The organism is Parasutterella muris (genome assembly GCF_009767915.1).
Taxonomy (GTDB): domain Bacteria; phylum Pseudomonadota; class Gammaproteobacteria; order Burkholderiales; family Burkholderiaceae_F; genus Parasutterella; species Parasutterella muris.
On the sequence record NZ_WSRP01000013.1, the window covers coordinates 1 to 57,671 of the forward strand.

52 protein-coding genes and 3 tRNA genes (1 of these 55 running past the window's edge) are annotated in these 57,671 nt (G+C 47.9%); 27 read left to right on the top strand and 28 right to left on the bottom strand.

The window, feature by feature from the left end; genetic code table 11:
* Positions 1 to 359: 359 nt before the first annotated feature.
* Positions 360 to 2,525 carry a flavocytochrome c gene (locus tag E5987_RS05180; RefSeq protein ID WP_160335036.1) on the bottom strand — a complete coding sequence of 722 codons (2,166 nt, stop codon included), beginning with the start codon at positions 2,523 to 2,525 and terminating at the stop codon, positions 360 to 362.
* 429 nt (positions 2,526 to 2,954) lie between these two features.
* On the opposite strand from E5987_RS05180, the gene E5987_RS05185 reads away from it, so the two are divergent.
* Positions 2,955 to 3,320: a hypothetical protein gene (locus tag E5987_RS05185; protein WP_160335037.1), complete on the top strand. Its 366-nt coding sequence runs from the start codon at positions 2,955 to 2,957 to the stop codon at positions 3,318 to 3,320.
* A gap of 308 nt (positions 3,321 to 3,628) precedes the next feature.
* Here the strand turns inward: E5987_RS05185 and E5987_RS05190 are convergent, their stop codons facing one another.
* From E5987_RS05190 to bamE, 3 genes are read right to left on the bottom strand one after another with little or no spacing between them, the layout of a single operon-like run.
* Positions 3,629 to 4,048: a hypothetical protein gene (locus E5987_RS05190; RefSeq protein ID WP_160335038.1), complete on the bottom strand. Its 420-nt coding sequence runs from the start codon at positions 4,046 to 4,048 to the stop codon at positions 3,629 to 3,631.
* Positions 4,049 to 4,056: 8 nt separating this feature from the next.
* Entirely contained in the window at positions 4,057 to 4,578 is a 522-nt protein-coding gene (locus E5987_RS05195) for a hypothetical protein (protein WP_160335039.1), read from the bottom strand.
* 7 nt (positions 4,579 to 4,585) lie between these two features.
* Positions 4,586 to 4,912 (bottom strand): outer membrane protein assembly factor BamE domain-containing protein, encoded by a 327-nt coding sequence (bamE, locus tag E5987_RS13455; RefSeq protein WP_353889783.1) that lies wholly within the window; start codon positions 4,910 to 4,912, stop codon positions 4,586 to 4,588.
* A 629-nt stretch (positions 4,913 to 5,541) separates the two neighbouring features.
* On the opposite strand from bamE, the gene E5987_RS05205 reads away from it, so the two are divergent.
* The 4 genes from E5987_RS05205 (at position 5,542) to E5987_RS05220 (ending at position 10,379) form a co-directional block, all read left to right on the top strand.
* Complete coding sequence (locus E5987_RS05205) at positions 5,542 to 7,059, top strand: flavocytochrome c (RefSeq protein ID WP_160335041.1); 1,518 nt, start codon at positions 5,542 to 5,544, stop codon at positions 7,057 to 7,059.
* Positions 7,060 to 7,137: 78 nt separating this feature from the next.
* Complete coding sequence (locus E5987_RS05210) at positions 7,138 to 7,485, top strand: cytochrome c3 family protein (RefSeq protein WP_160335042.1); 348 nt, start codon at positions 7,138 to 7,140, stop codon at positions 7,483 to 7,485.
* 31 nt (positions 7,486 to 7,516) lie between these two features.
* A complete protein-coding gene (locus E5987_RS05215; protein ID WP_160335043.1) occupies positions 7,517 to 8,998 on the top strand; it encodes an FAD-dependent oxidoreductase in 1,482 nt (493 codons plus the stop codon).
* Positions 8,991 to 10,379, top strand: a complete 1,389-nt coding sequence (locus tag E5987_RS05220) for an FAD-binding protein (RefSeq protein WP_160335044.1) — start codon at positions 8,991 to 8,993, stop codon at positions 10,377 to 10,379. The genes E5987_RS05215 and E5987_RS05220 overlap by 8 nt, the downstream gene beginning before the upstream one ends.
* Here the strand turns inward: E5987_RS05220 and E5987_RS05225 are convergent.
* The 3 genes from E5987_RS05225 to E5987_RS05235 form a co-directional block, all read right to left on the bottom strand.
* The gene (locus tag E5987_RS05225; RefSeq protein ID WP_160335045.1) at positions 10,350 to 10,955 is read right to left on the bottom strand and encodes a response regulator transcription factor; all 606 of its coding nucleotides are present in this window, start codon (positions 10,953 to 10,955) and stop codon (positions 10,350 to 10,352) included. The genes E5987_RS05220 and E5987_RS05225 overlap by 30 nt on opposite strands.
* 6 nt (positions 10,956 to 10,961) lie before the next feature.
* Positions 10,962 to 12,752 carry an ATP-binding protein gene (locus tag E5987_RS05230; protein WP_160335046.1) on the bottom strand — a complete coding sequence of 597 codons (1,791 nt, stop codon included), beginning with the start codon at positions 12,750 to 12,752 and terminating at the stop codon, positions 10,962 to 10,964.
* Between the two features lie 749 nt (positions 12,753 to 13,501).
* A complete protein-coding gene (locus tag E5987_RS05235) occupies positions 13,502 to 14,065 on the bottom strand; it encodes a recombinase family protein (RefSeq protein WP_160335047.1) in 564 nt (187 codons plus the stop codon).
* A 34-nt stretch (positions 14,066 to 14,099) separates the two neighbouring features.
* Between E5987_RS05235 and E5987_RS05240 the strand changes: the two genes are divergently transcribed.
* The 3 genes from E5987_RS05240 (at position 14,100) to E5987_RS05250 (ending at position 14,969) form a co-directional block, all read left to right on the top strand.
* A complete protein-coding gene (locus E5987_RS05240) occupies positions 14,100 to 14,333 on the top strand; it encodes a site-specific integrase (RefSeq protein ID WP_160335048.1) in 234 nt (77 codons plus the stop codon).
* Positions 14,334 to 14,431: 98 nt separating this feature from the next.
* Positions 14,432 to 14,698 (top strand): type II toxin-antitoxin system RelB/DinJ family antitoxin, encoded by a 267-nt coding sequence (locus E5987_RS05245; protein WP_255453141.1) that lies wholly within the window; start codon positions 14,432 to 14,434, stop codon positions 14,696 to 14,698.
* Positions 14,691 to 14,969: a type II toxin-antitoxin system YafQ family toxin gene (locus E5987_RS05250; RefSeq protein ID WP_160335050.1), complete on the top strand. Its 279-nt coding sequence runs from the start codon at positions 14,691 to 14,693 to the stop codon at positions 14,967 to 14,969. Before E5987_RS05245 ends, E5987_RS05250 begins: the two co-directional genes overlap by 8 nt.
* A 246-nt stretch (positions 14,970 to 15,215) precedes the next feature.
* Here E5987_RS05250 and E5987_RS05255 read toward each other — a convergent pair whose 3' ends face one another.
* The 3 genes from E5987_RS05255 to E5987_RS05265 form a co-directional block, all read right to left on the bottom strand.
* On the bottom strand, positions 15,216 to 16,088 hold the full coding sequence (locus tag E5987_RS05255) for a tyrosine-type recombinase/integrase (protein WP_237178735.1): 873 nt from the start codon (positions 16,086 to 16,088) through the stop codon (positions 15,216 to 15,218).
* A gap of 475 nt (positions 16,089 to 16,563) precedes the next feature.
* Positions 16,564 to 16,649: transfer RNA gene (locus E5987_RS05260), tRNA-Leu, on the bottom strand.
* Positions 16,650 to 16,655: 6 nt separating this feature from the next.
* Positions 16,656 to 16,731, bottom strand: a tRNA-Thr gene (locus tag E5987_RS05265).
* 274 nt (positions 16,732 to 17,005) lie between these two features.
* Between E5987_RS05265 and tsaE the strand changes: the two genes are divergently transcribed.
* The 10 genes from tsaE (at position 17,006) to E5987_RS13280 (ending at position 25,475) form a co-directional block, all read left to right on the top strand.
* A complete protein-coding gene (gene tsaE, locus E5987_RS05270) occupies positions 17,006 to 17,503 on the top strand; it encodes a tRNA (adenosine(37)-N6)-threonylcarbamoyltransferase complex ATPase subunit type 1 TsaE (protein ID WP_160335051.1) in 498 nt (165 codons plus the stop codon).
* Positions 17,503 to 18,942 (top strand): N-acetylmuramoyl-L-alanine amidase, encoded by a 1,440-nt coding sequence (locus E5987_RS05275; RefSeq protein WP_160335052.1) that lies wholly within the window; start codon positions 17,503 to 17,505, stop codon positions 18,940 to 18,942. The genes tsaE and E5987_RS05275 overlap by 1 nt, the downstream gene beginning before the upstream one ends.
* A 241-nt stretch (positions 18,943 to 19,183) precedes the next feature.
* Entirely contained in the window at positions 19,184 to 20,647 is a 1,464-nt protein-coding gene (gene hflK / locus E5987_RS05280; protein ID WP_160335053.1) for an FtsH protease activity modulator HflK, read from the top strand.
* Positions 20,648 to 20,657: 10 nt separating this feature from the next.
* Positions 20,658 to 21,539 (top strand): protease modulator HflC, encoded by an 882-nt coding sequence (hflC, locus tag E5987_RS05285; protein WP_160335054.1) that lies wholly within the window; start codon positions 20,658 to 20,660, stop codon positions 21,537 to 21,539.
* A gap of 18 nt (positions 21,540 to 21,557) precedes the next feature.
* Positions 21,558 to 21,749: a DUF2065 domain-containing protein gene (locus E5987_RS05290; RefSeq protein ID WP_160335055.1), complete on the top strand. Its 192-nt coding sequence runs from the start codon at positions 21,558 to 21,560 to the stop codon at positions 21,747 to 21,749.
* A 12-nt stretch (positions 21,750 to 21,761) separates the two neighbouring features.
* Positions 21,762 to 22,934 carry an ATP phosphoribosyltransferase regulatory subunit gene (locus E5987_RS05295; protein ID WP_160335056.1) on the top strand — a complete coding sequence of 391 codons (1,173 nt, stop codon included), beginning with the start codon at positions 21,762 to 21,764 and terminating at the stop codon, positions 22,932 to 22,934.
* An 11-nt stretch (positions 22,935 to 22,945) separates the two neighbouring features.
* Positions 22,946 to 24,241: an adenylosuccinate synthase gene (locus E5987_RS05300; protein ID WP_160335057.1), complete on the top strand. Its 1,296-nt coding sequence runs from the start codon at positions 22,946 to 22,948 to the stop codon at positions 24,239 to 24,241.
* Between the two features lie 23 nt (positions 24,242 to 24,264).
* Positions 24,265 to 24,792, top strand: a complete 528-nt coding sequence (locus E5987_RS05305) for a phosphoribosyltransferase (protein WP_160335058.1) — start codon at positions 24,265 to 24,267, stop codon at positions 24,790 to 24,792.
* Between the two features lie 73 nt (positions 24,793 to 24,865).
* Positions 24,866 to 24,952 (top strand) — tRNA-Leu (locus E5987_RS05310).
* A 391-nt stretch (positions 24,953 to 25,343) separates the two neighbouring features.
* Positions 25,344 to 25,475 (top strand): hypothetical protein, encoded by a 132-nt coding sequence (locus tag E5987_RS13280; protein WP_255453142.1) that lies wholly within the window; start codon positions 25,344 to 25,346, stop codon positions 25,473 to 25,475.
* A 645-nt stretch (positions 25,476 to 26,120) separates the two neighbouring features.
* Here E5987_RS13280 and E5987_RS05315 read toward each other — a convergent pair.
* From E5987_RS05315 to E5987_RS05330, 4 genes are all read right to left on the bottom strand, one after another.
* Positions 26,121 to 27,017: an LAPAL motif-containing putative phage structural protein gene (locus tag E5987_RS05315; RefSeq protein WP_160335059.1), complete on the bottom strand. Its 897-nt coding sequence runs from the start codon at positions 27,015 to 27,017 to the stop codon at positions 26,121 to 26,123.
* A 710-nt stretch (positions 27,018 to 27,727) separates the two neighbouring features.
* Complete coding sequence (locus E5987_RS05320; RefSeq protein ID WP_160335060.1) at positions 27,728 to 28,015, bottom strand: hypothetical protein; 288 nt, start codon at positions 28,013 to 28,015, stop codon at positions 27,728 to 27,730.
* Between the two features lie 73 nt (positions 28,016 to 28,088).
* A complete protein-coding gene (locus E5987_RS05325; RefSeq protein ID WP_160335061.1) occupies positions 28,089 to 28,571 on the bottom strand; it encodes a hypothetical protein in 483 nt (160 codons plus the stop codon).
* A 271-nt stretch (positions 28,572 to 28,842) separates the two neighbouring features.
* Entirely contained in the window at positions 28,843 to 29,118 is a 276-nt protein-coding gene (locus E5987_RS05330) for a hypothetical protein (protein WP_160335062.1), read from the bottom strand.
* A 334-nt stretch (positions 29,119 to 29,452) separates the two neighbouring features.
* On the opposite strand from E5987_RS05330, the gene fba reads away from it, so the two are divergent.
* Together fba and E5987_RS05340 are read left to right on the top strand one after the other, a co-directional pair.
* Positions 29,453 to 30,517 carry a class II fructose-bisphosphate aldolase gene (gene fba / locus E5987_RS05335; protein ID WP_160335063.1) on the top strand — a complete coding sequence of 355 codons (1,065 nt, stop codon included), beginning with the start codon at positions 29,453 to 29,455 and terminating at the stop codon, positions 30,515 to 30,517.
* A 48-nt stretch (positions 30,518 to 30,565) separates the two neighbouring features.
* Positions 30,566 to 30,964: a diacylglycerol kinase gene (locus E5987_RS05340; RefSeq protein WP_160335064.1), complete on the top strand. Its 399-nt coding sequence runs from the start codon at positions 30,566 to 30,568 to the stop codon at positions 30,962 to 30,964.
* Positions 30,965 to 31,042: 78 nt separating this feature from the next.
* Here the strand turns inward: E5987_RS05340 and purB are convergent, their stop codons facing one another.
* Positions 31,043 to 32,407, bottom strand: coding sequence for an adenylosuccinate lyase (gene purB, locus E5987_RS05345; RefSeq protein ID WP_160335065.1), 1,365 nt, complete (start codon positions 32,405 to 32,407; stop codon positions 31,043 to 31,045).
* A gap of 1,149 nt (positions 32,408 to 33,556) precedes the next feature.
* Between purB and E5987_RS05350 the strand changes: the two genes are divergently transcribed.
* Together E5987_RS05350 and E5987_RS13460 are read left to right on the top strand one after the other, a co-directional pair.
* Entirely contained in the window at positions 33,557 to 36,412 is a 2,856-nt protein-coding gene (locus tag E5987_RS05350) for a UvrD-helicase domain-containing protein (protein ID WP_160335066.1), read from the top strand.
* 312 nt (positions 36,413 to 36,724) lie between these two features.
* On the top strand, positions 36,725 to 36,979 hold the full coding sequence (locus E5987_RS13460) for a response regulator transcription factor (RefSeq protein WP_160335067.1): 255 nt from the start codon (positions 36,725 to 36,727) through the stop codon (positions 36,977 to 36,979).
* On the opposite strand, the gene E5987_RS05360 is transcribed toward E5987_RS13460, so the two are convergent.
* From E5987_RS05360 to E5987_RS05385, 6 genes are all read right to left on the bottom strand, one after another.
* Entirely contained in the window at positions 36,980 to 37,474 is a 495-nt protein-coding gene (locus E5987_RS05360; protein WP_160335068.1) for a TPM domain-containing protein, read from the bottom strand.
* A 2-nt stretch (positions 37,475 to 37,476) separates the two neighbouring features.
* Entirely contained in the window at positions 37,477 to 38,487 is a 1,011-nt protein-coding gene (locus E5987_RS05365) for a TPM domain-containing protein (protein WP_160335069.1), read from the bottom strand.
* Entirely contained in the window at positions 38,456 to 39,076 is a 621-nt protein-coding gene (locus tag E5987_RS05370) for a LemA family protein (RefSeq protein ID WP_160335070.1), read from the bottom strand. Before E5987_RS05370 ends, E5987_RS05365 begins: the two co-directional genes overlap by 32 nt.
* Positions 39,077 to 39,112: 36 nt before the next feature.
* The gene (locus E5987_RS05375) at positions 39,113 to 39,673 is read right to left on the bottom strand and encodes a nitroreductase family protein (RefSeq protein WP_160335071.1); all 561 of its coding nucleotides are present in this window, start codon (positions 39,671 to 39,673) and stop codon (positions 39,113 to 39,115) included.
* Positions 39,674 to 39,801: 128 nt separating this feature from the next.
* Positions 39,802 to 40,932, bottom strand: coding sequence for a DUF401 family protein (locus E5987_RS13465; protein ID WP_251569405.1), 1,131 nt, complete (start codon positions 40,930 to 40,932; stop codon positions 39,802 to 39,804).
* Positions 40,933 to 40,962: 30 nt separating this feature from the next.
* Complete coding sequence (locus E5987_RS05385) at positions 40,963 to 41,853, bottom strand: MurR/RpiR family transcriptional regulator (protein ID WP_160335073.1); 891 nt, start codon at positions 41,851 to 41,853, stop codon at positions 40,963 to 40,965.
* 162 nt (positions 41,854 to 42,015) lie between these two features.
* Between E5987_RS05385 and E5987_RS05390 the strand changes: the two genes are divergently transcribed.
* The 5 genes from E5987_RS05390 (at position 42,016) to E5987_RS05410 (ending at position 49,393) form a co-directional block, all read left to right on the top strand.
* Positions 42,016 to 43,473 (top strand): FAD-dependent oxidoreductase, encoded by a 1,458-nt coding sequence (locus E5987_RS05390; protein WP_160335074.1) that lies wholly within the window; start codon positions 42,016 to 42,018, stop codon positions 43,471 to 43,473.
* A gap of 10 nt (positions 43,474 to 43,483) precedes the next feature.
* The gene (locus E5987_RS05395) at positions 43,484 to 43,828 is read left to right on the top strand and encodes a cytochrome c3 family protein (RefSeq protein ID WP_160335075.1); all 345 of its coding nucleotides are present in this window, start codon (positions 43,484 to 43,486) and stop codon (positions 43,826 to 43,828) included.
* Positions 43,829 to 44,098: 270 nt separating this feature from the next.
* Complete coding sequence (locus tag E5987_RS05400) at positions 44,099 to 47,179, top strand: hypothetical protein (RefSeq protein WP_160335076.1); 3,081 nt, start codon at positions 44,099 to 44,101, stop codon at positions 47,177 to 47,179.
* 73 nt (positions 47,180 to 47,252) lie between these two features.
* A complete protein-coding gene (locus E5987_RS05405) occupies positions 47,253 to 48,983 on the top strand; it encodes a DUF262 domain-containing protein (RefSeq protein WP_160335077.1) in 1,731 nt (576 codons plus the stop codon).
* Positions 48,984 to 49,024: 41 nt separating this feature from the next.
* Entirely contained in the window at positions 49,025 to 49,393 is a 369-nt protein-coding gene (locus tag E5987_RS05410) for an FCD domain-containing protein (protein ID WP_160335078.1), read from the top strand.
* Between the two features lie 120 nt (positions 49,394 to 49,513).
* Here the strand turns inward: E5987_RS05410 and E5987_RS05415 are convergent, their stop codons facing one another.
* The 7 genes from E5987_RS05415 to E5987_RS05445 form a co-directional block, all read right to left on the bottom strand.
* Positions 49,514 to 51,409, bottom strand: a complete 1,896-nt coding sequence (locus tag E5987_RS05415) for a flavocytochrome c (RefSeq protein WP_160335079.1) — start codon at positions 51,407 to 51,409, stop codon at positions 49,514 to 49,516.
* Between the two features lie 72 nt (positions 51,410 to 51,481).
* Complete coding sequence (locus E5987_RS05420) at positions 51,482 to 52,891, bottom strand: FAD-dependent oxidoreductase (protein WP_160335080.1); 1,410 nt, start codon at positions 52,889 to 52,891, stop codon at positions 51,482 to 51,484.
* 2 nt (positions 52,892 to 52,893) lie between these two features.
* A complete protein-coding gene (locus E5987_RS05425; protein ID WP_160335081.1) occupies positions 52,894 to 53,553 on the bottom strand; it encodes a response regulator transcription factor in 660 nt (219 codons plus the stop codon).
* Positions 53,546 to 55,306, bottom strand: coding sequence for a sensor histidine kinase (locus E5987_RS05430; protein WP_160335082.1), 1,761 nt, complete (start codon positions 55,304 to 55,306; stop codon positions 53,546 to 53,548). Before E5987_RS05430 ends, E5987_RS05425 begins: the two co-directional genes overlap by 8 nt.
* A gap of 193 nt (positions 55,307 to 55,499) precedes the next feature.
* Positions 55,500 to 56,294, bottom strand: a complete 795-nt coding sequence (gene murI, locus E5987_RS05435) for a glutamate racemase (RefSeq protein WP_160335083.1) — start codon at positions 56,292 to 56,294, stop codon at positions 55,500 to 55,502.
* The gene (locus E5987_RS05440; protein WP_160335084.1) at positions 56,291 to 57,193 is read right to left on the bottom strand and encodes a DMT family transporter; all 903 of its coding nucleotides are present in this window, start codon (positions 57,191 to 57,193) and stop codon (positions 56,291 to 56,293) included. The genes murI and E5987_RS05440 overlap by 4 nt, the downstream gene beginning before the upstream one ends.
* A protein-coding gene (locus tag E5987_RS05445; protein ID WP_160335085.1) for a pseudouridine synthase crosses the window boundary here: on the bottom strand, positions 57,190 to 57,671 show its 3' portion. The gene runs 391 nt beyond the window's last position; 482 of the gene's 873 nt are visible here — the last part of the coding sequence; the start codon falls outside the window, past its right edge; its stop codon occupies positions 57,190 to 57,192. The genes E5987_RS05440 and E5987_RS05445 overlap by 4 nt, the downstream gene beginning before the upstream one ends.

Sequence of the window (57,671 nt, forward strand, 5' to 3'; positions counted from 1 at the left end):
TGCTCTAGCATACCTACAAGACAATAATTTTAAAAAGCTCTCAACTCCCTGATAATCAAAGGACTGAGAGCTTTTTTGTTTAATAAATTCTGCCAAACTCAGGTGAGAGTACGCTTATGAGCGTCAACGACATGCTTATCGATCTAAAAAACCTTTCGGAACAGCTGGATTTGGACCAGCAAAAACTCAGACTTTAGCTAATGTCCTTCGATCTCTAATGAAAGCTTGAAAGATCAAAAGCACACGAGCTGAGCTTCATAGACTTTGAGGACGGCAGCGCTGAAATTATTGTATTAACTCTGAGAGCCATACAGCCAAATAAGAGGCCCGCGTGAAAGCGGGCCTTCGTCAACTAACTTCTATTTCTGCGAAACAGCGCTTTTAGCGGCAATGCGCCCAAAGGTTAAGACGTCCGCAGTGGCGTTTCCGCCGAGACGGTTAGAACCGTGGATGCCGCCCGTAACTTCGCCGGCAGCAAAGAGTCCGGGGATCGGTTTGCCGTTCTTATCCAAAACCTGAGCGTTCGGAGAAATCATCAGACCGCCCATCGTGTGGTGGATGGAAGGAGCGCGCGGTGTCGCGTAGAACGGCGGTTTAATAATCTGTCGGTCAAACAGCTTGCGGCCGAACTTCGGATCGTTCTTGGCTTCGACCATCTTGTTGAATTCCGCAACAGTCGCTTCCAGTTTGTCAGCAGGCATACCCAGCTGCTTTGCCAGATCCGCAAGTGTATCGGCTTTATAAATGCGGCCGATCTTGACGAGAGTTTCAACGTCTTCATTGAAGCTGTTGAGCGGCTTAACAATGGAAGAGTCATTGATGTCGTAGCAGATCGCGTCAGGCTGCTTCTTAATGGCGGCAACGAACTCATCTCGTCTGGCGTCTTCCTTAACGAAGCGCTCACCGTTCTTATTGACGTCAATGACATCATCAAGACCGCTCATCTTGCGGGCGCGGCCCTGAAGAGCGCCGGTACCCGGTGTGGCAAGCGGATAGACCTGAACATAATTCATGCCGGTTGTATCTGCGCCGTGTTTGGTCGCGATGATAATGCCGTCGCCGGTTGCACCCGGCTGATTGGTGGAGACCATATCAGGTGTAAGGTGCGGAGCAGACTTCTGGCGCATCTCTTTATTCTGAGAGTAGCCGCCGGTTGCAAGAATGACACCGTCCTTGGAGGTGATTTCGTACTTGTTGCCGACTTTATCAGTGGCGGTGACGCCAATGACGCGGCCTTTGTCATTGATGATGACGTCATTGACTCTCAGGCCGAGTTTAAAGCGGACATTCTGCTTGACAGCGTTGTCATACAGCGGAGAAATTAAGCCGAGCCCCGCCGGAGCATCAAGCTGATGCGTACGCTGCCAAAGCGCGCCCGCGCCTTGGCTGACGCGATCCATAACAGGAGCGCCTTTGGACTGCATCCAGTGCAGCGTGTCGAGAACGTTGTTGGCGTACTCGCGAATCAGAGGAATCTTGCCGACTTTGTCGCCGCCGTTATAGGTCTGAAGCGCATGCCATTCCGGACAGTCAAAGAGTGTTTTGGAACCGCTCTTTAAGTAGGCTTCGTACTTGGCTTTAACGTCAGCCATTAACTGTTTGTGTTCTTCGCTGACCGGTTTTTCGCTGATCGCTTTTACAATGGCGTCTTTGAGTGTATCCGTCATCGGAAGCGTTTTCTGGCGTTCCGGATCAGCCGCGTTGAAAGCGGATGCGCAGCGGAGCGTGTTGCCGCCGACAACCGGCATCTTCTCGATTACGAGAACATTCTTAACGCCGAGATCTTTCGCGGTTACCGCTGCGGATAAACCTGCGCCGCCCGCACCGACAATAATCAGGTCGGCATGATCTTTAATGGAGCCTGCGACTTTTTTAATTTTTTCAGGAACCGGTTTCTGGAAGTTGGCGATATTGCCGCCTGCCTTTTCAATTGCCTGTCCGATGGCTGTCTTGAATGCGGTGCTGGTGACGGTTGCGCCTGCGACATTGTCCACGTTCAGAGTCTGGTATTCGATAACATCTTTACCGATGGTCTTAATCGCAGTGTCGCCAAGGAAGCGTGTTTCACGCTGTCCGGGTGTCTTGATATCGGTGATCTTGTTGTCTTTGATGGTCACTTCAACATTGAGCCAGCCGTTGTTGCCGTATGCTTGGCCTTCGAAGACGCCGTTCTTTAACGAGACCGGAGCGGCTTTTTTGCCGCTGGCTTTGCCAAGGCATTCCTGAACAGCTTTCTTAATGGCGGCAGATGTGACAGAGGCGCCGGCAACAGCCTGTACGTCGGCAGACTGAGCGGTCATGATTTCCTTCGGAAGCTGTACGACAGCTTTAGAGCCGATACCTTCAGTTTCCTGCTGCTTGAGCACTTTAACGGAAAGAATTTTATCCGCAGAAGTCTGGACTTCGACGGTGACCGGACCGTTCTGTCCGGCGATGGAAGCGGTGTAGGTTCCGGGTGTGTAGGCAAAAGCTGCAGTCGAACAAATGGCGGCGCTAATTGAAAGTGCAAGTGTTGTAAGTTTCATAAGTTCTCCTTGAATACTCTATTGTTAATCATAGAGTTAGATTTATTCTAGACTTAACGCGCTGCTTTGAAAGCAGGGTAAATAAACAGACAATTCCTGAGGTAAGGTTTCAATTTCTTGGATAATCGCATAAAAAGGTTAATCGTCGTTTGCGAATGATTTTAAAATTTTTAGTTTGCGAAGTTGCTTTTGTGCTACGAGCCGAGTGCAGATGAGCTAGAAGCGTTTTAAGAGACTATGGGCTCGATTAAGAAATTAAAAGTGATAGGTGCAGCATCTTTCCTGAACAGGCAATCAGCGGTCGACAGGCCTAAATTCTTAGGCTTGTTCTTTAGAATAAAGAGAGTAACTACTATCGTTAACAAAATGCTCACTGTTAGAGCGCCTTTGTTGTTAGACTCATCCTCCTTCGCATAGACAGATTTAGAAATGGCAAAGATTGTTTTTGATATTGAAGACGAGCTGAAAAAGCGTTTGCTTGACTCTCTTGACGAGCTGCAGATAGACCGCAAAAGCTGGCTCGAGCAGTGTATATGCGCCTTTCTGCTGCGAGACGCCGTTGAAAAAATCAAAAAGGAAGAAGAAGTAGCCGAAGCGGAAGCTCAGCTTGGCAGCCAGGCAATGCCTCTTCCTATCGGCGGGTTTTCTCTTTCAGAGGACGTTCCGCCCGAGGTCCTCCAGCAGGTCATTACTGAAAGCCTAAAAGAAGGCTTCAAAAAGCTCGGTATTGAGATCGAGTGCAAAGGGCTGGAAGAAATCTCGGACGTAATTGATACGCCGCACAGAATGAATTAATTATTTTCTTCAGCTCTTTTCTCTGCAGAACACCGTCGCAAAAATCAATGAACCCGGCGGTGTTTTTCTTTGGAAGAAGTTTTAAAAATAATTCTGGAATGTGATTTTCGCGCAGGAAGTTTTGTACGAGGTTGTAAAAACTAACCCTGAAGCTGCTTACAGCTCCTCCCCTTATCTTCAGAAGGTCGGTAGAGCTTTTGATAGCTTTACGGATTCACTAAATTCAGAGACAAAAGAAGCCTGCTGGGGCAAAAATTCGAAGGAGATTTACCTCAGCGGGCCGTATTCAGAGAATAAGAGTTTTTAACTTACTCTACATTGTGAGCTTCAAGGAACAATGACTGAGAAAGAGCATTGAAGAAGTTTTGATATGCCTTTGGAGTATCGATCGGATTAACACCCACTTGTCCGCTGGCTCTCACTATAATCTGCTTTTTCTCCTTGTTATCCCTTACGGATACAGTCAGCTTACTGATAGGCACAACGTAGTTTGTTCCGCTCACAGTTCCTAATGTTGTGTCGGCTTTATCAATGATGAAGCCTAAGTCTTGCATTGTAGAAACTACTGAACGCAGGACAAAAGCTTTATCCGTTGTGTCGAAGGCTCTGCTTTGGAAACTTCTAAGTTCAACTTGAGATTTTGTAGTTCCTAAAACTGCTTGATTAGTAGTAGTACATCCTGTCAAGAGCGAAGAAGCGACGGCAATGGCGATGAGAATTTTTTTCATTTTTTATCCTAAATATCATTTGCAGTGAGGAAGGCGGACTCCGAGAGCTTATTAAAGAACTCTTGGTAAATCTCCGGCTCCTGAATCACTTCTATCTTTGCGCCTCCCATGTCGTTAAATATGACACGAGCAAACTTGGCTCTCACAAGATAGCCATCTTCAGTTTTACTTTTGGATGAAACAACCGTGGCGTGAATTGTTTGTACAGTATCCATAGGCATCCGAGCACCCGTTAAGGCGGCTAGAAGAATGGCCCCTGCAATTTGGCCCCCATTTTTGGCGTCTCTTTCTTTGGATGCCGTTAACAAGCCCATCTTAGTTTCACTCTCGGTTAAGGTGAATCCAAGATCCTGCAAGACCTGAGCGGATGAAGAAAGGATTAGTTCCTCGTCCTTGGTCTCAAATCGCCTTGTTTGCTGCTGACGTTCCTGCAGATAATTTTCGTTCAGAACATAAAGATGATCTGTATGGACCGTGCAGCCCGTAAGAAGCACAGAGCTTGCGCAAAGTGATAATAGTGTTTTTTTCATGACGGCCTCAGAAAGAAGAAGTTCTATATGCAAAGTCTCTTACTCTGCCGTCAGAATTAAATTTAACGATGATGGTGAGAGTTCTTTGGTTTTGAGACAGAGATCCAGCAGAGCCGCCTGCACCGAATAAGAGCAACCAGACACCACCGTTGCTCTTTGAATATTGGACATTTGTAGAAACTTTGTCGTAAACCCAGGTTTCCCTGCGTTGTGAGTCTGTTGTTACCATATTAGGTGAACCCAGGGCTTCGACAACTTGTTCGGATGTCATGCCGATTTTAATTTCACGCTGAGCTTTAGCTACGGTAAGTTGTTCGGCTTGTTGAGAAGGCAGTTGGGGTACGGCGCAACCGCTAACACCCCCCCCCTATAGCTAGAGCTGTAATTACCAGTAATTTCTTTGAGTCCATATAACCTCCATTGAACATTATTACATTTTGATACTATGTAAAAGAGTTTTGAATTCGTATAAACGCTTAAAACAAATTAAGGGGTGTAGATGTGGCGGTGCTAGAGTTAAAGAAGAACGTGAAAGATCGAAGAACAAAATAGGTTATGAATAATGTACTGACTCTTATCGAGAATTCTGTTTGCATGGCGGTCTTCGTCGATTACGCGTCGGCCTAATTAGAAAGGGATTTCAGTATTTTTTTATTTTTCGAATTCTTCAGCTACTTAGCCCTAAATATAATTAACCCATTTATTTATGAATCAAAAAGTTATAAAGTAAATGATCAAATACTGATCAAAACATTTCGGATAAAATCCCGATTCCTCCCTTTGTAAAGTACACCTAACGTCGTAGGTAGTATTGCTTAACTAATAAATTAATTACTGATAAATCAACTGGATATATTCATTGCGACGCGATAACCACTTGCTTATAGAACTATTTTTCGTATGAGAGGGAAATCCTAAAATGATTTCACTATCTTTTGATAGGTCTTAAACAAGGAGAAATTAATGGAGAATACTTCTCGCCGCTCTTTCATCAAAGGTTCGATGGCCGGCGCTGTCGCCGTCGCATCCGGTTCTTTCGCATCCGCTGCCGTCGCTCAGCAGCCAAAGACATGGGATGAAACAGTTGATGTGATCGTGATCGGATCCGGTTTTGCCGGACTAGCTGCCGCTATCGAGGCTAAGAAAGCCGGGGCCAACGTTGTCGTTTTGGAAAAAATGCCTACGGCCGGCGGTAACTCAATCATTAACGGCGGCATCCTGACTGCGACAGGCTGCCCGCAGCAGAAAATGCACAAAATCCAGGACTCTAAAGAACTTCTGGAAAAAGATATTCTCGTCGCCGGCAACTATATGAACGATCCGAAGAAAGTTCGTCAGATGGTTGATCGTGTGTTATCCAACTATGAGTGGACAGTTAATGAACTCGGAGTCGAGTATCTGCCGGACGCGATTGGCCAGGAGGGCGGCCATTCCGTTCCGCGCTATGTGACGACTAAGATCGGCTCCGGCGCCGGTATCGTCAATAAAGAACTCGAAAAGTGCAAAGCACTTGGTATCCCCGTCCGCACAAGAACTTATGTGGACCGCATCATTCGTACGCCTGAGGGGGTTCAGGGCGTCGAAGTGTTCGAGGGCTACCGCTTCCCGAAAGCGGGCAGCGGAAAACCGAAGTCAATTAAGGCCAATAAGGGCGTTGTCCTTTGCTACGGCGGCTTCTCCGCGGACGTTCCCTACAGAACAATCCAGGATCCGAAACTGAACGCGACACTCGATACAACAAATCAGCCGGGTGCTACGTCAGAGCTTTGGAGAGAAACCTCCAATATCGGATGTATGCAGGCTCAAAACGATTGGATCCAGTGCGGACCGTGGGGCAATCCTCACGAGAAGGGCATGGGAATCGGCTGGCAGTTTAACCAGACTGCCGCTGCCGAGTACGGTCTTTGGACCAACAGCGCCGGCAAGCGCTTTGTTAATGAACTGGCTAACCGTAAAGTTCGCGCAGACGCGATTATGGTTGAACAGGCAAACGGCCGTAAATGCTTCGCTATTGCCGACGCGAACGGCATCAAACCGTTTGTAGCCCAGCGACCCGGCATGCTCGATAAGCAGATCGAGCGCAAACTCGTCATGAAGTACGACACGATTGATGACATGGCGAAGGCTCAGGGCATTGATCCTGAACAGCTGAAGAAGACCATTGCTGAGTTCAACGGCTACGTGAAGTCCAAGAACGATCCGGTTCTGGGCCGCTACATCAATAATGAACAGCTTCCGGTTGAAACTGCGCCTTTCTACATTGGCGAACTTCAGCCTAAGGTTCATCACTCTATGGGCGGTCTTATCACTGACGATCAGTGCCGAGTCCTGGATGTTAAAACCGACAAGCCCATCAAAGGTTTGTACGCGGCGGGCGAAGCGACCGGACATGTCCACGGCGCGGTTCGTCTCGGCTCTGTGGCCATTCTCGACTGCCTCGTATTCGGTCGTATGGCCGGTGAAAACTGCGCTAAATCATAAGAAGTCATCACTCTTAACGAATTAAGTCGCAGAATCGGCCGCGGGATTGCCCTGCGGCCGATTGTCTAAGGAGATACTATGAAAAAAATAATGCTGCTAAGCTGCTTCTTGGCTGTGTGTTTCACCGGTTTCGCTCAGGCAGCCGAGCAAGGAAAGTTCGGTGCGGACCGCCATGTCGCCAAGGGCGTCCCCTGCGCGGCATGTCACGGAGAGAAAAATGAAATCTCCGCGCCGGACATTAACCAGTGCACTAAGTGCCATAATCCGGATGAGCTCGTAGAGAAAACGAAGAACGTGAAACCTCAGAATCCGCATACGTCGCCCCATTACTCAAACCAGCTCGAATGCACACTGTGCCATGTGCAGCACGCAGAACCTGAAAATTATTGTGCCCAGTGCCATAATTTTGATTTCAAGGTTAAATAAGCGAAATTATCCCCGCTTAGGATAATGAAACATGACGCTGAGCCATCCCACCCGCAGAGAGTTTTTTACCTATGTCGGAGCAGTTTCAGCCGCTCCGGTGTTTCGTGCGCAGGCAAAAGATGCTCACCGGTGGGACGCGTCCTTTGACGTGGTTATTGTCGGCTCGGGCGCTGCCGGCCTCTCCGCGGCACTTTCTGCTCATGAGGCTGGATGCCGCAGCATTCTCATTCTGGAAAAAATGTCTTTTGCGGGAGGCGCCTCCAGAATCTCCTGCGGCTACTTCAACGCGGTGGATCCGCAGCGGCAGCGGGCAATGCATATCGAAGACTCGCTGGAGCTTTTTGAAGCTCAGACCATTAAAAGCTCGCACGGAAAGGGCAGCAAGGAGCTGATTCACATACTGTGCTCTCAGGCGCTTGACTGTCTGCACTGGCTGGAAGGTTACGGAGTTCGCTATGCGGATAATTGCTCGCAAATCTACGGCGGCATGTTCCCGCGGGGACATATCCCGTTGGTTCAAAACCCGAATGAAAGCTATATAGATATTCTGGTCGAGCGATGTCTCGAGCGCGGCATCGAAATTCAATACTCTCAGTCCGCGGACGAAATCATTGCGGAAAACAATTGTGTGCTTGGCGTTAAGACCTCGAACACATCCGGTCCGAGTGGCAAGAAAGCTAAAGCTCGATTTATCCGCGCACGCAAAGCCCTCATTCTCGCTTCCGGCGGATTTGCCGCAAATGCTGCGCTGTGCGAGGCGCACGACGTCAGACTGCGCGGACTTGAAACGACCAATCCTCCAAGTTCCACCGGAGAGGTCATGCTGGAAGCCATCGCGATCGGAGCCTATGCCGCAGGCTGCGATTACATCGAATGTATGCCGTCTCCCGTACGCTTCTCTCGTTTTGCGGTTTTTACCGAAAGAATGCTTTTTGTGGACGCAAAAGGCAGACGCTTTGTGAGAGAAGATGAGTTCAGAGACGTTATCCGCGATAAAGTCCTTTCGCTTCCCGATAAGCGCGCTTATGTGATTGTCGATAACGACGGCTATATGCAGTGTCCGCTCGCATTTCGCGAGAACGCCGAAGAAGAGCTTAAAAAGCAGAGGGTCTTCAGAGGCAGCACGATCGCGGAATTGGCAGAAAAACTCAGAATCCCGGCCGCTGTTTTTGTGAAGACCATTAAGGATTACAACGAATCGGTTTCGAGCGGAAACGACCGGCAGTTCGGACGCGGCAGAGAGAGTATGCGCTACGCCATTACACAGGAGCCGTTCTGGGCGGCTTCGTGCGATATGGCAATTCATCACACAATGGGCGGCCTGCTGATTGATCGGTATTGCCGTGTGATGAATTGGGAAGGAGCTCCGATTAAAGGTCTTTTTGCCTGCGGAGAAGTCGTCGGCGGAATCCACGGAGCAAATCGAATTGGAGGCAACGCGATTACGGAAGCGCATGTTTTTGGAAGAATTGCCGGAAGAAGTGCAGTGAGCGGAGTATCGGGCGATGTCTGAACATGCTTATTACGATATAGCGGTAGTAGGCGCAGGTCTTGCAGGTGTTTGTGCGGCGATCTCTGCAGCAGCCTTCCCAAAAACACGCGTTCTTCTTCTGGAATCCGCCTCAAAGCCGCTTCCTTACACAAAGACACTTCCCTTCTATGACGGGGCGATTAACGCGGTTGATCCGGCAGCTCAGGGCCGACAGGGTATATTCGATTCCCCTGAACTGTTTATGCAGCAGACACTGGAAAGGTCTGGTTATCGCGCCTCGCCAGAACTTGTTCGTGAACTCTGTTACCGCTCTTACGATGCGAAGATTTGGCTTCGCAATCTTGGCGCGGAATTTATGCTCAAGACTGTACAGCTCCCGGGATCGGGATTTCCGCGCGGGGCTTACTTTAGAGATTTATCTCAATTCAGAGAGTGTTTATTAAAAGCGCTTTTAGCGGGCGGCGTCGACTGCGTATGTTCCGCTTCAGTCAAACAAATGGAACAGAAGGACGAAGGCTGGAAGTTAACGTACGCTGAGAGTTCGGGTGCAATAAGAGAAGTTCGCACATTGTCCGTGATTGCATGCAGCGGCGGTTTTGTTTCCGATGATCGGATCTGCTCCTTTCATGATCCGAGAAATAAAGGACTGCGGAGTATTGATCCGACGCACGGCCGCAGCGCGGATTTTCTGAAAGCGCTTGTCAGAAACGGAGCGGGCTGCGTAGGAATGGATTTTCTGGATTATCTGACGGTGCTCAATGACTCCGTGCCGACACAGCTTCGTCTTCCGACGCAGGCATCCGTCCTTGTGAGCAGGGACGGCCGACTCCTGGCTACCGGTCTTGACTCCGTTGAGCGAACTGAGGCGCTGCTGTCATCTCCGGATCATACGGCCTACGCGCTTTTTCCCTCAAGTATGACGGAGAATCTTCCGAAAGCTCAGGCACAGGCGATCTGGCGAGTGTTTTCTATCGGTGAAGCGGTCTGCGTGCACAGAGGCGAAAGCGTTCAGGAGGGAAGTTTCAGTTTTGTGTCCGAGCAGTTCTGGCGGACACTGACTGCGGACCTTAGTGCATATGCCGATCGAGCAACGCGCATGAACGAGCGGCAAACGCCCGCTTTATCCCAATGGATCGGCAGCGAGAAGCTGATGCTTGTCAAAGTGACGTTGGTGAAGCAGAGGACTCTTGGCGGCGTGCGTATAGATCCGCATGCGCAGATTCTGAACGCGCTGGGTTCGCCCATTAAGGGGCTTTTCGCGGCCGGAGAAGCAGTCGGGGGAGTCCACGGCAAATCCTGCCTGCCGGGCAACTCGGAGCTTGCGGCGGTTGTTTTTGGAAGGACTGCGGCAGAGAGCGCTTCTCACTACCTCTTATCGCTCAAGAAGCTTAAAGATTTCTAGCGGAGTCTTGACCTCGAGCTTTCGGTAAATTGAGGTGCGATGCACTTTGACCGTTGTCTCTGCGATTCCAAGGTTGACTGCGATTTGCTTATTGCTGAGCCCTTCAGCGACGAGGCGCGCGACGTCGAGCTCTCGTACGGTTAAGAGGCTGACGAGTTCATGCGCTTTTTTGGAGTGCTCAATACTGGAGCGGCGTTTCCAATCGTTGCTGACAGCGGTTTCCACGCTTTCTAAGAGTCGTTCGTCATTAATCGGTTTCGTCAGAAAATCCAAAGCGCCTCTGCGCAGCGCCATCACGGCTGTCCCGACCTCGGCGAACGCTGTAATAAAAATGATCGGCAGCGCGTATTCCGCCTCGATCAGCCGATTCTGGAGCATTAAACCTGAGGTCCCGGGCATACGGATGTCCAGAATGAGGCAGCCGGGAATCATGGCATTGTCTTTTTCAAGAAATTCGTCCGCGTTCGCATAAACTTGCGTTTTCCAGCCTTCTGCCTCGAGAAGGAATTTCAGTGAATTTCTCACATCCTCATCGTCGTCCACGATTCTGACAACTGACATTGGATTTGCGCTCATAGTTTTTTATTCCTTCTCATTAGGATTGTTCTGACTTAACGGCCAAGTCACGATGACGCGAACACCGCACGGAGAATTTCTAAGGAATTGGATTTTTCCGCGTGCCGATTCGACGATTCTCTGAACAATGACAAGGCCGAGTCCAAGACCGTTGGCTTTTCTTGACTGAAGCGGTACACCGATAGAGGCGAGTTCTTCGTCCGTTAGAAGAGGTCCGTTGTCGCTGATTTCGATTAACGCGTTAGAGCCGCTTGAGCGGACGATCAGCTTCACCTGCGGTTCTGAGTTTTCCTCTCCCGCTTCCATTGCGTTTTTTAAAAGGTTGTTTAAAAGCAGTTCAGCTTCTAAAGGATTGCCGACAATACGTACGTTCGGCTCAATTTTGTGCTGCACATCAAGATTAAAAAGAATTTTGAAGTTTTGTACAGCCAGCAGGCTGAGCTGCGACAAGTCCAAGACGGTCTTCGTTTTCTCTTTATCCTTAGTGTAGGAGCGAACAGGGTCGATGATTTTTGCAGCCTTGTCGCACTGATCATCAATTTTGTCGATGACGGAGCCCATTGTCGGTCTGTCAGGAACGATGTCCTTTGCGAGCATTCGAGTGATTGCACGGGCATAGTTATGAATCACTGCAAGCGGCTGCTTAAGCTCGTGGGCGAGCATTGAAGAAATCTCGCCGACCATGCCGATACGTTCCATATAGGCCAAACGTTTGATGTACGCGTTGACTTCTTCTTTCATGGCTTCTCTTTCTTTTAGGGCGAGCGTCAGCTGCGCGGTTCTTCGCTTAACCAGAACCTCTGTTCTGAGCGAATGGATAATTAGCGCAAGGACAGCCAGCAGGGCGAAACAGAGGTACATCCAGTATTCTTTAAGCAGCGTCAGCAGAGACTGGTCGGGACGCTTTAAGTAGTCCGCGTCACGAATCACGGACAAAAGCTCATGAACGAATTCGAACGTTGTCGGAAGGCTCCATTCGTAGCCGTCTGCGCTAGGCATTCCAAGCAGCGAAGCCGTTAACCGGGCGGCGGTTTCTGAATCTGAGGACGGGAAGGCCGCGAAAGTGAGACCCGGATACAAAGAAGAGGAACTTGCCAAATTTGGATTGGAAGAGGTTTCTCCTACGACTTTTAGAAGTTTTGCGGCAGATGCATCCGAACTCTTGAGCTTTTCGAGTGCGCCCGCAGGCAGCAGCAGAGCGGAGATTTGACTGCTTAGAAGAAGATCAAGCAGCTGTGTTTCTGACTGAGAGAAGAGCTCGATAGAGATATTTTTGCCTCTGTCGGCGTCTGAATCGAGCTGCAGGAGTTCTCTTTTAAACGCCTTAACAAAAAATGCCCGGCTTTCGTCTTTTGAGACAGCGACGCGGGTGAGATCAGAAAGCTCTCTGATGTTTTTGTTGTCTGCGCTAATGAGCACGGCTGCACCAGAGACTTTTTTGCTTTCATCGGAAATCAGGCGCTGGCTGCACAGTGCATGTGCGCCGAAATGGATTTCCATTGCCGCGTAAGCGTCAGGTCCGAGCAGAGCGAAGTCGATTTTGCGCTCCTGCGCAAGCTTTGTTATTTGATCCAGCGGGAGTTTTTTGAAGATGATGCTTCGATCGTAGTTGCTGTCCGAAAGAAAACGTATTGTCTCTTTGGCAAATGAGCGTTCCAATGCTGTTTGGTTGCTGTTCTGCACAGCCACAACAATGGCGGCTTCATCGGCGGCCGCGGCAGCCTGTAGCACAAAAACAGCTTGTGAAGCAATTATGAGTGGTAGGCCCAGACGCCTGATCGAAGCTAAGAGAGTCACTTGTGTCACCTGAGTTTATAGAATATTGGCTTTTCCAGGTGCGAGCAATCCCGTGTCTAAGCTTTAGGTTGTAGCTAAAAAGCGCTATGTTGATTGAGATAAAAAGCGATTCGTATTGGTACACAGGCCTTCTGTGGAAGCATTAAGTATTTTTATTCTGTCTCCGGATTTAAAAGACCGACCGTTTGGTTAGAAAACGGAAAGAGCAAAAACTCTGACTTTTCCGGTTTAGTGAATTCTTCGGTTGGTGAGGAAACCATACGGCAGCGCTTGATAGGCTTCGAGCTATTAGGAAGGGGCTCGGGTCAAGTTGTCATCGTCTTTGTATTGGCTAGAGGATGCACAAACGATTATGAAGAATACGGGTATCGCTGCAGTGATTATCTTATCTAAGGATGCGTAAAGGCCTATATCGCCATGGGCTAATGTGAAAATTAAGAGACAGGCGTCTGCTTCAGCTGAACTTGGATTTTTTCTGCTTGAAGAAGTGTCGTGACTCGAGAGCTTCTTCTGATGAACAGCTGGGATACCATCCAAGATACCATCTAGGATACCAAAAGTTTTTGGCTTGTCTCGTATAGCCTTGGATAGCTACAGCGGCTAACGCCCCGTATTTATTGAAGATAAAGAAAAACCCCGTAAAGCTGCGGGGTCTCTCAGAATTCGTTTTGGTGCCCAGGGCGGTCTATAATAATATTTATTAATCAATAAGTTGTGTATATGTAAATTTTAGTAACTTACCACGTAACCTACTTATTCTTCGACAGGTAACGATAATAAGTAGCGGGTTTAATTCCGGTCTGTTTAATTGCTTCCGTGGTTTTCATGCCGCCGTTTACAAGTTCCAGTGTTTGGTTAAATAACTTAATCTCAATCGGTTTCCGCCCCTTGTATACACCGCTTTTTTTCGCCTGTTCAATGCCCTCCCGCTGACGTTCTTTGATAAGGTTGCGTTCAAACTCTGCGAAAGCTCCGAGCATTTGAAGCATGAGCTTGTTTAGTGCAGGTTGCTGACTGTTTCTTCCGAAGCTTAAACCTTCTTTAACAAAGTAAATCTCAACTCCCTTGGTGGTGAGAAGGTCAACGGTCTTTTGAAGATCGACAAGATTACGAGCTAAGCGGTCTAAAGAATGGATGTAAAGCGTATCTCCTTCTCGAAGGTGCTCGATCATTCTTTCGAGCTCTGGATGGTGTGTATCCTTCCCGCTGGCCTTGTCTTCGAATATTTTCTCAAAGTGAATATCTAAATCTGCTAATTGACGGTCAGTAGCTTGGTCGACGCTAGAAACTCGTTTGTATGCGAAGGCTGGCATGATTTAACTCTCAATAGGGCTTATAAGTTAGTAAATGTCTCCGATGGCCATCTTCAAGATGATTGAAAAACGGACAAAGGCCGCTGGAATTGAGAAATTCACTCCCCACGACCTTCGCAGAACGTTTGCGACAAGAATGCTGGATGTCGGAGCGGACATTTCCATTGTGAAAGAGGCAATGGGACATTCGTCGATCAATACTACTCAGCGCTACGACCGACGGGGCTTCGATAAAGTCCGTGACTACATCCGGGCTATCGCCATCTGAGAAACGATTTGCGGACTTCTTTCGTTGTGATTGACACTTATTTTTTAATGATTGTACTATAATAGCTGTAATTTGTACTACATATTAACGGTTTTGTTATGTCTTACTCAACGATTAGCGCTCGCATGGATCCGGACGTTAAAACGGCATTCTCGCGAATTTGTGAAGAACTTGGACTTTCTCCTTCGGCAGCTATTAATGCTTTTGCAAAAGCGATGATTAGAAGAAACGGATTTCCTTTTGCCTTAGAGCTTGAAAAACCTTCACAGGAAACCATGAAAGCAATTGATGAAGCCATTGAAGAGAAGGATCTCGTTGGCCCGTTTTCTACAACTGACGAGCTAATGGATTCCTTAAATGCTTAAAGTCAAATACCGTTCGCAGTTCAAAAAGGATTACAAAAGAGCGTTGAAAAGGGGGCTTAATCCCGAAGCGCTGCGGATAGTTATCGACAAACTTATTAATAACGAAATTTTGGACGCTAAGTATCGAGATCATCAGCTTGTAGATTCTCGAAAATACAAAAACGTTCGAGAATGTCATATCCAACCTGACTGGTTATTGATCTATTACTCAGATCAAGTAAATTTAATTCTTACTCTTGTGCGCACTGGATCGCACGGTGACCTGTTCTAGTCCCCAGAGCATCGAGGACACTCAAACAACGAAAGTATTTGAAGGGTGCGTACTGATTTCTCCTTGCCCGATTAGGGCGGGGAGAAGTCACCCTGTGGGGAGTCTGAGAAAAATGCTCAGGCGCAAGTGAATCCGGGTTGGTCCAAAAGACCGACGTCGAATCAGCAGCAGGAATCCACCGAAGTGATCGGCAGCGCAAGCTGCTGACGCAGTAGAGAATCTCCGTCGTTCAGGGCGGAGAGAACCTCAAAAAATCGGGTCCTCGTCATTCTCTTCTGGCTTGTTCAACCGCTCGACAATTGTTGCGGCGGTCGGGCGGTAGTGCTTCTGAAGCATCTTCAAATTTCTATGACCCGTCTGTCTCGCAAGAGTCAGCACGTCTAATCTTGGGGCGCCTGTTCTCGGGTCGGGAGACGCTGCCCACCTTGCAAACGTTGCTCTGCTGTCATGAAAACGCAAGCCCTCGGAAATTATGTTTCCGTTTGAATCCTTTACAGGGCTAAGGTCCGCTTTGTCCCGAATCTTCTTGAACAATGCGTCCCTTGCATAGTCGTTCAGCACGCTGAAAATCCTTTCTGAATCGGGGTTATAAGCTCTGGCTAATTGAAGCAGGCGCAGAGCCGAATCTGTCAGGGCCACGTCACGCTTCACTCTTGTTTTTGTGGCTTCTTTGGGAAGGTGGATGAGCGAGCCGTCAATCCGACTCTCTTCAATGTTGAGGATTTCACCGGCACGCAACCCTGTTTTGCAGGCCAAAAGGAAGGTGAGCATTATCAGCTGAGTGCTGTTTTTAGGGACACTTTTCCCGTCCCAATCACAAGAAAAAAGCAACCGTTCAATGTCTTCTTTGGAAGCCGTCTGCTCGCGAGCTTCAGGCTCTTTTGGAAGAAGAACCCCTTGTGTGGGAGGCTTATCGAGCATTTCCATTCTGACGGCCCAATTGAAAATGCTGCGGAGAATGCCGAACTCACGACGAACGGAAGCGGGGTTCAGTGTGCCGCCTCTTGGAGACGGTGTTTCCAACCTTTGGTGTATTGACTTCTGAATCATGGCTGGAGTCAGGTCCGACAAAAAACATTTGCGATCGGGCGCCGCATGATCGCTTTGATGCGGAGGCATTCTTTGCCTGCTCCTTTCTTTTTGAGCGAGACCTCCATCATGTATTGCTCCAAAAGTTGAGAAAAAGTGATCTTCGAGCTGCTTGACTGCGGACTGATTTCCAACATGGCCATGAATTTTTTGGCTTCAGTTCTGGTTTTGAATGTTTTTTTGTAGCCTTGGTACCGTTTCTGTAAAACTGTATCTTCCATGTACCGTTTGGGGTGCGAGCAATTGAAGCCATTTTTATTCCCTTAGAACAAAATTGTTGATGCAAAGGACTTGCCCAGAGCGGAAAAAGTTCTAAAAATTTTTGTCTGATAGAACTGATTTTTTGCCGTAAAACTTTCCGAATTTTTTAGAAGAAAAGTTCTGTGAGTAGTTCTAAAAAAGTTCTATTCCTGCTCATAATACTCAAAATCCGAAGGGGTAGGGCAAGAAAAAAGCCCGTAAATACGGGCTTTGCTCATCATGCTCATTATGCTAATTTTGTTTATGGTGCCCAGGGCGAGACTCGAACTCGCACGCTTTTAAGGGCGGAGGATTTTGAATCCTCTGTGTCTACCATTTCACCACCTAGGCATCCCATGGTGCCGGCAAGAGGAGTCGAACCTCCGACCTTCGCATTACGAATGCGCTGCTCTACCAACTGAGCTATGCCGGCAACAGGAAAAACGTATTATATAGAGATTTAAAAATTAGGCAAATAGTGGTTTGCCAGGCCCTGCGGCAGATGATTCGGCGGTTTTCGCCGGATCTAACCGAGCGTTTTTAAGTTTCATATCCCGGCTCCATGTGAACAAATATGGCTCTTCCTTCAGAGCGGGCCTCGGAGAGTGGAAAAATATTCAGCGCGGCAAAAGATTGTGAACAGAGATTTTTTCATACAATCGAAAAGATCATTGTGTTATCTTTAGATTTCACATTAAAAAGAATGTATGAACCACGCTGACGTATTCTTTCAACGGTATCTTCCCGATGAGCAGGCGACCAATGAACTTGGAGCCGAGCTTGCCGCTGTTCTCTTAGAAAATAAAGATGAAATTCTCTCTTCCGGACTGAATATTCGTCTCTGCGGCGACTTGGGCGCCGGCAAAACAACTCTGACACGCGCGCTTTTGAGAGCGCTCGGTTTTGAGGGCAGAGTCAAAAGCCCGACGTTTACGCTGCTTGAGCCGTACTCCATTGACGGCTTCACGCTCAACCATTTCGATTTTTACCGCTTTGAAGACCCGGAAGAATTCGAGGATGCGGGGTTTAGAGAAAACTTCGGCCCGGGAAGAGTATGCGTCACGGAGTGGACTCAGAAAGCCGAGCCGCTCGTTCCCGGCGCAGATCTGATGATCTCGCTTTTACCCAAAGACGACGGAAGAGAAGTTCAGGTGAGCGCATTGACCGATCACGGCGTGCGGATTGTTAGAGGTCTGGAAAGATAATGAGCTGCTTTACCCGCCGCGATCTAATTTACGGCTCTCTCTGCTCGGCATTTCTTACGTATGTGCCGGCCGTGTCGGCTAAAACGCCTCAGATCATCGACGTTCGTACTTGGCCTGCGGATGAATACACCCGCGTGACGATTGAGAGCGACGCGCCCCTAAAACTGAATTACTTCATGCTCCGCGTGGCTGATCCGATCCGCCTGGTTGTGGATATGGACGGACTCAGACTCACGGACAAATTAAAAAACATCATTCAGAAGGTTAAGCCGAACGATCCGTATATTCAGAGGATTCGCTGCGGTCAGTACAAACCGACGGTCGTTCGCATCACGATCGATTTCAAACAGGACGTCTCACCTCAGATTTTTAGTCTGAAGCCCGCGGGCACCTATAAATACCGCACGGTTTTTGACGTCTATCCGGTCCAGGAGAAGGATCCGATCCTTGCGATCCTCAAGAAGGAAGAAGAGGAACCCGACGCGGTCCAGAAACTCGTCGCGCAGGTCGCCGAGGGTCAGAAGCGAATGGAAGAAAACCGTGAGGAAGCCGATGCGGATCAGCTCGAGCAGATCCTTGCGGGTATTGAAAGCGGAACTCTGGTGCCGGTAAAACCGGAAGTGCAGCCCTCAGCGGGTAAAACACCCAAGCCGTCTTCTCAGACGAGCAAACCGCCCGTTATCGCCTCGACAAAGAAAAAGCCTCAGAAAACGGAAACAAAAACAACTTCCAAGAGACGCACCCGAGCGCTGGTCATCATGATTGATCCGGGCCACGGCGGAGAAGACCCCGGTGCGATCGGTAAACGCTACCGCACTCGAGAAAAGGATGTCGTTCTTTCCGTCGCCAAAATTCTCAGAGCGGAACTCAATCGCCTTGAAGGCTTCAGAGCGCTTCTGACGCGCGACGGAGATTATTTCGTTCCCCTTCAGCGAAGAGTGCAGAAAGCTCGTGCGGCCAAGGCGGACTTTTTTGTTTCGATCCATGCGGACGCATGGGTTAAGCCGGCAGCCAAAGGATCCTCTCTTTTTGTGCTGAACACTAAAGGACGCGTCTCGAGCTCAAACAAGTGGCTTGCCCGCAACCAGAACAACGCCGACTTAATCGGCGGCGCGAACATTAGTACAAAAGACAAACAGATCGCCCGAATCCTGATGGATATGTCGTTTACGGCTCAGGTGAGCGACAGTACGATTTACGGTGCCTATATTCTTAATGAACTGAGCCGCATTAATCAGCTGCATAAGTCTAAAGTCGAGCAGGCGAACTTCGCCGTTCTGAAGGCGCCGGATATTCCTTCCGTGCTGGTGGAAACAGCCTTCCTCTCTAATCCGGAAGAAGAGCGCAAGCTTCGGACTCAGGCCTTCCAGCGCAAATTAGCCTGCGCGATCGGCAACGGCATCCTTAAGGGTTTCGGCCGCAAGGCGGTTTTAGCATAGGCGTTTCACGAAACAAACGCTTCGCGGAAGTTGTCTGAATAGCTTTTGACGGCGTCTTGCCGTGCGGTGTAAAGCTTGGAATCGGACTGAACGGCTGCGGGCGGAAGATTAAAGATTAAGAAAAAGTATTGCAAAATTTATCGCAATATTTGTTCTTAATAATCAAGTGATAGAATCCTTAGTCCAATTATTTAATATGACGCTCCGACTATAGAGCGTTTGCAAAGGACTGTTTAGATAAATGTCACTGAATGACCCCCATTGGGGCCGTAAAGGCTCGGAAGAAAACCCTTCCAACGACAAAGATGAGGCAAAGAATCCTCAGACTGATCGTCAGCAAGAAGTCCAACCCGGAAAAGATGAATTCAGGCAGCCTGAGCAGAAAAGACCTCAGGCTTCCGATCAGGAAGTTGATTTGGAAGAGCTCTGGAAGCAGTTCAACGACCGTATGAATTCTTTATTTGGCAATAAACAACAGAAAAATCAGCCGCGATCCGACGCTGAGGCGAACATGAATCGTCCTCAGACCGAGGATCGGCAGGACGATTATGACTTTGACGAACCTCCGCTTCGCAAGGACCACGACTTTAAGCAGCCCGCGAGCGGCGGCGGAAATACGGGCAGCGGATTCCGTCCGCCTCAGTTCGAGGCCGGACGCAATTTCTCCGCAGGCTTTGTCGCGGCAGCCGCTGCGATTGCGGTGTGCGCTTGGCTTGCTTCGGGCTTTTATATCGTTCCCGAAGGCCAGAAGGGCGTGGTGACGACCTTCGGCCGCTATACCGAAAGCATGAACGCGGGTTTCCGCTGGCATCTGCCTTATCCGATCCAGGATGTTCAGCTCGTTGACGTGAGCTCCGTTCGTAAAGCTGAAATCGGTATGAGAGGTTCCTCTCAGCGCCTTAAAGAAGCGTTGATGCTGACGGATGATGAGAACATCGTGGATGTGATGTTCAACGTTCAGTACCGTATTAAGGAAGGTCCCGGCGCGGCAGAATTCCTCTTCAAGACCCGAGATCCGATGGGCGCGGTTATTCAGACAGCGGAATCGGCTATGCGCGAAGTGGTCGGCAGAAAGAAGATGGACAGCGTCTTATTTGAATCCAAACAGGAGATCGCCGAAGAAGTGAAGCGCCTCATGCAGGAAATGCTTGATCGTTATCACAGCGGTATTCAGATTCTCTCCGTGGCGATTCAGAACGCTCAGCCGCCGGAACAGGTTCAGGCCGCCTTTAACGACGCTGTTAAAGCCGGTCAGGACAGAGAGAGACAGATTAACGAGGGCGAAGCCTATGCCAACGATGTTGTGCCAAAAGCCAAGGGTATGGCAGAACGCCTGAGACAGGAAGCGGAAGCCTACAAGTCCCGTGTGGTCTCTCAGGCCGAAGGTGACTCCTCTCGCTTCGCACAGGTTTACGCTCAGTATGAAAAAGCTCCGAAGGTAACCCGTGACCGTATGTATGTAGACGCTATGCAGCAGATCTACAACAACACCTCCAAGGTCATGGTTGATTCCAAGTCCTCCGGCAATCTGCTTTATCTGCCGCTTGATCAGCTGATGAAGCGCAGCGAAAGCTCGACTCGTCCCTCTGCCGATACTGCGGCAGCCGACACCGCAGCGCAGGCCGCTGCGCCTGCAAAGAGCGCTGAGGGGCAGACTCAGGATAATTCATACACTTCCCGTCCTTTATCCCGGACGCTGAGATAAGGATTGAGAGATGAAAAAAATAATCGTACTTGCCATTTTTGTTTTTCTTGCCGCCTTGTTCGGTCGCACCTGCCTGTATACCGTCAATGAGCGCGAATACGCGCTGGTGTTCATGCTCGGCGAGTTAAGAGACATCGTGGACAAACCCGGACTTCATGTGAAGCTTCCGGCTCCGCTTCAGAATGTGGTTTATTTGGATAAGCGCATCCTGACGATTGATACGCCGGTTGCGGATTTGGTCCAGACAAGCGAAAAGAAGAACCTGATGATCGACAGTTACGTCAGATGGCGTATTTCCGATCCGCGCCGCTACTGGGTTTCTTTCCAGGGCAGCGAAAGAGCGGCCGAAGACCGTATGTCTTCGCTGCTTCGCGACGTGCTGAACCAGGCGGTGAACAGAAGAACCGTCAACGACATCACTTCGCGCGACAGAGCTCAGGCGATGGCTGAAATTTCCGAAGCGCTGCAGAAGCGCGTAACGGATCTCGGCATTGAAGTGGTCGACGTTCGTCTCAAACGCGTGGACTTTACTCCGGAGATTTCCGAGTCGGTTTACCGCCGTATGGAAGCTGAGCGTAAGCGTGTCGCAAGCGAAGAGCGCTCCAAGGGTGCTGCTGAAGCAGAAAAGATTAAAGCGGACGCGGATCGTCAGAGAACCGTCATTCTGTCTGAAGCGTATCGTGACGCTCAGGACATTAAGGGCGCGGGCGACGCTAAAGCCAACGAGATTTATGCTCAGGTCTTCGGCAAGGATCCGGAATTCGCGAAGTTCTATCGTTCTTTAGAGGCGTACCGTCAGTCCTTTAACAAGCCCTCTGATATGCTGGTCGTTGACCCGAGCAGCGAGTTCTTCCAGTATCTGAAAAACTCAAAGGCCGGCGCTCAAAACTAAACATCGCTAGGTAAGAAAATGGAAACCCTTCTCTGTGCAATAGGCTTTGTCCTTGTACTGGAAGGGTTTTTACCTTTTATCGCCCCTGACTTCTGGAAGAGGGCCGTGCGCGAATCGACCAGAATTCCTAGCGAGAAGATCCGAATCATAGGCTTTGGGAGTGTAGTCTTAGGGTTGGTTGTTGTTTGGTCGACAATGTTAGTTTTTTAGAAGGGTTGAATTATGTCAGTATGGCTTCTTCCCGAGAACATCGCGGACATGCTTCCGCGGGAGGCTCGAGTTATTGAAGCAATGAGGAGCTCGTTTCTGAGCCTTGTCACTTCACACGGATTTGAAATTGTCCGTCCGCCGCTTGTGGAATATGTAGATTCTCTTTTGACAGGGACCGGAGGCGATCTGGACTTACGTACCTTCAAAATTGTCGATCAGGTTTCCGGCAGAACGATGGGCATTCGCGCGGACATGACGCCGCAGGTCGCTCGTATCGACGCACACATTCTCAACCGCGAAGGCGTCTCGCGACTGTGCTATGTCGGAAGCGTGCTGCATGCAAGACCGCTGCATCCGATGGCTTCACGCCAGCCGTATGTCGCGGGCGTCGAGCTTTTCGGCTCTACGAGCGCTTACAGTGACAAAGAAGTGATTTGTCTCGGTCTTGAGGCGCTCAGGACATTTAATATTCAGAACATTATGCTGGATCTCGGCCATACCGGTGTCGTTAAGGCGATTCTGGACAAGGATCCGGCTTCCGGCTCGGTGCAGGATCAGATTCTTTTTGCGCTCAGCCATAAAGACAGAACCTCGATCGAAGAGTTCAGAGGAGTACTGCAGGATCGAACGGTTGACGCGCTGTTAAAACTTGCCGTCATGTTTGGAGATGAATCGGTTCTGGATAAGATTGCCGAAGAATTCTCCGACTATCCTGAAATTCTTCCTATTTTGGATCACGTACGCTGGCTCGGCAGAATGAGCGGAGCCGACGGCGTGAGCTATGACTTTGCCGACGTTCACGGCTATCAGTATCTGACCGGTGTGACTTACAGCGTCAATATTCCGGGCCGCTATCAGGCGGTGCTGAGAGGCGGACGCTATGACGACATCGGCGCAAGATTCGGCCGACGCAGACCCGCGGTCGGCTTCACGCTTTATTTAAGAGAAATTGTCGCGGTGATGGACACCCGCAGACCGTATGCTGTATTGGCCCCGATTAACGATGAAGACCCTTTGCTCAACGCAAAAATTAAAGAACTTAGAAGCAAGGGATTAATTGTGGTCCAGTCCCTTCCGGAAGACAGTATTGAATCTCTGGAAGAAGCTTATCGACTGGATGAAGAATTGTTATTTGTTGATGGAACTTGGACGGTGACGGAGCGATCTGTCGGTCGTCGAATTTAAAAGAGGACTATATGAGTAAGAACGTAGTTGTAGTGGGCGCCCAATGGGGCGACGAAGGCAAAGGCAAGGTTGTTGACTGGCTGACCGAGAAAGTGCAGGGCGTGGTTCGTTTTAACGGCGGACACAATGCCGGCCATACTCTGGTTATCAACGGCAACAAGACTGTGCTTCGTCTGATCCCGTCCGGAGTGATGCATGCGCACGTCAAGTGCTACATCGGCAACGGAGCCGTTGTCAGCCCGGAAGCTCTTCTGAAAGAAATTGACGATTTGAAATCGCACGGCGTTGACGCTGAAAATAGAGTTTTTGTTTCCGGTCAGTGCCCTCTGGTTCTTCCGTACCATATTGCTCTTGACCATGCGCGCGAAGCCGCACTTGGCGATAAGAAGATCGGTACGACAGGCCGCGGCATTGGTCCTGCCTATGAAGACAAGATTGCAAGACGCGCGCTGCATGTGAAAGATCTTTGCGATCCGGAAGGCTTTGCCGCCAAGGTTCGCGCTAACTGCGAACTGATCAACTTCCTCCTTGTTAACTTCTACAAGGCTGAAGCTGTTGACGTTGAGAAGATGATTAACGAGACGCTTGCCATGGCGCCGAGAATCACTTCCAAGATCTGCGACGTTTCTCACACACTCAATAAGCTGATGGCCGACGGCGAACAGTTCCTCTTTGAAGGCGCCCAGGGCACCATGCTTGACATTGACCACGGCACCTATCCGTTTGTCACATCGAGCAACACGGTTGCGGGTTTTGCTAGCCCCGGCGCCGGCATCGGTCCTCAGAAACTGAACTACATTCTCGGCATTACGAAGGCCTACTGCACCCGTGTCGGTTCCGGTCCTTTCCCGACAGAGCTGTTTGATGAAGTCGGCGCAGAGATCGCTAAACGCGGCAATGAATTCGGTGCTGTTACCGGTCGCCCGCGTCGCTGCGGCTGGTTTGACGGCGCAGCGCTGAGAAGATCCGTTGAGTGGAACGGCCTTTCCGGTTTAGCCGTTATGAAGCTTGACGTTCTTGACGGCTTTGAGACGGTTCGTCTTGGTGTCGGATATGAATACCAGGGCAAGCGCATTGACGTAACTCCGGTCGGAGCCGAGATGCTTGCCGAATGCAAGCCGATTTATGAAGATTTCCCGGGCTGGAAAGAGCCCACCTTCGGCATTACGAAGTGGGATGATCTGCCTGAAAACGCGAAGAAGTATCTGAAGCGTCTTTCCGAGGTTGCCGGCTGCCCGATCGCGCTGGTTTCCACCGGACCGGACAGAGGTCAGACCATTCTTCTTCACGACCCGTTTGCTGAATAAATTTTTTATTTGAGGGATATTGAATGAAAGACCTTCATGTATCTTGGGATGAGTATCACCGTTTAATTGAAACTTTAGCCTTTAATGTTTACGACAGCGGCTGGAAGTTTGATTCTCTTTTATGCCTTTCTCGCGGCGGTCTCAGACCGGGCGACATTCTGTCGCGCATTTTTGATATGCCGCTGAACATTTTGGCGACGAGCTCTTACCGAGAAGCAGCGGGTACTGTCCAGGGCACGCTCGACATTGGCAAATACATTGCCTCGAGCAGACCGGACTCTTTGAAAGGCAAGGTTCTTCTGGTTGACGACCTGGTGGATTCCGGTCTGACGTTTAAGCGCGTGACTGAGCACCTGAGAAACAACTACAAAGGCATTACGGAAGTGAGAACCGCGGTGCTTTGGTGGAAGTCCTGCTCGCAGGTTGAGCCGGATTATTACGTTGAATACTTAGGTGATAATCCTTGGATTCATCAGCCGTTTGAAGTTTACGACGTGATGCGTCTCGGCCAGCTTGTTGCCAAGGTCGAAGGCCACAGAAAGCCTGAATAACAATTAGTAACATTTATCAAGAACCGTAATTTGCATATTTAAAGATGTCTATGTAGAATTACGGTTCTTGGTTGCCCGGGTGGCGAAATTGGTAGACGCACTAGCTTCAGGTGCTAGCGCCTTCACGGGCGTGCTGGTTCGAGTCCAGTCCCGGGCACCAAACCGAATTCCGAGAGACCCTGTAAATTTACAGGGTTTTTCTTTATCTTCAATAAATACAGGGCGTTAGCCTCTGTAGCTATCCGAGACTATATGAGACAAGTCAAAAACTTTTGGTATCCTAGATGGTATCCCTAAAAGAGTTCATCATGCCTAAGCTGGCAAAACTCTTAACCAACAATCTGAATTACGTTTCTTACGGGAGATAAATCCTTTAGGTACGGCAATCTTCGGTGTCTTCGATGTTACTCTAAGCTTTTTGACTCCGGTTGGAACTCACTTTTCGAATAATTCGAGAGTTAAGTAAATAACAAACCTTGTTGATCTGCGTTTGTTTATTCGTCGCGCAGCAGCCTGATGCAGCAGTTAGCAAAAATAAAGGAACTTTGAAAGTGGCTAAAGACGATCTCTTCTTGGTAAGAATTTACAAGAAAAAATCTAAGAAGAACTTGATCGTCCTTGATTCTAAATTTGAAAAGCTTATCTGCGACGCTGCAGTAGGAGTGGATAAAGAGTTTGGCTAAGAATTCTTGTCCTGGAACGCTCCCACAGTGTTCTTCTTTAAGTATTACCTGTTCAATTTTCTGAAGACAATTAAGAATCAGTTTCTAAATTCTGTTGCTTCTGTCCCTCCCTTCCAGTTGGCAATATGAGTCTTCATTTTTTCGCTTCTGGCATTAGCAGATGTCCACGATTAGGATAGTTCCCAGCAACAATGCGGAAACCGTTTTGAACATCTCTACGGAGTTTAATGATGGTCGTGAACTTCATCAAAAATAAGTATGTAAGCAGGTTGTTTGTCTATTGCCTTGTCCTGGTGGTCGACTATCTTTAGAGGCAGACGCTGTTGAGACTAACGTTGGAATCGTTGAGGGGAATCATCGACTCTTTGAAATTTTGAATTATTTGTTTTCGTTAAGTTAGGGGACGACTTTTTCGAAGTGTGAATTTTCACTATGCTGTTTGGTGAAGTTCTGCTAAAATAATACTAGAGATGTTGCCCCAGCCCAGTTAAGCCTCGGGTGCGTGTCAAGCGCTTGGCATAGGCGGCTAGTATGGCTCTCGTCCCTGGGGCAACGTTCTTTTGTATTCACTTCTAAATTTCTATTAGATTTCAATTTTCGCTTCTAAATTCCAACTTATAAAGCTCAATGTAAGGACTTCGGATCCTAGAAGAGCAGCATAGACAATTGCTGTAATGAATTTTTATGCTCAAGAACTTTTGTGACTTTGTACGATGTCACAATTTTGTTGTTTTCAATCGATTGAGTCATAACGATGTCTGCCACTAAAGCATCACCGGTCGCAAACGTTTCCTCTCTGGAAAGAACTTGATTCATAAAGGCCACGTCCTCAATTGAAACGAATATCGATTGATCGCCCATAAGGACCTTCCATTTCTTATCCTTTTCAAAGTATGGCGATTTTAGTAAAAGAGCGACGTTCTGAAGAATGTTTTCTGAAAAGTCTTTGTCCTCCGGATCGGCAATGAAAGATTGGTAATCATTTCTTGTTAAAACGAACTGTCTTCTTGTTGAAGACAGCTGCATCTTGTCCACACCTGCTGATGCCAGAGGAGAGGCGAAGCTATTCAAATCATCTCTGATTTCAGGATGATGAAAATAGAGGTTGTATGTTCTGTGATCGACTGCAAGTTTCTCTTCTTTAATTGTGATCTCGACATTGTGTTCATCATCTTTGCCAATTTTTTCTTCGATCAGATCAGGTTTTCTGCCTGCAAGCCAACGCTTTAATACAAACAACTCAAGCATAATTTGAATTATTTCGTGGGCGTTGATGAACGCATATGTCGCATTACAAGTAAGAAGGTCCTTAACTTGTTCAAGGAAGCCTGCGTCGAGAAGAAGGTCAAGCCCAAAGCTTCCCGGTTTGAGAGTCTTTACTTGAAGCTGAGCAGTGGCTTTGTCTCCATGAATGTCATCGTTGAGTGATTTGATGAGTTTGTTCAGCGCAATTAAAGATGGAGCAAGTTCCCGGACACTCATTTGATGAGAGTCCAGACCGGAGCCCTCAAAATGAAGTCTCATGGGAGTTGAGCTTCTCATATCTTTGTCCCTATCGTTCAGTTGAGTTGTCGAAATAATTTAATAAGAGCCTTGAATTCATCCGCGTTTGTTGGTGTTTTTAGAGTTCTTCTAGAAATTCTTTATACACCTGTCCGCGACGGTTCTTGTCCTATGTTTTAACCACCACCTCTTACAATTGAAACAAGCTAATTGTCGTAGCGGTCGCGCTGGTAGTTATCACCGGCTTGAACGTTTAAATTAACTCCGTTCAAACCATTGAGAATGCCGTAGAAATCAGCATAGGACTGAAAAGGACGAAACTACGTTATTTAAGTCGTTTGATTAAAGTGTTTCGTTAAATTGAACTTCTTGAAGATACATGAGGGTCTTGATTCCCTAGAGAACTTAAATTAACATTTACACGTGGCTTCTGGCAACCTCGTTGTTTTAGGAACTAGAGAGACCTCGGGTGTAGGCGTACTGGTTAAGAGAACAGACCTGCGTTCATCCGGAAGCCCAACTTTTCTCATCTAATTTTTCTCCGCTAGTTTTCCATCTGTTCGAAATTGACGCGTTCTCGTTAGTGTTTTTGACTGAGATGGTGAGACTGTCTATCAAGTGTGTTTGAATACAAGGCTCATTCGTGATGGAGACCTTGCATTCGTAGGTACAAGCAACCGCCACACTGAAGTAGTGGCCGACTCCTCCCGGACCAACAATGGACGTCTAGAAAGCAGCTCTTCTTACTTTCAATACATTCGCGCTAATTTTTCTATCAACCAATCGTTCATGCGCTTGTAGATTTTGGTTTTTGAGAAAAGCCAAATCACAATGATGTAACCCAAAAAATAACCGAAATATTCCAGCCAAGCAGGGTTGGCCTCAATCAATGCTCCGAGGCCTTCATAACATATGATAAGAACTGCACATAGAAGCAATACTACAAGAGGCAGGAGAAAAAGACCGAGAAGATAGCTGTAAAAAACAAGAAATGCAGAACCAAAAATGCCCACCAATAGCAACGTAACGAGATCCATGCCAAGTTCCCCCCTCTTTACATTATAGGATTACCACGTTTTTCTTGAAGCTCGAAGACATTTTTCTATATTTTTATAGATAACTATAATTAGGGATCGGCAGATTGAATGGTAAAAAATCAGGGTGCTTTAAGTTAGGTAATAAATTTTCCTTAGTTTGTTCTTCGAATAAATCTAACTCTTTGTTATAGGCAAGAATAGTTTTTTGCCAAACCGTGTACAGAGGCTCATGTTTAGTATGAGATTTTAAAAATTCTATAAAATCCGTTTTTTCTTTTGCGGTTAAAAACCAATCGTCTTTTTCTGCCATCCGCTCTACATGTTTATGAAGAACATAAGTAGGACTGTACAAAGAAATACGAGCAACCTTAGTAGCTTTTGACTTGGAGAAAGAGTTATACAATTTTAAATAAGCATCGCTCTTATGGTTAGGATCCGGAGTTACTTGAATCAGCATCTTTTTTTTCTCATTCATGGCAACAGTTTCCATGGCATAAAGGTCATACTCTGCTAACCTTTCTCTTTTAAAGTCTTTCAATAATGGGGACACAGACACTGTCGAACCTCCTAACGCTTTCAAGAATAGAAATTATTATATTGGTTGTCAAAAAAAGATAACCTAATGATACATAAAGAAGAAATCTAATAAAAAAGACATAAAACACAGGAGGGTATGGATGGGAAATACTGCTATGTTCCGCCATGGAGCTTAGAGACAAATCCATTTGCTGCGGTGTTCGACAATGAGAGCCTGGTTCAGATTTCATTTCAGAGGGGAAAGTGACAATTCCTCGGCTGTCAAAGAGGATTGTCCTCATTGATTTATTTTATTGAGGATCTTTCAATTCAGGAAGCCTCCAGAGGTGCTTACGGAACCAATTAATATTTGTGGTTTTGATGACGAAAACAACCAGAAAAAACCACAAGAAAAGACCGTGCAGTAAGTCACGAAAAAAGGGATTGGAAATCTCTCCGATAGCTTTCCATACAAGAATGACGCCTGCGACTGGAACCAAGACAAGCAACGGGAGTCCGACCAGACCGATTAAGATCAGGAGAACAAACCCTACGGTGCTTTGCATAACGCTGTCCATGATGCTCATAAGCTACCCCATCATGAGCATTATAAGATTTACCGCTTACTTTTAGTGTTCCCTCTTTTAAGACGACCGACTCTGGAAAAAGAGTTCACAATTCCAGAGAGCCGCAGGAATGAACGTATGGGCAGAAGAATCGCCGTTTTCAATCGAGAGGAGCGGAGGCAAATCTTTTCTCTGAGTCGTTTGACAATAAGTGTGTGGTTTAGGTTTCACCCTAAAGGGAAAAGTGACAATTCTTCGGCTGCCAAAGACAAAAAGGATTGTCCGCATTGATTTACTTTAGGTAAAATTACCAGATTAGGGTTCTGTTGGACTCTTCTAACTTTCGGAGAAAAAAATGGCTCTTGTGTCGTTGCGTCAACTTCTTGACCACGCAGCAGAAAATAACTACGGTATTCCCGCCTTTAACGTCAATAACCTCGAGCAGGTTCAGGCCATTATGCAGGCCGCTAACGAAGTCAATGCTCCTGTCATCATGCAGGCTTCAGCAGGCGCTCGTAAGTACGCAGGAGAACGATTCCTTGAACACCTGATCAAGGCCGCTATTGAATCCTATCCGCATATTCCTGTTTGTATGCATCAGGACCATGGTCAGAGCCCGGCTGTGTGCCAGGGCGCAGTCGATCTTGGATTCTCCTCTGTCATGATGGACGGCTCCCTCATGAGCGACGGAAAGACAATTTCGACTTTCGAATACAACGTGGACGTGACAAAGGAAGTTGTCGGCTTTGCGCACAAAGTCGGTGTTTCTGTTGAAGGCGAACTTGGCTGTCTCGGTTCTCTCGAAACCATGAAGGGCGACAAGGAAGACGGACACGGCACTGACGCTGAAATGACTCGTGATCAGCTTTTAACTGATCCGGATCAGGCTGCAGAATTCGTCAAAGAAACACAGGTTGACGCTTTGGCGATTGCGATCGGTACAAGTCACGGCGCATACAAGTTCACACGCAAGCCGACTGGCGACATCCTCTCGATTCAGCGTGTAAAAGAAATTCATGCGCGTATTCCGAACACACACCTCGTGATGCACGGTTCTTCCTCTGTTCCTCAGGAATACCTGGAAGAAATCCGCAAATACGGCGGCCAGTTCCGCACAACGTACGGCGTGCCTGTTGAAGAAATCGTCGAAGCGATTAAGTACGGTGTTCGCAAAGTTAATATCGACACTGACATTCGTTTGGCAATGACTGCCGCAATTCGCAAGTACTTCGTAGAAAATCCTGAAGCCTTTGACCCGAGAGCTTATCTCAAGGTCGCTAAACAGGCTTCTGTTGAGATGTGCAAGTCCAGATACCTTGCTTTCGGATGCGAAGGACAGGCTTCCAAGATCAGCCCGCTGCCGCTTCCGGAAATGGCTCGCCTCTATAGCGAAGGCGTTCTGGCACAGAAGGTTAAGTAATCCTGATTCGAACAGACCGCTTCGGCGGTCTTTTTTAACTATTGATCAATGATAAAACCGCAACCGAAAGACGCCTCTGAACTTAAAGGCAAAACTGGACTCAGACGTTTAATTAACGCGACGCGCTATTCTGCTCAGGGCTTTAAAGCAGCTTGGAAAACCGAGGACGCTTTTCGTCAGGAATCCGTCTTAGCTGTCATTCTGATTCCGGTCGCAGTGCTTTTGCCGGTTTCTCTGGTTTACAAGCTTCTGCTGATCGGCTCCGTTATTCTTGTTTTGATTGTGGAAGTACTCAATTCCGCGATTGAGGCGGTAGTGGATCGTTTCGGAGGAGAGATTCATCCGCTCTCCGGCAAAGCCAAAGACTTGGGAAGCGCCGCGGTGCTTCTTGCGCTAACACTTGCCCTTATTACTTGGGTCAGCATTCTTGCGGATGCTTTTCTCTAGAACTCTCTAAATTTAAAGCATTAAAAAATTAAAACCGCCGTGCGTTGAAACGTCCGGCGGTTTTTTCTGTAAAGACGATTAGATGTCTTTAGCGAGCTGCTCAGCAATACCGATGTAATCGTGCGGTGTCAGCTTCTGCAGAGATTCTTTCGCGTCAGCCGGGATTTCAAGCTGGGCGACAAAGGCATGCAGAGTTTCCGGTGTAATGCCCTTTCCACGTGTCAGCGCTTTGAGCTGTTCGTAGGGATGCGGAACTCCATAGCGGCGCATCACGGTCTGAATCGCTTCAGCCAGAACTTCCCAAGAGTTATCCAGATCCGCGGAGATCGCTTCTTCGTTCAGACGCAGCTTATTGAGGCCGCGCATTAACGAGGTGTAGCCGACGATGCTGTAGCCAAAAGCAACGCCTAAATTGCGAAGGACTGTTGAATCAGTGAGGTCACGCTGCCAGCGGGAGATCGGCAGTTTCTGTGAGAGGAATGTAAAGAAGGCGTCTGCCATTCCGAGGTTGCCCTCGGAGTTTTCGAAATCAATCGGGTTGACTTTGTGCGGCATGGTTGAAGAGCCGACTTCGCCTTCCTTGAGCTGCTGCTTGAAGTAGTTCAGAGAGATGTAGCCCCAAACGTCGCGATCCAAGTCAATGAGAATCGTGTTGGCACGTGTGATCGCATTGAAGAGCTGAGCCATGTAGTCATGCGGTTCAATCTGGATAGTGTAGGGATTGAACGTGAGGTGCAGACGGTTTTCAATGACGTTGCGGGAGAAAGCGGGCCAATCACGGTCCGGATAAGCGATGGTGTGGGCGTTGTAGTTGCCGACAGCGCCGTTCATCTTCGCGAGAAGCTTGACGGACTCAATAGCCTGAACCGCGTTTTCAAGGCGAGCGACGAAGTTGGCCATTTCCTTACCGACAGTGGTCGGAGAAGCGTGCTGGCCGTGTGTGCGAGAAAGCATGGAGACGCCGGCCCATTCGTGCGCAAATTCTTTGAGCTTATTGATAATGGTCTGCAGGTGGGAGCAGAGCAGCTCGCGTCCTGCGGAGAGCATTAAGGCGTGAGACGTGTTGTTGATGTCTTCTGAAGTGCAGCCGAAATGAACGAACTCGCTTGCAGCGGCGAGATGCTCGTTGATTTCCATTTTGCTCTTGATCCAGTATTCAACAGCCTTTACATCATGGTTGGTTGTTGCTTCGATGGACTTGATGGCTTTGCAGTCTTCGACGGAGAAACTGGAAACCAGACCGCGCAGATAGAGTTTGTCCTCTTCGGAGAGATCTTTAAGTTCGGGAAGATTGAACTCGGCAAGTGCGATGAGCCATTCGACTTCGACGGTGACTCGGGCACGCATAAATGCGAATTCAGAGAAGATATCGCGCAGGGCTTCAGTTTGGCGTCCGTAGCGGCCGTCAAGCGGGGAAACAGCGGTTAAAGCAGACAATTCCATGATGATTACTTTTAAAGTAAAAAATAGGGAGCCTGTATTTTATCAGTCAACGGCATTGCACTTGCCTGAAGCATATAAAGATCATCGGTTTCTGTAATCAGAAGTTTTTTGAAAGTGTTCATAGGAATCTTGCACAAAAGGAAATCTTCTGTATGGCGATGCATTGAGCATGTGTCACATTTTCAAACTGAACCGAAATAAAAGTCATCTCTCGTGGATGGCTTTATAAAGTTATCCAAAATAAACGTGACAACTGGATGTCTAGTCGCTCTTCAGCAATGGCTTATTCTGCTAGCACATCCAACAAATCTGTCAAGATACGCTTCTCTAACGATGTTATTTGCAGTATTGTCGGGGAATCTCATTTGAAATTAAAAAATCTAGAAGAAAATAGTTTTTCGTAAGCTAAAAGAACTCACTGGGAGAATTTACCTTGAGCAGACTTAAATTATTTTTGACTATACCCTTATTACTGATTTCCTCGTCGTTAAGTGCGCAGACAGACTTTTCAAACCTCGTCGGATACCAGGTAATCCATAAAGGACATGTCACAGGTTATAAGGATAGAGGAAAACCAGCTAAAACGGATTGGACATTTGAAGGTTGCGAGTATGACCGCGCAATATTTATTGACGATCGTTTTGCTGTTTACTGCCGATCGTTCAATTATCACTATTCGTTCAATCCAGAGGTTGTCATATTCTCTAATGGAAGCCAGGCGAAAATGCTCATAGATAATACCTTGTTCGACATTTCGCTTAGAGACTATTAGACATTTCTCTTCTCATACACCAGACGCGTTTTTACAGTTTCGTTGCCGGATAAAGCCTAGGAGGGCGTTCAGCCCAAGCAGTCAAATTTCAATAGACCTACGCGATAGGTTGGATAAATCCCGGGCTTTAATTCTTCCGCAAGCGAACTGTCTCTGTTTAAGAAACCGCTCAATATATGGTTAGCTGCTGAGGAGTATTTCTGCGATAAAAGATAGGAATTATGATTATTTGCTAACTACGTAAATAGAAATAAAATTATTTAATTATTTTGCTGAGGTTGATTGCCCCCGAATCTTCTGGATGACTAGTTTTGCAGGCGGCACTCAATACCGCTGAGGATTTATTTATTCTGTTGTAAAACCGCATAAAGATACATATGGTTGATACAAAACAATTAAATAAAGTAGAAGCTAAGTTATCTTTTTTTGGACGTTTATGTTGTAGGGCATATGACTCAGTCGCCGCTACAAATGATGCGCTCATCATTCGCAAGAATGACAGCATCGTCCAAGAAGTACCATATGAGAACGTTCTGTCATTTATTAATCATAAAGAAGGATTATTCGGGACATACATTGAATTTAACGACGGAACTTCGAAAAAATTAGGCTTGTTTAAAAAAGATCAAGCCCTGCAATTACGAGACTTCTTGAATTCGAGGCTTAAAAAGGACCTCAACGATAAGATTTCATCTTACGTAACGGAGTTCGACCACCTCACCCTTGCGCATTATCCAAGGGATTCTTGGGAAGATCTGCTGCAATCACTAGGCGAAAAAACTTTATTGTTTAAACCCAATATCGATAATGCAGAGTTAATTGATGAGGATAACCGGAACAATATCAAACGCATTTACAAAAATCTTCCGATAAACATAAAAAAACTTAGAGCGGAACACGAAAAATTAAAGCTAGCGGAGCGCAAGGGATTTTTTGATGAGATCGAGAACCATCCGCTTACAGATGAACAAAGGCTGGGGGTTATAAGAAACAATGACAGGAATATTGTATTGGCGGCTGCCGGTACGGGAAAAACATCAGTTATTGTTTCAAAAATCTTTGATCTTATTGAGTGCGGTTTGTGCGAACCTGACGAAATCTTGGTTTTGGCATTTAATAAGGATGCGGCTTTAGAAGTACAGGAACGTTTTCGAACAGGGGTTGGAAAAAGAAAGCTAAATCTCAGATGCCGGCCGAAAATTTCTACTTTTCATGCACTGGGGCGTGAAATTCTTGTCGACTCCGGAGTTACACCGACTATTAGTATTCTGGCCGAAGACTCTGTCCGTATGAACGCATGGATCACTAAGTGGCTCGATCAAGTGATTAGCGAGGATGTTAAACATTTTCTCTCTTTCCTGCACTTCATCCCTGAGCCTTTTGATCCATTCGAATGCGATGGCAAGTTGGATTATGAAAGGAGCCTTCGCGACAATGAATTCCGTACGTTAAAAGGAGAGAAAACACGCGGCTATCAGGAAATGTTAATAGCCAATTTTCTGCTTACACATGGGGTGGATTACAACTATGAAGAACGGTATGTTGCCAAAAGACGCATTGAATCTAACCTTGACTACCGTCCGGATTTCCATATAGCGGGAACAGATATCTATATAGAACATTTTGGTGTGGATAGACAGGGGAGGACCCGCAAAGACATTGATTCTGCTAAATATAGAGCGGACATGCAGAAGAAAAGGGACCTGCATCGCGAGCAGGGGACGGTTCTTATTGAGACCTATCATTACGAGTGGACAGAAGGAACTCTATTGTCCGGTCTCGAAAAGAAGCTTAAGGAACACGGTATCCGCCTTCATGTCCTGAATGAAGAAACACTAAGGAAGGTCATACAACAAAACACAGAAAAGATCAGTTTATGGGGAGAAGTTCTGAAGAAGGTTCTTGTCGCCGTGCGTGTGGAGAATTTGGATGAAAGTCAGATTTTTAAGCGCTTTAAGGATGCCGGAGTACAAGAACTAAAACTCAAGACGCAACTGGTAACCAGGCTTTTGAGGGACTATAGAGCGGAACTTGCCAAAACTTCATCAATTGATTTTGACGACATGATTCTTAAATCGTCCGCCCTTATTAATTCCGGAACATTTAGACCAAAATGGAAATATATCCTTGTGGACGAATTTCAGGATATTTCTACGTCAAGAAAAGACTTCGTGCTCAGTCTCGTAAAATACGGCCCGCGTCCCTCTCTAACAGTAGTGGGAGACGATTGGCAGGCCATCTATCGTTTTGCTGGGGGTAAATTAGAGTACACCACTCGTTTTGAAGAGTACTTTGGAAATGCAACATTAACATTTTTGAGGCGCACCTTTCGTTACCACGATAATATTGCGGCCGTATCAGAAAAATTTATTACAGATAACCCGAATCAAATCAAAAAGGATGTTGACGCCCAGATTCATGTTTCCAAGTCTCAAATTTTTCTGCATGATCATCTAGGGTCGGATGGGGGTGCAGAATGGGTGGAAAAGACCATTCAGATAATCAGGAAGCTGAGAAAGAATGATCGTGACGGATCAATCGCGGTTATCGCCAGATACAACCATTTCCTGGACGATATAAAAGCGGCTGCACAAAAAATAGAGGGAGTGCGTTTCTGGACGTTCCATAAAGCCAAAGGACTCGAGGCCGATTACGTCATACTTGTGGGATTGACGCAAGGAAAATTTGGTTTTCCAAGCGAAAATAGAGATGAGGCCATAGTTGCGGCTTTGCTGCCTTTAGCGGATGATTTTCCGTACTCAGAAGAGAGACGCCTTATGTATGTGGGGATGACGCGTCCTAAAAACCAGCTGCACATAATCGCTGATCCATATGCCGTGTCCCCCTTTGTCACAGAACTTCTGTCCCAACACTATGACATCAATATTGTTTCTCCGCTTTTCAAAAAAACGTATCGAAGTCGTTTTAAGTGCCCTCATTGTTCAGAAGGATACTTTAAAAAATGTTCCGGGAAAAATGGCGATTTTTATCTTTGCAGCATGGGTAGAGGCTGTCCCGTCGGTAAAGCCAGAGTTTGTGAGAAATGCGGATACCCGGCGATTGATAATGTAACGGTCAGCAAATGTACAAATCCCGATTGCGGCCATTCCTTTATGATCTGTGAAAAGTGCGGAAGACCAATGAGGCTTCGTGAGGGAAAATTTGGGAAATTTTGGGGCTGTTCCGGCTATGGCATACAAGGAGATCAGTGTACCAATACCCGTAGTCTTTAAAAATCTTCGCTGAGTTCATATCATGTCGCTAACTAACCGAGAAGAGGCGGACGTTCAACCTACGCGAGCGGCGAAGAAGGGAAGAGTATTTTGAAGGGAAGATATTGTAAACATCCGGTCATTTTTTGGGGCTCATAGAGAAATAGAGCCGCGGTGCCTGCCATTAAGAGGCGCGATTGATTTGCTCAAAAATTGCAAAGCAGAGTCTTTTCTTTGAGACAGAGAAAAAGGCGCTTCTTGAGGACCCGCTTACACACGGACCATCGCTGTGGCAGAGAAAGGAGCATTTGAAGAGGCTGTCGCCGCAGGGATATGAAGTCATTAAAAAGGTTCAGCAGAGGGCTTTCGAATAAGCAAGTCGGGGAGGCGCTCGAACTTAGCGAAAGGACGACGGTCGAGAATCACAGAAATTCCGCATACAAGAAACTGAGCGTCTCTAATCTAAACGACTTAAAGGAGGACTTTGCGTCCTTTTTTTATTGTGGACAAGACAGCCCTGCGCTTTGTTCGCTGATGAATCAGTTTCAGGGGAAAGTAAAAAGCCCGCGGTGGCGCGGGCTTGGATGATTAAAGGACAACCGGCTCGTTTGGTACCGGGTTCTCAACGGGCTTATTTGGAAACGCCGGCGCAAGCAGTTTGGTGAGTTCTCTGAACGCGTCGCAGACGCCGCTTTCGAACCGGCCCTTGGAGAAACTTTCCTCGATTTCCTTGACGATCTCGTTTAGTTCGTTTTGCTTGACGACGCGTGCGGCCGCTCGGTCCAGATAAATCTCAATCGCGCGATCGCTGAGATTGAGATAAATCAGAATGCCGTTGTTCTCTTCCGTGTCCCAAACGCCGTACTGGCCGAAAAGCTCTTTTGCCCGATCGGCGTCTGTGATGTTTCTTCTCAGATCCTTAGAAGGAATGCTGCGTTCGATGATCAGGCGGAATTCCGCGCTGGTCCGGGTTTCGCATTCTTCAATGCAGCGGGACACCGCGTTCAGAGAAGACTGAGGAAAGGCCATGGTCACCGGGATTGGTGACATTACCCAATGTTTAAGTATTCTTCCGACTGACATTTTTACCAACTCCCGCTTGCGCCGCCGCCGGCGGAATCTCCTCCGCCTCCGGAGCCGGCACCGCCGCCCATGCCTCCGATTCCGCCACCGTCACCGAAGCCTCCGCCGAATCCGCCGCCACCGCCGAATCCTCCAAAGCCGCCGAAACCGCCTCCATTATTTCGACTGCGATAACGTCGATCCTGAGAATACATGCGTGCAGTGCGCCGAGCGCCGGCCTCAAGAACAGCACTCGGGATGCACATGGCAATGACGACCACCGCGAGCGCAATGATAATGCCCGCTGTGAGCGACTGCATGATGAAGGCTGAGAGTCCGCCGACTGCCAGACCGGCGATGGGCGCGGATTTGCGGCCCATTAGCTCTCTTAACATCATGGTGATCACAAAGCCGATGAAAATCACTGCGACCCAAGGCTGATCCCAAAGGGCTTCATCCGGATCGTAGATGTTCCAGTTGCCTTCATCAGAAGATTTTGCGTCGGGCGCCGGCAGATTGCCCGCCTCAATGCGCGCAAAGATTCTATTGAGGCCCTGATTGATGCCCTGATAGTAATTATTGGTTTTGAAGGCCGGAAGGACCGCTTCGTTAAGGATGCGGGACGCGGTGACGTCCGGGATGATGCCTTCCAAGGCGCGCATCACGTCAATGCGAACTCTGTGATCATTAACAGCGACGACAAAGAGCAGTCCGTCACCGACATTTTTACGTCCGAGTTTCCATTGATCCCCGACTCTGTGCGCGTAATCCTCAATCGGCTCTCCGTTTGTGGAGGGGACAATGATGACCGCGATCTGAGAGCCGACTTTGGATTCAAAGGAAGCGAGCTTTGCCTCGAGCGAGCGTTTCTGCTCCGGTGTCAGGATATTTGCCGTGTCAGTGACATAGGCAACATCCGGTACCGGAAGCAGATCGGCCGCGTTTGCTTCGCAGAAAAGCGCTGCGATGCTGACGATCAAAGCGGCTAGAAAACTAAGCCATTTACTTGGCCGGAGCAGGAGCAGTTGTTCCACCGAAGTCCACCTTTGGAGGAGTTGTGATAGCGGCTTCATCAGCTACCGTGTACTGAGCCTTAGGTTTGTAGCCGAGGATCCAGACCCAGACCATCTGCGGGAACTGACGGATATAAGTGTTGTATTCCTGAACCGTCTTAATGTAGCGGTTGCGTGCAATCGCGATGCGGTTCTCGCATCCCTCAAGCTGAACTCTCAGCTCTTGGAAGGCGGCGTTGCTCTTGAGTTCAGGGTAGCGTTCTACCGTGACGAGCAAACGTGAGAGAGCGTTGCTTAATTCGCCCTGAGCCTGTGTAAATTTCTTGAACGCTTCGGGATTTTCCATCAATTCCGGAGTCGCCTGAATGGACGTGGCCTTAGCTCTGGCGTTGATGACGTCTGTCAGGGTGGATTTCTCGAAATCCGCTTCGCCCTTGACGGAGTTCACGACGTTAGGAATCAGGTCATTGCGGCGCTGATACTGATTCAGCACTTCGCTCCATGCTGCTTTAGTGGATTCGTCGAGCGTTTGGATTTCGTTGTATCCGCAGCCCGTCAGCATGGTGGCAGTCATAAACATGCCTGCGACTAACATGAAAAATCGTTTCATAGAAGGCACCTCGTGTCTAAAGGTCTGATTAAAAGTTTAAGAAAAATAGGTCAGCAGCTGCTCGATCGGTTCCCTAGGCTGGGGAGTCGGAGCGTCTTTTTTAGGTGTACCGAGCATGATCCAGCAGGCGATGACTTCGTCTTTTCTGCAGAAGGCTCTAACCGCATCCGGGTATTTGGTGCTGGATCCGCTCACGATCTTGCCGCCGAATCCTTTGATTTCCAGCGCGGAAAGAAAATTAGAAACCGCAGCGCCAACGGTCATCCACTGTTCGTATTCCGGGACACGGGCGTTGTCGGTGCTGATTTTTGCGATAGCCGCGACGACAGCGGGCGCTTTAGTCGCTTTGCTGCGTGCTTTTGCGGCTTCTTCGGCATCTGCACCCATGGAAAGCGCACCGCTTTCGAAGAAGTCCGCGAGCTTGGCGCGGTTTTCTATGATGACGAAACGCACCGGATGCAGTCTGCAGTGATCCGGTGCGGCAGAGGCCCACAGAGCGGCCTCTTCATAATCCTTTGCTGTGGGTACGGGTTCTGTTAGAAACTTTGCGCCCACGGAGTGTCGTGAGGCAAGCCTCTGAATGATTGAGCTAGGCATTTTGCATTTTTCCAAATAATCGGGAGTAACTTTAAGCTTTGCCGATAATCATAATGGTTTCTACTTAATGTAGAAGCGTCCGAACTCAAATTGGAAAGTGTTTAGCAGAAAAGATCGAGCTGTATGGCTTAGAAAAGGCAAAACGCCAAAAATCCTAGAGACCATAAGAGAAAAGCCAGAGCAACCGGCGGAAAGATCTGCTGAATTAGACGGAATGCCGAGCATTTGAAGTACTTAGCGCAAACAATGAGGCACAAATGAGCGGGAGTTAAGTATTGGATAAAGAATCCCAGCGCTAACAGCCAGCACACTAAGTTGAACTGGTTTCCGGTTAAGCCGACGATCAGAGGCATGACAATCGCAACATACGCTTGGCTTATCCCTGTTATATAAGCCAAAAAGACAGTAACAAGAGAAAATGTGAGGACTGTAGGAACACCGCTCGAATATATGAAGTTTGTCAGTAGCTGATTGATCCCAAGCGAGTTGATAACAGCAGCAAATATTAGGATGAACGCGACCTCAGAGAGTAGAAAAAGGTTATCTTTGCTTGGCTTGAAAGCTTCCCAAACGGTCTGAGGTGAAACCAATGCCAGCGTAAAAATTACGGTTGCCAGCCAGAAGAAGATTTTTATATCCAAGAGAAAAAAGATCAGAGTTTCAATGAAGATTGAAACGAATACGAGGATTATTTTCAAGCTCATCGAGCTTTTGATTGAGTGGCCGGTTTCTTTTGAATATTTCTTAGAACTCGGAATCAGAAACTTCCAGCCCAATAGGAAAGTAAGCAAAGTGAGCGGAAGCAAAGTTAGACTGACAAACCACAAAGAAGTGTTTGTAATGGCGCAGGCCAAGACGGTTCCCGTGATCAGCGGGTTGCTGTATACGTGGAAGTGCCTGAAAAAATAGTTAATCGCGGCGAGCTGACAGCCTGAGAGTTTTTTCCCAGCTGAAGACGGAAACATGGAGCAGGCAAAATGCGCGCCGCCTATAGACGGAATCAAACCGATTAGCCCGGGGATGAACGCATAGGACAGACGAGTTAAATTCCGATCCGCCAGATAGTTTTCGATCGACGAGATCACGCTTAGTCGATCAAGAATTCGCTCCAAGACAGATACCAAATAGAGGATTAGAAGAGGAGCAAAAAAGTAATCGAAGGTGCCTAAGCGGTTGAATGTGTCATGAACTGTTCGACTATTACCAAAAAAGACTAGCAGTGCTAATGACGCAGCTAAGAAAAACCTTCCTATCGTCATAGTCTCTCCTTGGTTCTTTATCGCTTGAATTTATTCGGCGAACCGGCAGATTTGAAGGAAAGCTCCGTCCTGCTCGTTAAATTCATTGAATTCTTTTAATCGTTTTCTCGCGACAGGCTCATCGAGCTTGTAGATTTCATAGGCGAGGGCGTCAGTCAGTGCGAGCATGGGAGACATGATGTCCAAGAACCCCTGAAAAAGAAGAGGTGTCAGCAGGGACACTTCAGCAAGACTGATTTCGTCAAAAGTTCTGTAGTCGGAGACGACAATGATCTTGACGCCTTTTCTTGCCAAGAGTCTTATCAGCTTCAGCGTTGACCGCGGATAGTGAATCACTGTAAAAATTAAAGCGGCGTCTTCCTCAGAAAGATCGTTGATTGCGGAAAAGGCATCAAATTCATCAGTTCCCTGAATGTAGCGAACATCTTTATGAACCTTACCGAGGACATACGAAGCATGAACCGCAACGCCGAAGCTCGCCTTATGGCCAACGGTGACAATTTTGCGGGCCCTGTACAGCGTATTGGCGGCCTTTAAAAAATTTTCATTGTCCAATTCTTCGGAGAAAGTTTTTAAAGCTTTCATCGACTGTCTGATGGTTGCTGACAGAGTATCGTCTTTGTCAGAAGCTTCAACCGCTAGAAATTCATGTTTTCCAATTGAACCCTGAGCGATTTGCTGAAGCTCTTTCTGCAGGGCAGGGAACCCGCTGAACCCCATCGCAGTTGCGAATCTCACAACTGTTGCCGAACTGACTCCGGCTCTTTCTGCAAGTTCTGAAGCGTTAAGGAAAGCCGCTTCCAGATGGTTATGCAGAAGAAAATTTGCGATTCTTCTGTGCTGACGAGATAGCTGCTGAGCTTTTACTTCTAAAAGCTTTAAAAAATTTGGAACATTGGCTAATTCAGTTTGCTGCATCATTCGTTTCTTCTGAAATTTAGATTTCATTTTAATCAACAATTCATTCTCTGTATTGTGAAAAATTGGAATTATTAGCTAGTAAAACTACTAATTTTGAAAAATTTATTGCGTAATTAAAATTTCATTCAGTTTCATTTGAAATAAAAATTGCAAGGAGAACTTATGCAGCGACGCAATTTATTTAAGCTTGGGCTCGGTTCTTTAGGAATCATGAGTACCGCAGAGCTGGTTCACGCACAGGAACCGTCTGAATCCAAGACGAACAAGTTTGACTTTATCGTGATAGGCGCCGGCGCGGCCGGTATGGCGGCAGCCATAGAAGCAAGATCATTAGGAGCTTCTGTCGCAGTTCTTGAAAAGGCGCTTCGTCCTGACGGCAACACGTTTTATGCTTCCGGACGTCTGTGCGGCGTAGGAAGCCGCTATCAAAAAGAGACCGGGGACACTCTCGAGAAATTTGTCAATGATGCTTGGCACGAAACACAAGGGGTTGGAGATAAAAAAGTGATCGAGGCTTTTGCCAAGGAATCCGGCCCAAGTATTGACTGGCTTATCGACATGGGCGTTCCTCTGACGCTGAAAAAGGGGTTGCCGGCGCCAAATTTGTCCAGAGCTTTCTTTATGACCACAGACGGAACTACCGGCGGATCTATTCTGATGAGAAGGCTTCTTAAGAAAGCAAAGGACGACGGAGTCAAACTTTTTGTGAACACGAAAGCCTTTGAACTTATCACAAATCCGGATGGGGATGTCATTGGCGTCAAGGCGAAAACACCTGAAGGAGTCAAGTCGTTTATGGCTGCCAAGGGCGTGATTATCGCGACCGGAGGATTCTCGGCTAATGAAGAAATGCGCGTGATGTACATGGGTCCGTGGGCTGCAAGACTGAACTTGAGAGGCTCCATGAGGAACACCGGCGAAAATATTCTTATGACCAGACCGCTTGGCGCAAAACTTGTAAACATGACAGAGTTTTACGCTGGTCCGATTGTTCCTGAAACGCATGCAAATCCGGCTCGTGTCAGCAACTCCGCATACGGAATGATTGTTGGCAAAGACGGCAAGCGCTGTGTAGATGAAAGCTTGGGGCAGGCCATACGCTCTAAGCTTCTGCCGCAGGTAACTCCTGATAATCGGACGTTCATCATTTGCGACATCAAGACAAACGATGAAGACAATATCCTTACCAAACTCTTAGACCGCTTCAAGAGATTGAACAGCCCTGTTTACGAGGCCAACACTATCGCTGAATTAGCTAAGAAAGCCGGCATTAATGAGAAAAATCTTGTTGCCAGCGTAAAAGAGTTCAACGAGGCAATCGCTAAAAATAAAGGTTCTGAACTGGAACCCCCTCACAACAGAAAGAAACCGCACCCTGTTTCTACCGCGCCGTTTTATGCCATTCCGATGAGCGGCGGTATTGCGGCTACTTTTGGGGGACCGAAGATCAATGAGCATGCGCAGGTTGTTGATTTGGATGATGTTCCGATTAAAGGACTTTACGCAGCCGGTAATGCTGCAGGCGGCCTCTGGTATGCGGAAGACATTCCGGGCTGCCAAATTACGAGCGGCGTGGCGATGGGAAGAATCGCCGCAAGACATGCAATCACAGGCAAATAAGGAGAATGAAATGAAACATAAGTTGTTAGCCTCTATTTTTGCGGGTTTCTTAGCCTTATTTTCGGTTTCGGTGTTTGCTCAGAACGCCGCTCCTTTAGCGGACAGACATGTTCAGAAGGGACAGAACTGTGCGGCTTGTCATTCGGAGAATCCCCCTGCAAAGGCGGTTCCGACTGAAAAATGTCAAAGCTGCCATGGCGGATTTGAGGCTATGAAAGAAAAGACTAAGGATCTCAAGCCTAATCCTCACTATACGCATATGGGCGATCAGCCTTGCGAAGAGTGTCATAAGGGCCATCAACCGTCAGTTAACATGTGTTCTCAATGTCACAAAATTGAACTGAAGGTAAAGTAGTCTGATTGTGACGGGCATGAGGAGACCTTATGGTCTCCTTTATTTGTTTTGGGATTAAACAGCCGTTTGATGAAGTGCCTGTGATGTGGATATGAATAAGGAGAGCTGGTTAATAGAAATGAACGAGAAATTCGTTTCAAATCGTCGTCACTACAGCTATACCCCACGTTCTTGGGAAAAGTGTTACCGAGTAGGTAATTTCCACCTAACGCGAATAAATAACCTCCCGTATTATTAAAGGTTTTCAAAAGTTCCCGGAAAGAATCAGACGTGAGAGAAACTTTTAACTTCGATAAAAAAGACAGAGAACTGCTCAGACGCATCAACGAGGTGATTGACCACGGCCCCGCGACATCCGAAGAGCAGGAGGCCTTTAATACCAGTCTGCATCCGCACGGTATCCAGAATATGGTCACCACCCATGAAGTTCGCATGGCAATGGCCGTCATTAACCTTCTGCAGAGACTGAACAGCATCGAAGGAATGAATGAGCGACTGTCCGCGCTTAAAACACTTCATGAAGAAGTGCTTTACAGCGCTCAGACGCCCTTTAAGTTCAATACCGCCCGCGTGCTGATTCAGATCATGAAGGACATTGTCCGCTCTCGCGGCAATGAAGAAGAGCAGCTTCGTCTGATTCACGACTTCCAAAAGGTTGCCGCAGGCAACCCTCGTATCGTCCGTTCCTTCCTCACGAAATACTATCTTCTGGAGATGCCGGAGGAGTGGAATCAGAAGACCATGGATGACCATGTTCATGATTCAAATACCATGGGCCGCAAGAACCCGACTTACCTGGTGATGGATGCTCGTGTAAAGGGCATCCGACGCCTGTCTGTCGTGTACTACAACTATGTAGATCCGCACGCCGTTTACGAGTTGTTTGAGGCGGCGCGCATCATGGAAATTTCCGTCCGCTTAGGCATTAAATACAAAGCCAAGTTTGACGATCGATACGTAGAGATTCTCTGGACGCCCAGAGGGTTTACCGATACGAAGAGCGTGATGGACTTCCTGCAGAAGCCGGATGTTGTTCGTTTAATGGCTCAGGGCCGTAAGGTAGAACTTTGGGCGCGTGAGCGAGTCCTTGAGACGCTTGCTGCCTTTAACGAGAAGCACGCCCGGGCAATCGAAAAAGAATACGGCCTGAAACTGCCGAAACTTTCTGAAGAGCAGTTCAGAGCATTCATCGGAACCGGACAAACCTCCTTAGTTCGTTTGGCTGAATTTACGCATAAGTCCATTCTTCCGGCTCTTGAAGCGAGAGCGGAGGAAATCCGAGAGGCATTAGGCACCGCGGCCGAAAACGAAAAAGCCGATTTGAACGCTTCCTTGGCAAAGCTTGATGAGCTCACGTCCGCACATCTGTATCAGAACTATCTGAGACCAAGCCGCAACTCCGAGATTAAGTCGCTGAGCCTTCCTCAGGATGACGATCGTCCGGAGCTTCTGAATATTGATATCGCGTCTTTGCTTTCCATGCTCAAGTCTGTGCGTGCGAATTCGCGCGCCACTTTGCTGACAAGTCGGCTGAGCGCTGTCGATGTGCTGGAACTTCTGTGGGATACGGAAGGCGCTATTTCGCACTTGGAAGTCTTCAACATGAAGGAGTGGAAGCTTGGGTCACAGGAGAATATTCAGGAGATCAATGATCTGCAGCACGCGATCAATGAAAGAAACGTCATCAAGCTTAAACGTCTGATTTCTTCGATGCTCGCGCTTCCGCAGGTGCAGGAGCATCCGCAGAAGAAGGCGGTATTTACCGAGATTCTGGAAAACATTCCATTGCTCTTGAGTTTCTACCGCCGCCAGCCCCTTGGAAGTCGATTCGGTACGGACTCCACGACGCTCTTGGGTTCGCATTTTGGCATGGGGCTTGCCGTGCCGGAAACGCTTCCTGCGAGCGCGCAGAAAATGATCGGTAAAAAATCCCGATTCAGCCCGTTCAGCCTGCCGCTTAAAGTGCCGGTTAAATGCGTGGATGTGTACTCGGAAAACGAGCACTCGCCCGGCTGGATTAAATGGCTCAAAGAAAAGACCGGATGCTCCAAACTCGGCAGAAAACACGAACGAGTCTGGGAAGCCGGCTACGCGCATGCCGCTCTCACGGATAAAGGAAACATCATTACGTTGGGCGGTGAGACGCCTGCGGATTCCAACGGTTTTGTTCATAAGCAGAGCGAAGAAAAAAACGGTAAGAAGCAGGGCTTTGCGTACACCAATACCACGCTTTTAAACATCCTGAAGGTTTCCATCGGTTTTGTTCCGGCGTTCTTCACGTTCATGATGACGCAGAACTGGTGGGTGCTTGCTTGGTTCGGCGCGCTGATTTGGTTCAGTATCACCGGTGTCCGTAACATTATTCAGGCGCTGATCGCGGCGGGCGGATTCCGTCAGGGTATGCGCATTAATTGGACTCAGGTTGTGAACTGGTCCCGCGTGAGTGATTCGCTTATGTACACAGGCATGTCGGTCGTGCTGCTGGAAGGCTTTACGCGCAACATCCTGCTCGGTCATTGGCTCGGCATCACTGTAGATAAAGCGCCGCTTCTGGTGTTCTCGATCATCGCGCTTGCGAACGGCTTGTATATCTCTTCGCACAATATCTTCCGAGGCTTTCCGAAGACCGCGGTCGTTGGAAATCTCTTCCGAAGCGTGCTCGCGATTCCGGTGGCGATGGTCTACAACTTTGTACTGGCAATGATCATTCCGATTCTGACGGGCGGTCCCGCAGCGGCGGTTCTAGTGCCTGCGGCCGCGATTGTTTCCAAGTTTGCTTCTGACACCGTTGCGGGCGTGATCGAAAGTGTCGCGGATCGTCAGAACAACTATCGTCTGCGTACCTCAGACTTTAAGATGGGCGTCAAAGGCCTGTTTGACTGCTTCACCAAGCTTGAACTTGCGTTCCCGAAGAACGACATTCTCTCGCTCCTTTCTAATCCTTCCGAATTCATCAACATGATTTCGATGAAGTCGAAGGCGATGGAGATTCAGTGCATTGTGATTTCGCTAGACCTGATGTACATCTGGTACTACCAGCCCTGCGCAAGATACGCCTTCATGTCCGAACTTCGCAAGATGAGTGCGGAAGAAAGACTGGTGTTTGTACGCTTCCAGCAGACGCTGTCTCAGTACCAGGAGGTATCTCGTCTCTTCCTGGACGGAATGCTCGGACAGAAGTTCTCCAAGGCGCTTTCTTTCTACTTGGAAAACTACAAGGATTACCTGCAGGCCATTGAGGAGATTCGAGTGAGGGTCGATGTCTCAGAAAAGCTTAGTGAATCGGCGATAAGAGCTCAAGCCTCATCGAGTATTATCGAATCGCAGCGAATGGAGATTAATACGAGATAGTGAAGAGAAAGTGTTTGTTAAATTAACTTTACTGCTTATAACTAATTGAAATAAAAAAGAAAGAGGTGATGAGATGAAAGATCTTAACATTGAGTCAAAAAATATTTTTGGAGCTTTGTCAGAATGTAAACAGGGTTTCTTAATTCCAGATTATCAGAGGCCATATGCTTGGGGAGAGGATGAGTGCCAACAATTATGGGATGATTTTTTGGAGTTTGCTAAACCGGGCGAGTGGGGTGATTTTGATTATGATAAAGAACGATATTTTTTGGGTTCTATTGTTACGTTCAAAAACGAGGAGGGTAAGTTTGAAGTAATTGATGGTCAACAGAGGTTAACTACAATTCTGCTTTTATTGAGGGCGTTTCATCAAAGATATTCACAGTCAAAAGATGAAAGATGCGAAGAGGTTTGTCGCCAGCTTAATAAGTGCTTATGGAAGGTAAGTGAAGAAGGGAAACCGCTTAAAGGAAATCCAAAAATTATGTCAAACGTTGTGTCTAAAGAGCACAGCGGTGAATTCGAGCAAATAATCACGGAAGGAGAAGCCGGAGAGAAGTGGGAAAGCAACTACGCCAAAAACTATAATTTCTTCTTGCAGAAAATTGATAGGTTTGTTGGCAAGTATTTGTCAGATAACTTTTATCTGCCTATAAGAATTATGAACAACGTAACTCTGCTTCTCATTGAGGCAGATTCACAGTTGTCCGCATTAAGAATTTTCTCGACTTTAAACGATCGAGGGTTGCCGCTTTCCGATGCTGATATTTTTAAATCCCAGTTCTACAAATTTTTCAATGAAAAGGGAAGAAAAGACGAATTTGTGGAGCGCTGGAAACAATTAGAAGAGCGTGTATCGGAAATTTTTGCTTCTGGCCGTGGATCACCAATGGATGAGCTTTTCACTCGTTATATGTATTTCGAGTGGGCGCGACAAGGTATTAGAACCAACACTACAAAAGCTTTGAGGGATTTTTTTAGTGCTGGTAACTACAAGCTTTTAAAGGATGAAGTAACGCTTCAAAATCTTGAAAAACTGGCTAACTTCTGGAAGCAGGTTGCCGATCAAGATCCTGAGGCATTTTCAGAGGAAGTGTTAAAACGACTTTTTGTCCTTAACTATGCTCCTAACGGTATGTGGACATACATCTGTAGCGTCTATTTTCTTACTAGATGCGATAAAGAGGGTAAATTGAATAATGAGGAATTCTTAGCATTCCTTAGAAGAATTACAGCGCTCATATTTTCCTATGCATTAACGATTCCAGGAGGAAATGCTCTGAGAACTCCTCTCTATCCTGCGATGAATGAATTGGCTGATGAAAAAAGTAAGAAAGACGTTACTTTTGAGAACTTCAAATTTAAGGAAAAAGATTTACGAGAAACGTTCAAGATGACTAAGTTTAGTAACTCTCGTGCAATTACGAGGACAATTTTGACGTGGTATGCCTTCAATTTTCAAGATCAGAAATTACTTGAATTAACAGATAACTTTCAACTTGAACATATCTACGCCAGAAATCGTCATAAAGTTCAGCCGTTGAAAAAGGCAGATATGCTCGAGTCACTAGGAAATAAGTCACTGCTTGAAAGAAAAATTAATATCAGTGCATCAGACTATCAATTCGAAGATAAACGCCGTAAATACACAGACGAAAAATCTGGAACAAAGATATGGGAGTTACGGGAACAGGTGGCCAGCAACAAGGATTTCAAATATAAAGATATTGAGAGAAGAGAAATGCAAATAGTTGACGCTTTTATTGAGTTCTTAAAACAGGAAGATTTAATCGAAACTGCTTAGAAAATGGGGTCGAAAGCCATTCGGAATTTAACGATGCTCGGATGATGAATGAGCTTTCGGTCATTCCTTTTGTGATTCAGCGGCTTACTCCTGCGATTCAGGCTCCGATGAGAGAGCTCGTACAGGATATACGGCTTTATGCAGAAGATCCGCTGAAGGCCGACGCGCTTCTCATGGAATTTCATCTGCTCATGCTGCACAGCTGCGGCAATCGGGTGATGAAAGTGTTTGCCGGTGTTGTGCGGACCTATTTCAAATCAACCAAGCATCTGATCAAAGAGAAGCCGAAGGAATTTTTTGAAAAACGGGCGGATCTCTGCGAGAAGCTTCTCGCAAGTTTAAAAAATAAGGAGTTAAATTCTGCCGCTTTGATCCTGACGGAGATGATTGAGGTAAAAGACGGGCAGTGAGTAATAGCAGCTGAACCGCAGTGCTTTAGCTTTGTTTCTCTCGTCAAGGAAATGCCGTCAGTGTGCAAGAGGAAGGCCGCCAAATAGCGGCTTTCCCCGATGAGCTGCTAAAAATCAGCTTTATTTATTCTGGCTGGCAGAGATACCTGCGATGTTGCCAAATGTCAGAGCGTCAGCGATAGCATTTCCGCCGATGCGGTTCTTGCCGTGCAGACCTCCGGTGACTTCACCTGCGGCGTAAAGGCCTGGAATCGGTTTCCCGTTTGCATCCAGAACTTGAGCGTTCGTGTTAATCGCGACGCCTCCCATGGTGTGGTGTACGGACGGTTTGCGGGGTTCCGCATAGTACGGACCTTCATACATCGGAATCGTCGGAGAGCACGACGGACGATTGAATTCCGTATCTTTTCTTTCGCCGCGGCAGAAGCTGTTGAATTCATCAAAGGTCTTTTTCAGGACCTTAGGATCGATGTTTGTCTTCTTCGCGAGCTCTTCGACAGTTTCACCTCTGACCAGTTTGCCGGCTTTGATGAGGCTGTCTACGGACAGTCCGTGAACAGTAAGGCCGTCTTTCACCCGAGCGTTTTTAACCGTGCACATTCTCCAGAATGTCCCGCCGGGCTGCTGAATCGCAGCTTTCGAAAGGACGTCTCGACGTTCCATTTCGTTGACAAATCGTTTGCCTTCGTTGTTAACGTAAAGTGCTGTACCTTCACAGGTTGCGATCGTCTGACCGGTGGTTGGATCAGTAACCGGAAGCAGCTGGATATAACCCATGCCGACTAACTTGGCACCGGCTTTCTCTGCCATCGGAATGCCGTCACCGGTAATCGCGCGGCTGTTAGTTGTACCGATGCGCTTGTCAAGCTTGCCGTCCCAAAGCTGGTCGTATTTCATGCGCATTTCGATATTCGCTCCGAAACCGCCTGTTGCTAAAACAACACCTTTCTTAGCAAGGACCTCGACGTTTTTGCCTTGACCATCTTTAGCCTTAACACCGACGACTCGACCGTTATCTTTGATCAGCTCGTTAGCACGAGTCATGTAGTAGACCTTAACGGGGAGTTTTTCTTTATCTATCGTATCTCGGTAGGTATTGAGATAGCCTAAGCCGCTGTGATAGTTCGCAGCGTCATGGCTTCTAGGCCAGAGAGCGCCGACGTACTGGCTGGTATACGGGTGCCACTCAAGGCCCATTTTCGAAAGACGAACAACCGTTTCGGGGGCGTGTTTCGTCATTTCATAGATCAGATCAAGATCGGCTTCATAATCACCGTCTTTCCAAGTCTGAAGAGCATGGAATTCGGGACTGTCAAAAAGAACCCCCGGGTGAGCTTTAATCCAAGCGTTGTAGTCAGCGGATATTTTGGTCTGAAGTTGTTTGTGAAGTTCGCTTCTAGGCTTATCTTTTAGGACATCCTCTACGAGTTTCATCTGTCCTTCAGACATCTTCTGCTTGCTTTCAAGCGCTTCATCGGCAGCGTTCAGAGCACCTCCGGCGAGAATGGTATTACCACCGAGGAACGGCATTTTCTCAAGAACAATGACATTGGCTCCTTTGCGCGCTGCGGCAACAGCTGCAGACATACCGGCCCCGCCGCCGCCAACGATGACAACGTCAGCTTCAGATTTAGCAGGAACTGATACGGCGTATTTAACTGCCTCGCCTTTGCGGAATTGTGCAGGATCAAGACCGGCTTTCTTAAGTGCGTCGGAAACAGCACTTAGAATACCCATAGATGTGAAAGTTGCGCCGGATACGCGGTCAACTTTCAGTGTCTGATGATCAACGATGGCTTTAGGAATAAAAGCTTTAGGAAGATCGGAAACGCCGGGAGATTCAAAGTTTTTAAGGATTTTGACGTCCTTGATATGACCCTTTTCAACAGTGACAGCGACGTGAATTGCATCGTTGTGGCCCTGAGCCTCTCCTTCAAATGTTCCGTCTGCAGCTGAAGCAATAAATCCGAATATGAACAGTAATGCCGCGGCTGCGGGAGTAAGCAGTCTTTTCATTTTTCCTCCAAGAATTGAGTGCTGACAGAACGATTATTCTCAAAACTCGGGACGTAAACTATATACAAAAGTTTATGGTGAGGATGCGGTTTTCCCTGCTTTTCGGCCGAAGACGAGTGCATCCGTCAATCCGTTTCCGCTGAGTCTGGATTGGCCGTGAACGCCTCCGGTGATTTCTCCGGCTGCATAAAGTCCGCGGATAGGCTCGCCTTGCTTGCCGAGCACCTGTGCACGGTTATTGATGCGAAGACCGCCTACCGTATAGCAAACGTTCATGACTGCGAATGCGGCCCAGTAAGGAGCCGTGCGAAGTTCGTGCAGGAGTTGTCCTTTTGCTTTGCCAAGAGGATCATACTTTTGTCTGACGAAGCCGTTGTATTCATCAATCGTCTTTTTTAATTCGTGGGCAGAGATATTAAGCTGTTTGGCTAGGTTTTCAAGGGTCAGCGAGCAGACGATATCACCGGTCTCGACGGCCCGAATACTGTCTCTCTGAATAGTAGGGCTGTAGCTCCTAAAGTTGTCATCATCTGTAATTAGAAACGCTTCTTTTTCAGGAAGGGAGAGGATCTTGTCTTGTATTTCAGTCATTCCGGCATCTTCTCTGATGAAGCGTTTGCCTCGGTGATCGACAAGAATGTAGCGGGCATTGTCGCCGTGCAGGCGTCCTCTGAATTGACCGCCTCGCCGGGTCCCGACCATGCAGAAAACTTTGTCCATGAGCGTCACGGCGGCGCCGATGTCCTGTGCCGCTTCAATCATCTTTCCGTCTGCGCTTTTGAGGCTTATGGACGGCAGATCAGCAAATTCAGAAGCGTATTGACGGATCATTTTCTCATTGGAGGCAAAACCGCCTGAAGCAAGGATGACTGATTTTGATGCCGAAATTTCAGTGAGTTTTCCTTCAATGAGTGCCTGAACACCGCAGATTGAGCCTTTGCGAGTAATGAGCTTGATAACATCCGCGGCAGTGATAATTTCGACACCGAGCTGCCGAGCGTACAAGCTCAGTGTTCGAATGTATCCGTCGCCCTCATATCCTGACGGTCGTGCCGAGCGAGGCCTGCTGTTTCCGAAACTGGCAACAGAACTTTTGACGAAGTTCATCCCAAGGCTCTTCAGCCAAAGCATGACTTCGTACGATTCAAAAGCGAGAACTTTAGCAAGTGCCGGATCAGCAGAAGACCCGCCTTCCTCGATAATATCAAGATAGAAATTCTGTGGGCTGTCTGTTTGGTCTTCTGGACTGACGAAGTTGAAGTAGCCGCCTCCGATCCATGTGTTGCCTCCGATCTCCTTGTTCTTCTCTAATACAAGAACTTTTGCTCCGTTTTCAGCAGCGGTACAGGCTGCGGCAAGGCCGGCTGCACCGGCTCCAATGACGATAACGTCAGGAGCGCGAAATGACGCTTTAGCCCAAGTGCCTAAGCAGGACTGAGCAAAAAGAAGGGCAGGAAAAAAGAGAGTTTGCCGGCGACGCATGTTTATTTCAAAATGAGTGTCTTAGTGAAGAAGTTCGGGTCGTACTTATCATTATCAAGGACGCCCGCAGCGTCAAATAGAGCCTTCAGCTCAAGCGCGTTTTTTACGTTCAGTTTGTGGCATAAATTACTTCGATAAATTTTGACGGACTGCTCGGCAAGATCAAGCTCCGCGGCGATTTCTTTATTGCTGAGTCCGGAAATAACAAGATGCGCGACAGACATTTCCCGAGCTGTCAATCCTTCAATCAAGTCACTGCAGTGCTGCTTAGATGCTTTCTCCTCCCAATCTCTGACGCAGTAGTCTGAAAGTTTTTTTACGGTCTCAAGCAGTATTTCAGGTTTAATCGGTTTCTTCAGAAAGTCAAAGGCTCCTTCTTTGAATGCGAGTACCGCGGAATCGACATCGGCGTGTCCTGTTACGAAGACAATCGGAAGGGCTGCGCCTTTGCGCTTAAGTTCCAACATCACTTCAAGGCCGGTTAGTTTCGGCATGCGCAAATCCAGTATGACGCACCCCGGACGTTCAAAATCGTCATGCTCTAAAAATTCCAGACCATCCTCATAGCAAACGGTATTCCAGCCGTTCAGTCTGAGAAGAAAACTTCGAGAATCCCGTACTTCTTTTTCATCGTCCACAATGCGTATGATCGGGTCAAGCATTTATATTTCCTTTAACCGTTGGTAGGAAGACTTTGACAATTAGTCCGTTTTCCGCAGTCTTTTCAAATTCCAAATGACCGCCGTGAGATTCTGCGATTTGGCGGCAAATGGACAGCCCAAGACCGGTGCCTTGAGGCTTTCTTGTAAAGAGAGGCGAAGTTAATTTTGGTAGGTCGCTTTCCTGCAGGCCGCGTCCCCGATCGGAAATTCGGATTTCCGCCTTTCCATCGGGAGTCTGCCGGAGCATGACTGAGATGACCTTTTCTTCCTCTGACTCCATAGCTTCCTTCGCATTTCTGAAAAGGTTTGAAAAGAGCAGTTTAAGTTCAAGCGGCTCAGCCTCGACAAGGATTTCCTTATTGCCCAGATCTGGCTCAAACTTGATGTCCGTACCGTAATCCGCATGCTGAAACTCATTAATTGTAGTTTTTAGCGTCTGAGTGAGGGACAGGACAATTTTTTCGCTTTCTTTCTTTTTTGCGTAGCTTCTGACGTGATCAATGATCGCAGCGACGCGGGCCGCAGAGCCAGCCACTCGGTTTGAAATTTCCGAAGCTGTTTTATCCTCCCGGTAATTGTTTTCAACGTACTTGCTGAGGCAGGCGGAGTAATTGATGATTGCTTCCAAGGGCTGATTCACTTCATGCGCAACGATAGAGGAGAGCTGAGAGATGATGCCTGAGCGCTCGGCTCGGTTAAGCTTGTCCCGGACTGCAGAAGCTTCTTTCTGAAGCTGAACTTTCTTTTGGATCTCAGTTCGAAGCTGTTCTGTTCGAATGCGAACAAGCTGTTCTGTTCTGAGGTAGTGAATAATGAACAGAATGATCAAAACGATTGCAGCATACACAAAGTTCTTGTATTCGTCCCACACCGATTCAAGCGTCGGGTTGTAAAACGGTTTTATTTTTAGCTTGCGAAATAGGCTTTCAATGTCTTGATAATTATTAGCAATGCCCCAGCTGTAGGCGTCGCGGCTGGGCGGCATGCTCAGAAGTGAAGAGGCTAGAAGCTTTGCTTTATTAGGATCGGTGTGAGCAAACGCGCCGACAACAATGCCCGGATAGAGATCAGTGCTGTGCAGACACTTTAAAGATGCCGATTTTCTCGGCCCAATGACTTTGAAATCTTTGGAAGAAAAACTTTCATTTTTAAGAAGGTCTTCCACCTCGCAGGCACTAAGGATCCCGATATCAACGTCTCCATTTGCGACTCGTGCAATTACATCAGGGAACTCGTGATTGGTGAAGACAGTGTGTTTTTCAATTTCTTTTATGTCTGAGTAGAGCCTTACGAGTTCATTGAGCGCTAGATACCAGTCAAAACCTTCATCCGAGTAAGCCGCTATTTTTTTGCCTTTCAAATCAGCCAAAGTGCGGATGTCATTTCTATCAGAACGGCTGATGAAAGCGGCTCCTACGGATTCTCTGGGAATCGTAGCCCTGGGGTGTGTTCGGGTCGCTATTGCGCGCGCCTTTTCGATTCTCTCCAAGTATGCAGCCATTCCGGCAGATGTCATGAAAAAATCAAGTTCGTTGTTTTCAGCTGCTAGAACCATTGAGTCATAATCTTTGAATTCTCGGGTCTTAAATATCAGATCCGGATGCTTAGAGCGAAGATTTAACAGCGTCGGGCCAAAAGTATGAATGTAGAACGACGTATCGAGAGTTTGAACGGTTCCAATCGTAATAGTGTTGTTAGACGCATGAGCCAGCCCTGCAAATAGAGGGACAGATATCATGAGAATAAGACGCACATAAATCTTCATAAGCGCATATTAGCGGGAATACGCTAAAGAGCAATTCGGTAATACGAGTAACTTCAATTTGCGGTTGTGCAATCGGAATGCGAAGCAAGCCGCAGAGGTTTCCGCTGGAACTATTCGCTCGAGTCAGCTAAAAAACAGACAACTTCCCTGTAGATGTCAATGAACAGAACGCCGGTTCGGTTCAGTCTCTAATGCTCTCAAGCTGTACCGGACGATTCCACAAGAGCTCAACAACACTGCGGTGGTTTTCGGCTTCTCCGCTGATAAGAAAGCGTTCCGAGCCTTCATGATCTGTTTCGTTCAGCCCGTCAATTAGCGAAAGCCGATGCCGAAGCTCTTTGGCCACCGCAAGACTCGGATCAATAATCGTGATGCCGGCAGGTGCAAGCGTTTGGATCTGCTTAGTGAGGAACGGATAATGCGTGCATCCGAGCACAATCTGATCGGCATTTGCTTTGCGAATCGGATCCAGATACTTATGAATCAGCGAAAGCGTATGCGGGCTCTCCCAAGCTCCGGCTTCAACGCACTCCATAAGACCGGGACACGGCACGGAAACAACTTTAATCGAGTCCTGAGCGTAACGCTTCACTAAATCTCGATAACGCTCGCTCGTCAGCGTTCGTGTGGTGGCAAGGACGCCGATCGCTCGGGTTTTGGAGGCGGCGGCTGCGGGCTTAACCGCTGGTTCAATACCGATAATCGGAAGCGAGAATTTTGCTCTCAGATCATTGACCGCAGTTGCGGTCGCAGTGTTGCACGCAACGACAAGCGCTTTCACGCCGCGCAGCAGAAGCTCCCGTGTAATGCTTTCCGAGCGCTCGATAATGTACTGCGAGGATCGATCTCCATAGGGCGCATAGACGCAGTCTGCGAAATAGAGCAGGTCTTCATTGGGCATCAGCGAGCGAATCGCTTTCATCACGGAAAGACCGCCAAGTCCCGAATCAAAAACTCCGACAGGCGCTTTGTTCATGAGGCCTCGCTCGGATTAAGACGCTTGCGGCTTTTAAGATAGCCCGGAAGCCATGAACTGACCAAAATGCTGAGTACGACCAGTGCGCCGCCTGCAAGCGTGTTCCAGCCCATGTGCTCTCCGACGAGCCAGCCGATTAGGCCTGCAAAAACCGGCTCCAGCGTGTAAATCAGTACAGCCCTTGTTGCCGACACGCTCTTTTGCGCCCAGCTCATCGCGAACTGGTTAAACGCGATCATGCCGATCAGAATCGCCAGACAGATAAACGTGGCGCCGGTCGGCGCAAAACGAATATCCTCAAACGTAAGGCAGTAAAGCGTGCTCCACATTGCAACCGTGGAAAGCTGCGTAAAGCAGAACAGCATCGGATCGCACTTGTTGGCAAAATGACTCAGCACCAATATCTCAAGCGCGCAGAAGCAGGCGCTTGCGATTGTGATCCATTCTCCAAAGTTCCCGCTAAAGGAAATTCGGCTCGGATCCATGATGAGAATCATGCCGAGGAACGCGGTCAGAATGCCGCAGGAAACAATAAGTCCCGGGCGCTTGCGGAAAAGTATCAGCTGAAAGAGCGGAACAAAAGGCACGTAAAGCGCGGTCAGGAAGGCGGAAATCGAACTCGAGATGGTCTGCAGCCCTACAGTCTGCAGAAAATAGCCCAAGAAGATGCAGGATCCGGCGCTGAAACCCGCGATCCAATCCTCCTTGCGAAGGTTCAAAAGCCTTGAGCGCAGAATAAGCGCCATCACAAGCGCGCCGCCGATAAAGCGAAGCGCTACGAGAAGCGCCGGAGAAAGTCCTTTAAGGCTGATGGAAAGAAGGATAAAGGATGCGCCCCAGAGCGCTGTCACCATGACAAGCGCCCATTCGGGCCTGACGTGCCTAGTGAAAAAATTCATCGGTTTCTGTCGCTTCGGTTGGGTTTGCGGTGATAACTGTTGTTTTTATTTCTTGGGTGCGCGCTTCCTGTCGGACGACGGTGCAGCCCGGATTTTGCTTCAAAACTTTCAAAGTCCGAAAGATAACGCCACTTTCCGACAGGCAGTTTGCCAAGTGTGACGCCGCCTACGCGGACGCGTTTCAGCGCGAGCACTTTGAGACCGACTAAATCGCACATGCGTCTGATCTGTCGGTTTCTGCCTTCACGCAGCACGAATTTCAGCTGATCGTCGTTCAGCCACGAGACGTCCGCTTTCTGAAGGGGCTTGCCGTCTAATTCAAGGCCGAAGTTTAAAAGTGCAAGCTTTTCCTGCGGAAACTCAGAGTTAGGGGCTCCGTTCGTCTGCGCGACACGCACAATGTATTCTTTTTCGATGGTGCTGTTTTCACCGATGAGCTGCTTGGCGACTCGACCGTCCTGCGTCAGCACCAGCAGAC

What these genes read in the sequence shown, in the direction of transcription:
- E5987_RS05180 (WP_160335036.1), bottom strand. Translation starts at nt 2,525, where the DNA reads ATGAAACTTACAACACTTGCACTTTCAATTAGCGCCGCCATTTGTTCG.
- E5987_RS05185 (WP_160335037.1), top strand. Translation starts at nt 2,955, where the DNA reads ATGGCAAAGATTGTTTTTGATATTGAAGACGAGCTGAAAAAGCGTTTG.
- E5987_RS05190 (WP_160335038.1), bottom strand. Translation starts at nt 4,048, where the DNA reads ATGAAAAAAATTCTCATCGCCATTGCCGTCGCTTCTTCGCTCTTGACA.
- E5987_RS05195 (WP_160335039.1), bottom strand. Translation starts at nt 4,578, where the DNA reads ATGAAAAAAACACTATTATCACTTTGCGCAAGCTCTGTGCTTCTTACG.
- E5987_RS05205 (WP_160335041.1), top strand. Translation starts at nt 5,542, where the DNA reads ATGGAGAATACTTCTCGCCGCTCTTTCATCAAAGGTTCGATGGCCGGC.
- E5987_RS05210 (WP_160335042.1), top strand. Translation starts at nt 7,138, where the DNA reads ATGAAAAAAATAATGCTGCTAAGCTGCTTCTTGGCTGTGTGTTTCACC.
- E5987_RS05215 (WP_160335043.1), top strand. Translation starts at nt 7,517, where the DNA reads ATGACGCTGAGCCATCCCACCCGCAGAGAGTTTTTTACCTATGTCGGA.
- E5987_RS05220 (WP_160335044.1), top strand. Translation starts at nt 8,991, where the DNA reads ATGTCTGAACATGCTTATTACGATATAGCGGTAGTAGGCGCAGGTCTT.
- E5987_RS05225 (WP_160335045.1), bottom strand. Translation starts at nt 10,955, where the DNA reads ATGAGCGCAAATCCAATGTCAGTTGTCAGAATCGTGGACGACGATGAG.
- E5987_RS05235 (WP_160335047.1), bottom strand. Translation starts at nt 14,065, where the DNA reads ATGCCAGCCTTCGCATACAAACGAGTTTCTAGCGTCGACCAAGCTACT.
- E5987_RS05240 (WP_160335048.1), top strand. Translation starts at nt 14,100, where the DNA reads ATGTCTCCGATGGCCATCTTCAAGATGATTGAAAAACGGACAAAGGCC.
- E5987_RS05245 (WP_255453141.1), top strand. Translation starts at nt 14,432, where the DNA reads ATGTCTTACTCAACGATTAGCGCTCGCATGGATCCGGACGTTAAAACG.
- E5987_RS05250 (WP_160335050.1), top strand. Translation starts at nt 14,691, where the DNA reads ATGCTTAAAGTCAAATACCGTTCGCAGTTCAAAAAGGATTACAAAAGA.
- E5987_RS05255 (WP_237178735.1), bottom strand. Translation starts at nt 16,088, where the DNA reads ATGCCTCCGCATCAAAGCGATCATGCGGCGCCCGATCGCAAATGTTTT.
- tsaE (WP_160335051.1), top strand. Translation starts at nt 17,006, where the DNA reads ATGAACCACGCTGACGTATTCTTTCAACGGTATCTTCCCGATGAGCAG.
- E5987_RS05275 (WP_160335052.1), top strand. Translation starts at nt 17,503, where the DNA reads ATGAGCTGCTTTACCCGCCGCGATCTAATTTACGGCTCTCTCTGCTCG.
- hflK (WP_160335053.1), top strand. Translation starts at nt 19,184, where the DNA reads ATGTCACTGAATGACCCCCATTGGGGCCGTAAAGGCTCGGAAGAAAAC.
- hflC (WP_160335054.1), top strand. Translation starts at nt 20,658, where the DNA reads ATGAAAAAAATAATCGTACTTGCCATTTTTGTTTTTCTTGCCGCCTTG.
- E5987_RS05290 (WP_160335055.1), top strand. Translation starts at nt 21,558, where the DNA reads ATGGAAACCCTTCTCTGTGCAATAGGCTTTGTCCTTGTACTGGAAGGG.
- E5987_RS05295 (WP_160335056.1), top strand. Translation starts at nt 21,762, where the DNA reads ATGTCAGTATGGCTTCTTCCCGAGAACATCGCGGACATGCTTCCGCGG.
- E5987_RS05300 (WP_160335057.1), top strand. Translation starts at nt 22,946, where the DNA reads ATGAGTAAGAACGTAGTTGTAGTGGGCGCCCAATGGGGCGACGAAGGC.
- E5987_RS05305 (WP_160335058.1), top strand. Translation starts at nt 24,265, where the DNA reads ATGAAAGACCTTCATGTATCTTGGGATGAGTATCACCGTTTAATTGAA.
- E5987_RS05315 (WP_160335059.1), bottom strand. Translation starts at nt 27,017, where the DNA reads ATGAGAAGCTCAACTCCCATGAGACTTCATTTTGAGGGCTCCGGTCTG.
- E5987_RS05320 (WP_160335060.1), bottom strand. Translation starts at nt 28,015, where the DNA reads ATGGATCTCGTTACGTTGCTATTGGTGGGCATTTTTGGTTCTGCATTT.
- E5987_RS05330 (WP_160335062.1), bottom strand. Translation starts at nt 29,118, where the DNA reads ATGAGCATCATGGACAGCGTTATGCAAAGCACCGTAGGGTTTGTTCTC.
- fba (WP_160335063.1), top strand. Translation starts at nt 29,453, where the DNA reads ATGGCTCTTGTGTCGTTGCGTCAACTTCTTGACCACGCAGCAGAAAAT.
- E5987_RS05340 (WP_160335064.1), top strand. Translation starts at nt 30,566, where the DNA reads ATGATAAAACCGCAACCGAAAGACGCCTCTGAACTTAAAGGCAAAACT.
- purB (WP_160335065.1), bottom strand. Translation starts at nt 32,407, where the DNA reads ATGGAATTGTCTGCTTTAACCGCTGTTTCCCCGCTTGACGGCCGCTAC.
- E5987_RS05350 (WP_160335066.1), top strand. Translation starts at nt 33,557, where the DNA reads ATGGTTGATACAAAACAATTAAATAAAGTAGAAGCTAAGTTATCTTTT.
- E5987_RS13460 (WP_160335067.1), top strand. Translation starts at nt 36,725, where the DNA reads ATGAAGTCATTAAAAAGGTTCAGCAGAGGGCTTTCGAATAAGCAAGTC.
- E5987_RS05360 (WP_160335068.1), bottom strand. Translation starts at nt 37,474, where the DNA reads ATGTCAGTCGGAAGAATACTTAAACATTGGGTAATGTCACCAATCCCG.
- E5987_RS05370 (WP_160335070.1), bottom strand. Translation starts at nt 39,076, where the DNA reads ATGAAACGATTTTTCATGTTAGTCGCAGGCATGTTTATGACTGCCACC.
- E5987_RS05375 (WP_160335071.1), bottom strand. Translation starts at nt 39,673, where the DNA reads ATGCCTAGCTCAATCATTCAGAGGCTTGCCTCACGACACTCCGTGGGC.
- E5987_RS13465 (WP_251569405.1), bottom strand. Translation starts at nt 40,932, where the DNA reads ATGACGATAGGAAGGTTTTTCTTAGCTGCGTCATTAGCACTGCTAGTC.
- E5987_RS05385 (WP_160335073.1), bottom strand. Translation starts at nt 41,853, where the DNA reads ATGATGCAGCAAACTGAATTAGCCAATGTTCCAAATTTTTTAAAGCTT.
- E5987_RS05390 (WP_160335074.1), top strand. Translation starts at nt 42,016, where the DNA reads ATGCAGCGACGCAATTTATTTAAGCTTGGGCTCGGTTCTTTAGGAATC.
- E5987_RS05395 (WP_160335075.1), top strand. Translation starts at nt 43,484, where the DNA reads ATGAAACATAAGTTGTTAGCCTCTATTTTTGCGGGTTTCTTAGCCTTA.
- E5987_RS05405 (WP_160335077.1), top strand. Translation starts at nt 47,253, where the DNA reads ATGAAAGATCTTAACATTGAGTCAAAAAATATTTTTGGAGCTTTGTCA.
- E5987_RS05410 (WP_160335078.1), top strand. Translation starts at nt 49,025, where the DNA reads ATGATGAATGAGCTTTCGGTCATTCCTTTTGTGATTCAGCGGCTTACT.
- E5987_RS05415 (WP_160335079.1), bottom strand. Translation starts at nt 51,409, where the DNA reads ATGAAAAGACTGCTTACTCCCGCAGCCGCGGCATTACTGTTCATATTC.
- E5987_RS05420 (WP_160335080.1), bottom strand. Translation starts at nt 52,891, where the DNA reads ATGCGTCGCCGGCAAACTCTCTTTTTTCCTGCCCTTCTTTTTGCTCAG.
- E5987_RS05425 (WP_160335081.1), bottom strand. Translation starts at nt 53,553, where the DNA reads ATGCTTGACCCGATCATACGCATTGTGGACGATGAAAAAGAAGTACGG.
- murI (WP_160335083.1), bottom strand. Translation starts at nt 56,294, where the DNA reads ATGAACAAAGCGCCTGTCGGAGTTTTTGATTCGGGACTTGGCGGTCTT.
- E5987_RS05440 (WP_160335084.1), bottom strand. Translation starts at nt 57,193, where the DNA reads ATGAATTTTTTCACTAGGCACGTCAGGCCCGAATGGGCGCTTGTCATG.